The 56,814-nt window shown below is 58.4% G+C and carries 54 protein-coding genes and 2 pseudogenes (2 of these 56 cut by a window edge); 21 read left to right on the top strand and 35 right to left on the bottom strand.

Annotated features, from left to right (window positions below; all coding sequences use genetic code 11):
* On the top strand, nt 1-471 hold the 3' portion of the coding sequence (locus GMET_RS02320; protein WP_004513833.1) for an HDOD domain-containing protein. It extends 384 nt beyond the left edge of the window; only the last 471 of its 855 coding nucleotides appear in the window; the start codon falls outside the window, past its left edge; its stop codon occupies nt 469-471.
* A 190-nt stretch (nt 472-661) separates the two neighbouring features.
* Here the strand turns inward: GMET_RS02320 and GMET_RS02315 are convergent, their stop codons facing one another.
* Entirely contained in the window at nt 662-1,036 is a 375-nt protein-coding gene (locus GMET_RS02315; RefSeq protein ID WP_004513832.1) for a flagellar protein FlaG, read from the bottom strand.
* A 266-nt stretch (nt 1,037-1,302) separates the two neighbouring features.
* On the opposite strand from GMET_RS02315, the gene GMET_RS02310 reads away from it, so the two are divergent.
* The 3 genes from GMET_RS02310 to GMET_RS02300 are packed head-to-tail and all read left to right on the top strand — an operon-like array spanning nt 1,303 to nt 3,192.
* On the top strand, nt 1,303-1,566 hold the full coding sequence (locus tag GMET_RS02310; RefSeq protein WP_004513831.1) for a flagellar FlbD family protein: 264 nt from the start codon (nt 1,303-1,305) through the stop codon (nt 1,564-1,566).
* 51 nt (nt 1,567-1,617) lie between these two features.
* Nucleotides 1,618-2,382 carry a flagellar motor protein gene (locus GMET_RS02305; RefSeq protein ID WP_004513830.1) on the top strand — a complete coding sequence of 255 codons (765 nt, stop codon included), beginning with the start codon at nt 1,618-1,620 and terminating at the stop codon, nt 2,380-2,382.
* A gap of 6 nt (nt 2,383-2,388) precedes the next feature.
* Nucleotides 2,389-3,192, top strand: a complete 804-nt coding sequence (locus GMET_RS02300) for an OmpA/MotB family protein (RefSeq protein ID WP_004513829.1) — start codon at nt 2,389-2,391, stop codon at nt 3,190-3,192.
* A gap of 84 nt (nt 3,193-3,276) precedes the next feature.
* Here GMET_RS02300 and GMET_RS02295 read toward each other — a convergent pair whose 3' ends face one another.
* Entirely contained in the window at nt 3,277-4,056 is a 780-nt protein-coding gene (locus tag GMET_RS02295) for a PilZ-like domain-containing protein (RefSeq protein ID WP_004513828.1), read from the bottom strand.
* Nucleotides 4,057-4,426: 370 nt separating this feature from the next.
* Between GMET_RS02295 and pseB the strand changes: the two genes are divergently transcribed.
* The 12 genes from pseB (at nt 4,427) to GMET_RS02235 (ending at nt 21,446) form a co-directional block, all read left to right on the top strand.
* Nucleotides 4,427-5,455, top strand: coding sequence for a UDP-N-acetylglucosamine 4,6-dehydratase (inverting) (pseB, locus tag GMET_RS02290; RefSeq protein WP_004513827.1), 1,029 nt, complete (start codon nt 4,427-4,429; stop codon nt 5,453-5,455).
* Nucleotides 5,452-6,648, top strand: a complete 1,197-nt coding sequence (pseC, locus tag GMET_RS02285) for a UDP-4-amino-4,6-dideoxy-N-acetyl-beta-L-altrosamine transaminase (protein WP_011365672.1) — start codon at nt 5,452-5,454, stop codon at nt 6,646-6,648. Before pseB ends, pseC begins: the two co-directional genes overlap by 4 nt.
* Nucleotides 6,649-6,688: 40 nt before the next feature.
* A complete protein-coding gene (locus tag GMET_RS02280) occupies nt 6,689-8,707 on the top strand; it encodes a glycosyltransferase family protein (RefSeq protein ID WP_004513824.1) in 2,019 nt (672 codons plus the stop codon).
* 221 nt (nt 8,708-8,928) lie between these two features.
* A complete protein-coding gene (locus GMET_RS02275; RefSeq protein ID WP_004513823.1) occupies nt 8,929-9,789 on the top strand; it encodes an N-acetylneuraminate synthase family protein in 861 nt (286 codons plus the stop codon).
* Nucleotides 9,782-11,563, top strand: a complete 1,782-nt coding sequence (locus GMET_RS02270; protein WP_004513822.1) for a cytidylyltransferase domain-containing protein — start codon at nt 9,782-9,784, stop codon at nt 11,561-11,563. Before GMET_RS02275 ends, GMET_RS02270 begins: the two co-directional genes overlap by 8 nt.
* On the top strand, nt 11,556-12,473 hold the full coding sequence (locus GMET_RS02265) for a class I SAM-dependent methyltransferase (RefSeq protein WP_004513821.1): 918 nt from the start codon (nt 11,556-11,558) through the stop codon (nt 12,471-12,473). Before GMET_RS02270 ends, GMET_RS02265 begins: the two co-directional genes overlap by 8 nt.
* Nucleotides 12,439-13,368: a class I SAM-dependent methyltransferase gene (locus tag GMET_RS02260; RefSeq protein ID WP_238378966.1), complete on the top strand. Its 930-nt coding sequence runs from the start codon at nt 12,439-12,441 to the stop codon at nt 13,366-13,368. Before GMET_RS02265 ends, GMET_RS02260 begins: the two co-directional genes overlap by 35 nt.
* Nucleotides 13,369-13,417: 49 nt before the next feature.
* Nucleotides 13,418-14,839 carry a glucuronate isomerase gene (gene uxaC / locus GMET_RS02255; protein WP_004513819.1) on the top strand — a complete coding sequence of 474 codons (1,422 nt, stop codon included), beginning with the start codon at nt 13,418-13,420 and terminating at the stop codon, nt 14,837-14,839.
* A complete protein-coding gene (locus GMET_RS02250) occupies nt 14,826-15,668 on the top strand; it encodes an SDR family NAD(P)-dependent oxidoreductase (protein ID WP_004513818.1) in 843 nt (280 codons plus the stop codon). Before uxaC ends, GMET_RS02250 begins: the two co-directional genes overlap by 14 nt.
* 46 nt (nt 15,669-15,714) lie before the next feature.
* Entirely contained in the window at nt 15,715-16,929 is a 1,215-nt protein-coding gene (locus GMET_RS02245) for an ATP-grasp domain-containing protein (RefSeq protein WP_004513817.1), read from the top strand.
* Nucleotides 16,929-18,908 (top strand): glycoside hydrolase family 57, encoded by a 1,980-nt coding sequence (locus tag GMET_RS02240; RefSeq protein WP_011365670.1) that lies wholly within the window; start codon nt 16,929-16,931, stop codon nt 18,906-18,908. Before GMET_RS02245 ends, GMET_RS02240 begins: the two co-directional genes overlap by 1 nt.
* A gap of 18 nt (nt 18,909-18,926) precedes the next feature.
* Entirely contained in the window at nt 18,927-21,446 is a 2,520-nt protein-coding gene (locus GMET_RS02235) for a 6-hydroxymethylpterin diphosphokinase MptE-like protein (RefSeq protein ID WP_004513815.1), read from the top strand.
* Nucleotides 21,447-21,533: 87 nt separating this feature from the next.
* Here the strand turns inward: GMET_RS02235 and GMET_RS02230 are convergent, their stop codons facing one another.
* From GMET_RS02230 to flhA, 21 genes are all read right to left on the bottom strand, one after another.
* Nucleotides 21,534-21,944 (bottom strand): flagellar protein FliT, encoded by a 411-nt coding sequence (locus GMET_RS02230; protein WP_004513814.1) that lies wholly within the window; start codon nt 21,942-21,944, stop codon nt 21,534-21,536.
* 14 nt (nt 21,945-21,958) lie between these two features.
* Entirely contained in the window at nt 21,959-22,381 is a 423-nt protein-coding gene (fliS, locus tag GMET_RS02225) for a flagellar export chaperone FliS (protein ID WP_004513813.1), read from the bottom strand.
* 13 nt (nt 22,382-22,394) lie between these two features.
* Nucleotides 22,395-23,813, bottom strand: a complete 1,419-nt coding sequence (gene fliD / locus GMET_RS02220) for a flagellar filament capping protein FliD (protein ID WP_004513812.1) — start codon at nt 23,811-23,813, stop codon at nt 22,395-22,397.
* Nucleotides 23,814-23,949: 136 nt separating this feature from the next.
* Nucleotides 23,950-25,173 (bottom strand): ISL3-like element ISGme5 family transposase, encoded by a 1,224-nt coding sequence (locus GMET_RS02215; RefSeq protein WP_011365668.1) that lies wholly within the window; start codon nt 25,171-25,173, stop codon nt 23,950-23,952.
* Nucleotides 25,174-25,330: 157 nt separating this feature from the next.
* The gene (locus GMET_RS02210) at nt 25,331-26,158 is read right to left on the bottom strand and encodes a flagellin (protein ID WP_011365667.1); all 828 of its coding nucleotides are present in this window, start codon (nt 26,156-26,158) and stop codon (nt 25,331-25,333) included.
* Nucleotides 26,159-26,414: 256 nt separating this feature from the next.
* Nucleotides 26,415-26,876, bottom strand: coding sequence for a flagellar assembly protein FliW (locus GMET_RS02205; RefSeq protein WP_004512413.1), 462 nt, complete (start codon nt 26,874-26,876; stop codon nt 26,415-26,417).
* A gap of 6 nt (nt 26,877-26,882) precedes the next feature.
* A complete protein-coding gene (csrA, locus tag GMET_RS02200) occupies nt 26,883-27,119 on the bottom strand; it encodes a carbon storage regulator CsrA (protein ID WP_004512412.1) in 237 nt (78 codons plus the stop codon).
* Nucleotides 27,120-27,147: 28 nt separating this feature from the next.
* Nucleotides 27,148-28,032, bottom strand: coding sequence for a flagellar hook-associated protein FlgL (gene flgL / locus GMET_RS02195; protein WP_004512411.1), 885 nt, complete (start codon nt 28,030-28,032; stop codon nt 27,148-27,150).
* A gap of 41 nt (nt 28,033-28,073) precedes the next feature.
* Nucleotides 28,074-29,507: a flagellar hook-associated protein FlgK gene (gene flgK / locus GMET_RS02190; protein WP_004512410.1), complete on the bottom strand. Its 1,434-nt coding sequence runs from the start codon at nt 29,505-29,507 to the stop codon at nt 28,074-28,076.
* Nucleotides 29,508-29,510: 3 nt separating this feature from the next.
* Nucleotides 29,511-30,008, bottom strand: coding sequence for a flagellar protein FlgN (locus GMET_RS02185; RefSeq protein ID WP_004512409.1), 498 nt, complete (start codon nt 30,006-30,008; stop codon nt 29,511-29,513).
* 17 nt (nt 30,009-30,025) lie between these two features.
* Nucleotides 30,026-30,319 carry a flagellar biosynthesis anti-sigma factor FlgM gene (gene flgM / locus GMET_RS02180; protein ID WP_004512408.1) on the bottom strand — a complete coding sequence of 98 codons (294 nt, stop codon included), beginning with the start codon at nt 30,317-30,319 and terminating at the stop codon, nt 30,026-30,028.
* On the bottom strand, nt 30,316-30,681 hold the full coding sequence (locus tag GMET_RS02175) for a rod-binding protein (protein WP_004512407.1): 366 nt from the start codon (nt 30,679-30,681) through the stop codon (nt 30,316-30,318). Before GMET_RS02175 ends, flgM begins: the two co-directional genes overlap by 4 nt.
* Nucleotides 30,682-30,841: 160 nt before the next feature.
* Entirely contained in the window at nt 30,842-31,939 is a 1,098-nt protein-coding gene (locus GMET_RS02170; RefSeq protein ID WP_004512406.1) for a flagellar basal body P-ring protein FlgI, read from the bottom strand.
* 74 nt (nt 31,940-32,013) lie between these two features.
* Nucleotides 32,014-32,694, bottom strand: coding sequence for a flagellar basal body L-ring protein FlgH (locus tag GMET_RS02165; RefSeq protein ID WP_004512405.1), 681 nt, complete (start codon nt 32,692-32,694; stop codon nt 32,014-32,016).
* Nucleotides 32,695-32,748: 54 nt separating this feature from the next.
* Nucleotides 32,749-33,459, bottom strand: a complete 711-nt coding sequence (flgA, locus tag GMET_RS02160; protein WP_004512404.1) for a flagellar basal body P-ring formation chaperone FlgA — start codon at nt 33,457-33,459, stop codon at nt 32,749-32,751.
* Between the two features lie 46 nt (nt 33,460-33,505).
* Nucleotides 33,506-34,294: a flagellar basal-body rod protein FlgG gene (gene flgG, locus GMET_RS02155; RefSeq protein WP_004512403.1), complete on the bottom strand. Its 789-nt coding sequence runs from the start codon at nt 34,292-34,294 to the stop codon at nt 33,506-33,508.
* Between the two features lie 82 nt (nt 34,295-34,376).
* Nucleotides 34,377-35,105 (bottom strand): flagellar basal-body rod protein FlgF, encoded by a 729-nt coding sequence (gene flgF, locus GMET_RS02150; protein ID WP_004512402.1) that lies wholly within the window; start codon nt 35,103-35,105, stop codon nt 34,377-34,379.
* Between the two features lie 4 nt (nt 35,106-35,109).
* Nucleotides 35,110-35,862: a FliA/WhiG family RNA polymerase sigma factor gene (locus GMET_RS02145; protein WP_004512401.1), complete on the bottom strand. Its 753-nt coding sequence runs from the start codon at nt 35,860-35,862 to the stop codon at nt 35,110-35,112.
* Nucleotides 35,859-36,794, bottom strand: coding sequence for a MinD/ParA family protein (locus tag GMET_RS02140; RefSeq protein WP_004512400.1), 936 nt, complete (start codon nt 36,792-36,794; stop codon nt 35,859-35,861). The genes GMET_RS02145 and GMET_RS02140 overlap by 4 nt, the downstream gene beginning before the upstream one ends.
* The gene (flhF, locus tag GMET_RS02135) at nt 36,791-38,149 is read right to left on the bottom strand and encodes a flagellar biosynthesis protein FlhF (protein WP_004512399.1); all 1,359 of its coding nucleotides are present in this window, start codon (nt 38,147-38,149) and stop codon (nt 36,791-36,793) included. Before flhF ends, GMET_RS02140 begins: the two co-directional genes overlap by 4 nt.
* On the bottom strand, nt 38,139-40,223 hold the full coding sequence (flhA, locus tag GMET_RS02130; RefSeq protein WP_004512398.1) for a flagellar biosynthesis protein FlhA: 2,085 nt from the start codon (nt 40,221-40,223) through the stop codon (nt 38,139-38,141). Before flhA ends, flhF begins: the two co-directional genes overlap by 11 nt.
* 69 nt (nt 40,224-40,292) lie before the next feature.
* On the opposite strand from flhA, the gene GMET_RS18720 reads away from it, so the two are divergent.
* Nucleotides 40,293-40,478 (top strand): hypothetical protein, encoded by a 186-nt coding sequence (locus GMET_RS18720; RefSeq protein WP_138983408.1) that lies wholly within the window; start codon nt 40,293-40,295, stop codon nt 40,476-40,478.
* Here the strand turns inward: GMET_RS18720 and GMET_RS19225 are convergent.
* The 3 genes and pseudogenes from GMET_RS19225 to GMET_RS02115 all read right to left on the bottom strand — a co-directional run.
* Nucleotides 40,473-40,796 (bottom strand): annotated as a pseudogene (locus GMET_RS19225) (hypothetical protein); the annotation flags it as partial. The gene GMET_RS18720 and the pseudogene GMET_RS19225 overlap by 6 nt on opposite strands.
* A gap of 79 nt (nt 40,797-40,875) precedes the next feature.
* The gene (locus GMET_RS02120) at nt 40,876-41,145 is read right to left on the bottom strand and encodes a nucleotidyltransferase family protein (protein ID WP_004512396.1); all 270 of its coding nucleotides are present in this window, start codon (nt 41,143-41,145) and stop codon (nt 40,876-40,878) included.
* Nucleotides 41,146-41,237: 92 nt separating this feature from the next.
* Nucleotides 41,238-42,119, bottom strand: coding sequence for a radical SAM protein (locus GMET_RS02115; RefSeq protein ID WP_004512395.1), 882 nt, complete (start codon nt 42,117-42,119; stop codon nt 41,238-41,240).
* Between the two features lie 251 nt (nt 42,120-42,370).
* On the opposite strand from GMET_RS02115, the gene GMET_RS02110 reads away from it, so the two are divergent.
* The 4 genes from GMET_RS02110 to shc all read left to right on the top strand — a co-directional run bounded on the left by GMET_RS02110 (nt 42,371) and on the right by shc (nt 46,961).
* Nucleotides 42,371-43,150 (top strand): SDR family NAD(P)-dependent oxidoreductase, encoded by a 780-nt coding sequence (locus tag GMET_RS02110; RefSeq protein WP_004512394.1) that lies wholly within the window; start codon nt 42,371-42,373, stop codon nt 43,148-43,150.
* A gap of 57 nt (nt 43,151-43,207) precedes the next feature.
* Complete coding sequence (locus tag GMET_RS02105) at nt 43,208-43,933, top strand: BON domain-containing protein (RefSeq protein ID WP_004512393.1); 726 nt, start codon at nt 43,208-43,210, stop codon at nt 43,931-43,933.
* Between the two features lie 141 nt (nt 43,934-44,074).
* Nucleotides 44,075-44,722: a TetR/AcrR family transcriptional regulator gene (locus tag GMET_RS02100; RefSeq protein WP_011365665.1), complete on the top strand. Its 648-nt coding sequence runs from the start codon at nt 44,075-44,077 to the stop codon at nt 44,720-44,722.
* 46 nt (nt 44,723-44,768) lie between these two features.
* Nucleotides 44,769-46,961 (top strand): squalene--hopene cyclase, encoded by a 2,193-nt coding sequence (gene shc / locus GMET_RS02095; RefSeq protein WP_011365664.1) that lies wholly within the window; start codon nt 44,769-44,771, stop codon nt 46,959-46,961.
* Nucleotides 46,962-46,966: 5 nt separating this feature from the next.
* Here the strand turns inward: shc and GMET_RS02090 are convergent, their stop codons facing one another.
* From GMET_RS02090 to ftsW, 9 genes and pseudogenes are all read right to left on the bottom strand, one after another.
* On the bottom strand, nt 46,967-48,640 hold the full coding sequence (locus GMET_RS02090; protein ID WP_004512390.1) for a radical SAM protein: 1,674 nt from the start codon (nt 48,638-48,640) through the stop codon (nt 46,967-46,969).
* 170 nt (nt 48,641-48,810) lie between these two features.
* The gene (gene ftsZ, locus GMET_RS02085) at nt 48,811-49,965 is read right to left on the bottom strand and encodes a cell division protein FtsZ (RefSeq protein WP_004512389.1); all 1,155 of its coding nucleotides are present in this window, start codon (nt 49,963-49,965) and stop codon (nt 48,811-48,813) included.
* An 87-nt stretch (nt 49,966-50,052) separates the two neighbouring features.
* Nucleotides 50,053-51,288: a cell division protein FtsA gene (gene ftsA / locus GMET_RS02080; RefSeq protein WP_004512388.1), complete on the bottom strand. Its 1,236-nt coding sequence runs from the start codon at nt 51,286-51,288 to the stop codon at nt 50,053-50,055.
* 21 nt (nt 51,289-51,309) lie between these two features.
* Complete coding sequence (locus tag GMET_RS18940; RefSeq protein ID WP_238379012.1) at nt 51,310-52,143, bottom strand: cell division protein FtsQ/DivIB; 834 nt, start codon at nt 52,141-52,143, stop codon at nt 51,310-51,312.
* A 105-nt stretch (nt 52,144-52,248) separates the two neighbouring features.
* A pseudogene (locus GMET_RS18935) lies at nt 52,249-53,193 on the bottom strand (D-alanine--D-alanine ligase); the annotation flags it as partial.
* A gap of 40 nt (nt 53,194-53,233) precedes the next feature.
* Entirely contained in the window at nt 53,234-54,136 is a 903-nt protein-coding gene (gene murB / locus GMET_RS02070; protein WP_004512386.1) for a UDP-N-acetylmuramate dehydrogenase, read from the bottom strand.
* A gap of 4 nt (nt 54,137-54,140) precedes the next feature.
* Nucleotides 54,141-55,526: a UDP-N-acetylmuramate--L-alanine ligase gene (gene murC, locus GMET_RS02065; RefSeq protein WP_004512385.1), complete on the bottom strand. Its 1,386-nt coding sequence runs from the start codon at nt 55,524-55,526 to the stop codon at nt 54,141-54,143.
* Nucleotides 55,527-55,528: 2 nt separating this feature from the next.
* Nucleotides 55,529-56,623, bottom strand: coding sequence for an undecaprenyldiphospho-muramoylpentapeptide beta-N-acetylglucosaminyltransferase (gene murG, locus GMET_RS02060; protein WP_004512384.1), 1,095 nt, complete (start codon nt 56,621-56,623; stop codon nt 55,529-55,531).
* Nucleotides 56,620-56,814 carry the final stretch of a putative lipid II flippase FtsW gene (gene ftsW, locus GMET_RS02055; protein WP_004512383.1) on the bottom strand. Its footprint extends 933 nt past the window's final position, so the window shows 195 of its 1,128 coding nt (coding positions 934-1,128); the start codon falls outside the window, past its right edge; it ends in the stop codon at nt 56,620-56,622. The genes murG and ftsW overlap by 4 nt, the downstream gene beginning before the upstream one ends.

The following is a 56,814-nucleotide window of genomic DNA, read 5'->3' as shown; positions in this document are numbered from 1 at the left end:
GAGGAAACGGGCTTTCTGGTGGGGCTTTTCCACGACCTTGGCAAAACCATTATGAGTAACCGCGACCCCCAGAAGTTCCAGGGGGTGATGATGCGCTGCTACAACGAAGGAATCCCTTTCGCGGAGGCGGAGCGGAGCGTTTACCCGTACTCCCATGCCGAAGTGGGTGCACTGGTCATCCGGAAGTGGAACTTCCCCGAGTCCCTCTCCACCGCCATCATGCACCACCATCAGTTCGGGAGCGCCCCCATCACCGACCAGTACGACCTCTTCCTCACCGCCACGGCGAGCCTGGCCAACAAGTTCTGCAAGAAACTCGGGATCGGCGACCGGGATGCCGACGACGACCTGAACCTGACCAATGCACCCGAGGCAATGCTCCTCGGCTTCACTTCCGATACAGCGGAAAAGGCATTGGCAACGTTCCAGGAAACCTTCGAGGAGAACAAGAGTTTCTTCCTGAACGATTGATGTTAATCGTCAATGGCAACAAAAAACCGCCATAGGCGGTTTTTTGACGCAAACACATATATGAAGTCAGACAAAAAACCGCCCGCTGCCTCAGCATAATCATTTCGCAAAGTTACACTTCAGACAACCAGAACGCAGCATCGCCTCAGACCGGCAATCATCAAGAAAACAAATCCCTGCGTCTGGAATCTTACACTTGTTCTCTGATGATCAACCCCTTGAGCTCATCAAGGGCCTTCGCTATTTTCAAAGCCTCTTCAGACGGGATCTGCCTGATCACGTCGCCGCTCTTGCGGTCAACGACCTTCAGCACTACCCTCTCGGAATCCTTGTCGATAGTGAACTTAAGATCGCGGGTGAACGACTCGATGAATTCGTTGATCCTGTCGGCCGCCGCCTTAGCCCGCTCTTCCTGCTCAGCAGGCAACAACTCCTTCAGGGCCGTTTTCGGCAGCTCGACGGGAACTTCCTTGTTCCGTTCTTCCGCCTGGGAAGGCTTAAGCGGCTCCGCCACGGTTGCTCCCCCCGGCACTACCCTGGCCACATTGGAAAATTCCACGTTCATGGGGCTCCTCCTTGACAACTGATATCCCTTATGAACCGTATCGGCCGGCCCGGCAAAATCTTGAATATTTTTTTGCCGCTCAAATCCTCTACCTTCCCGAAAAATAGTTATTTTTTATGTAATACCCGGTAAACTGTGCATATTTATCAATCCCTGTATGGCATGACAGTTGCTGCCCCACATATGGCTTTCTCTAAAGTATTTCGCAATGCAACCGAAATGAAGAGAGAGAGCTGCCACTATCCCTTCTCGACAAAAGGTGCCCCATGATCAAGCTGACACGCCTCGATGGAAGCGAATTCCTGGTAAATCCCGACCTGATTGAAGCCGTTGAAGAGACTCCGGACACCCACATCACCCTTGTCAACGGCAAGAAGTATCTCGTGCTGGAGAAGGCTCCCGCAATCGTCGACAAGATCGTCACGTTCAAGGCGCTCGTCCTCCATCGGGCCAATCCGGGCAAAGCAAAAAAATACCTTTTCCGCAAGAAGATGACGATCTACCGTCTCTGCTGCCCCCTTGAGGACTGAATCTTGCACAACCCTACACTTCAATTACTTTTCTTACGGGACCACTAACGCATGGATATCGCGACAATCATCGGTTTGGTAATGGGCTTCGGGGCCGTGATCGGAGGCGCACTGATAGAGGGGCTGCACTTGGGCGCCCTCATCCAGCCGACTGCAGCACTCATCGTACTTGGCGGCACCTTCGGAGCCGCCTTCGTCAGCTATCCGATGAAGACCATTATCGGGGCGGTCAAGGACATCAGGAAAGTCCTCTTTCCTGCCCAGCACGACCCCGAGAAGGTCATCAAGGAGATCATCGGCTACGCGGCCAAGGCCCGGCGTAACGGCCTCATCTCCCTGGAGCAGGAGGCCCAGAACGTCAAGGACGCCTTCACCAAGAAGGGAATCTCCCTGGTGGTAGACGGCATCGACCCCCAGAAACTGCGGGAAACCCTGGAGATCGAGATCGCCTACTACGAGGAGCACTCCAAGCAGAGTGCCGAGTTCTTCGAGGCGGCCGGCGGCTATGCACCCACCATCGGTATCATCGGCGCCGTCCTCGGTCTCATCCACGTCATGGCGAACCTGTCGGACTCCTCCAAGCTGGGTGCCGGCATCGCCGTTGCCTTCGTTGCCACCATCTACGGCCTCATGACCGCCAACATCGTCTGTCTCCCCTTCGGCACCAAGATCAAGCACGGCATCAAGGAAGAACTTATCTGCAAGAACATGATCATCGAAGGGCTCATCGCCATCCAGAACGGCGAAAACCCCCACTTCATCGAGCAGAAGCTGAAGGCCTTCATTCAGGAAGGCGACGAGAAGAAAGGGAAATAATCGCCCATGGCAAAGCCGAAGAAAGAAGAAAAACACGTTAACCACGAACGGTGGCTCGTCTCCTACGGCGACTTTCTCACCCTTCTCTTTGCCGTGTTCGTAGCACTCTATGCCATGGGACAATCGGACAAGAAGAAGGTGGAACAGGTCATGATGTCCCTGCGGGAATCCTTCGGCTTCACCACTATCCAAGGCTCCGCGGCCAAACCGGTGGTGATCGACTCCACCGACATGCGGATCATCCCCACCATCACCCCCGACCTCATCAACAAGGGACGGAGCCAGGGACAGAAGATGGGGGGGAGGGCACGGGCGGAAGAAAAGGATTTTCGGGCCATCAAGGCAGCCATGGAGGCCTACCTGGTCAAGCAGGGGGCCCAGGCCAAGGTCAGCGTGGGGATCACCCAGAGGGGACTCGTGGTGAGCCTCAAGGAGGCGGGATTCTTCGATTCGGGAAGCGCCATCGTGCGCGAGAGCGCCTATCCCCTGCTCGCCAAGGTGGCGGAATCATTGGCCGGCTATTCCAATGCGGTCAGAGTTGAAGGGCACACCGACACCATGCCCATCAGTTCTCCCCTCTTCCCCTCCAACTGGGAGCTCTCCACGGCGCGGGCCACCAACATCGTCCACTTCCTGACCAAATCCTACGATTTCCAGCCGTCCGCCATCTCGGCCGCCGGCTTCGGCGAATATCGCCCCATTGCCGACAACGCCACCGCCGAAGGGCGGTCAAAAAACCGCCGGGTCGACATCGTGCTCCTCTCGGGCGAAGGGGAAAAAGCGGAGCCGGAAACGACGCAAAAACCGTAACGGCTGCGGATACGCACGCAAAAAGGGCCGGGGAGATTTCTTCCCGGCCCTTTTTGCGTGCAAACGACGCCGACTGCCCGTTTATTATCGAACCCGCTCGTTCTTTGCCATGAGCTCGCGCCGCTGCTCATTGAAGAGGTAGGAGATAATCGCCTCCCGGTCCCGGTCAACAATCATGACGAACTTGAGTGACATGGAGTAGTGCTGGCCCGGCTCCCGGCTCAGGGTTATCTCCTGGCAGCGGAGCGCCTCGGCGACCACATAGATGACGCGGGGCTGAGGAAGCGGCAGAAAGAGGGTCAGCTTCACGAGGGTCCCCGATTCCACCAGACGGGAAACCCGCAAACGCATCCCCCCGCCACTCAGGTTAGTCCTCACCGGAACAACGTCCTCGCCGTCCCAGTCAACGACCTTTGGGCCGTCACTGGTGGGCACCATCTCGGGGGGACGGCAGAATACCTTCCGGTCCGAGTTCCAGTCGGCCTCCGCATCCTCGGGGGCAACAGTATCGAGCACCTTGTAGAGTACCGGAAGCGACACGTCAAGCCGGAAGTACTCGCGCCGCTGGGTCTCCTTGACCTCACCAACCAGCCGGATGGAAAACTGACGGTCATCACGGACCGTCTCGACCTTGGCGTCACAGCGGCACAGGGCTCCGCCGGTCCAGACCGACACCCATGTCTCGGCCCCCACCTGCACCGCTCCCCGCGGCGGCTGTTCATTGCCGTACAGTTCGAGCCAGGCGAGGTCCCCCTTGAGGGAAGTGATGGCGGCAGTACCGTCGAATGATCCGCCTCCACCGAGACGGACGGCAACATTGATCTTCTGGAGCTCTTCAAAGTAATTGCTGTATTCCGTCGACATCTACAGGGAATCCTCAAGGAAAATGTAAATGAGCAGCAATCCGGGGCACCGGATTCATAGCATACTGTATTTTATCGGCATCATGCGACATTTCTTTAGTTCCATACTTGCCCCCCCGTGTCAAGAGATACTAATCCTTGACCACTCCGCACCCCCATCGAGAGTCAAAATTCAGTCATCCGTCGTTTTTCATTGAAATCGCGGCAGATTTCCAACACAAAATCCCCTCAATAACAGACGGTTTTCCAGCGACAACACCGCCTCGTTTCTGTTATTTTGACACACCACTACCGGCACCGTACTTGCAAGACCCCACAACAACCCAACACAGCGTATCTCCCACACGATTACAGCAACCAACGGAGCGGACATGCTTACAGGAAAATCCATTCTCGTTACCGGGGGCACCGGATCATTCGGCAAGAAATTCATCGAGACAATCCTCACCTCGTACCCCGAGGTAAAGCGGATCGTGGTCTTCTCCCGGGACGAGCTGAAGCAGTTCGAGATGGCACAGCAGTTTCCGCCCGACAGGTACCGTCAGATACGCTACTTCATCGGCGATGTCCGCGACAAGGATCGTCTCTATCGGGCCTTCGAGGGGATCGACATCGTTGTCCACGCCGCAGCCCTTAAGCAGGTGCCCGCCTGCGAATACAACCCCTTCGAGGCCATCAAGACCAACATTCTCGGCGCCCAGAACATCATCGAAACAGCACTTGAGCAGGGAGTAACGAAGGTTGTAGCGCTGAGCACCGATAAGGCCGCCGCCCCCATCAACCTCTACGGTGCAACTAAGCTCTGCTCCGATAAACTTTTTGTGGCGGCCAACAATTTCCGGGGGAAAAACGAGATCAAATTCTCGGTGGTCCGGTACGGCAACGTAATGGGAAGCAGGGGAAGCGTCATCCCCTTTTTCCTGAAGAGGAAACGCGAAGGGGTGCTGCCCGTCACCGACGAACGGATGACCCGCTTCAACATCACCCTTGAAGACGGGGTCAAACTGGTGCTCAAGGCCCTGGACATCATGTGGGGAGGGGAAATTTTCGTCCCCAAAATCCCGAGCTACCGGATCCTGGACGTGGCCAAGGCCGTCGACTCCGGTTGCCGGATCGAGATCGTCGGCATCAGGCCGGGGGAAAAGCTGCACGAGGAGATGATCACCACCACCGATGCCCTGAACACCATTGAGTTCAAGGACTACTTTGTCATTCTCCCCTCCATGGCGTTGTGGAATACCGAGCAGTTCACGAATCATTTCGGCGGGCGTCACTGCGCCGACGGGTTCGCCTACAACAGCGGCACCAACAGCGACTGGCTCAGCGTCGAGCAGCTGAGGGAGTTGATCTACACCCACCTCAACCCTGACATCAACCGCCGCAAGGACGATTTCGCATGAGAAGCGCTCCGATTCCCTACGGCCGCCAGAGCATCAGTCCCGCCGACATCCAGGCCGTCGTCGACGTTCTCAATTCCGACTGGCTCACCCAAGGCCCCACAGTGGAGCGCTTCGAGCAGACCGTGGCCGGCTACTGCGGCACCGCCCATGGCGTGGCAGTGAACAGTGCCACCTCGGCCCTCCACATGGCTTGCCTCGCGGCGGGGCTCGGTCCCGGCGACATCCTCTGGACCTCCCCCAACACCTTTGTGGCCTCCGCCAACTGCGGGCTCTACTGCGGCGCCACCGTGGACTTCGTGGACATCGATCCCCGCACCTACAACATGAGCGCCGAACGGCTGGAGGAGAAGCTGGAGCGGGCCGCACGGGAGGGGAAGCTGCCGAAGGTGGTGATCCCGGTCCATTTCGCGGGGCAGTCGTGCGACATGGAGGCCATCGGCCGCCTTGCCGGGCGGTACGGTTTCACCGTCATCGAGGATGCCTCCCACGCCATCGGCGGACGGTACAAGAGTGAACCGGTCGGCAATTGCCGCCATTCCGCCATGACGGTCTTCAGCTTCCACCCCGTCAAGATCATCACCACTGGCGAAGGGGGGATGGTCCTGACTAACAGCGCGGAACTGCACGAGCGGCTGGTCCGGCTCCGCAGCCACGGCATCACCCGCGACCCGGCCCTCATGGCGGGAGAATCCCACGGCCCCTGGTACTACGAGCAAATCGAACTTGGGTTCAACTACCGGATGACCGACATCCAGGCGGCCCTGGGGGTGAGCCAAATGACGCGGCTGGATGAGTTCGTGGAGAGACGGCACCACCTGGCGAAGCGGTATGACGAGGCACTTCGCGATGACCCGTTTGTTCTGCCGTTCCAGCATCCCGATAGCTACTCCGCTTTTCACCTGTATGTCATTCGCCTCCAGGCTGGAGAGCCCGGCAGCGGACACAAGGGGCGGAAAGAGGTGTTCGAGGCTCTCCGGCAGCGTGGCATCCTGGTTAATGTTCATTACATCCCTGTGCATATCCAACCCTACTATCGCGCAAACGGTTTCGATGCAGGAGATTTCCCTCAAGCGGAGCAGTATTACCGGGAAGCGATCACTCTGCCGCTCTATGCCGGCCTCGCCGAGATCGACCAGGACCGGGTCATAACAGCACTCCAGGAGCTTCTATGCCCCCCTTCGGCGCCGAAATAACCGGATGGGCAAGAACAAATACGAGGAGGTCGACTAACGCATGAAAATTGCAATTTTCAGGACATCCGGGGTTATTGCCCCTTTCGTCATAGATGGATACATCACCGGATTTCGCGAAGCAGGCCATGAAGTTTGGGGAATCGACCTGACTACGGAAGGACTCGACTTTACCAAACTACGCTCTTTTCAGCCTGATTTCGTTCTTGCCTATGGTTACAATGGGTTCTGCAAATCCCCCAACGGTTATGCCCTCCGCGAATTGGGAATCCCGCTGGTCTCGCTCCATTACGATTGTCCCTATCTAGCGAGAAACGATGGACTCTCCGACGAGATCAACAATTTCCCGGAATATTATTATGAATTCGTCTGGGATGATAGTTTTCTGGAGTTGCTTCGGAATGACGGGACGGAGAACTGCGACCATATTCTTTTGGCAACTGATCCTACCTGGTTTCACCCAATCGCACTCGACTCTCCCTGCATAGAATCTTCAGTCTGTTTTGTCGGTGGAGTATCGGCTCACGTTGAACAGAACTGTGTAGGGATAGAACTCGTAGACAAATTCATTGACGAGGTAATCTATTCCAAGCTCCATAACATGGAAGTTCCCACATTTGAAATCTGCAAACAGTTTTTTTCAACCCCGGAGTATCGCGCTGTCCATCAGGTGTACACGACTGAACCCGCCAGTTTCTGGCAGATGATCTATTACAAGATTCACGGCAAGGGCAGCACTGTCATGAGGAAATATATCCTCGACAGCATTGAAGGCGTGGATCTGCACATTTATGGCGGAGGGAATGGTTGGGACAAACCGAACGCCATTTTCCATGAAAAAGTTCCCTACGGCACTGAACTGTCAAAGGCATTCCAGCAATACGCATTGAATCTTAACATCTCTTCCCTGCAGCTTGAAAAAGCCATCAACAATCGACCGTTTGACGCTTACGCATCCAAGGCATTCATGCTGAACGATTACCGGGACGACATGATTCGGGCTTTTCCTGCGCACTGGGAAGAGATCACCTTCAGAAATCTCGACGAATTTGCGGAGAAAGGTGAGTATTTCCTTACGCATGCGCAGGAGCGGCGAGAACTGGTTGCCGACCTGTACGATCATACCCTCCGCCACCATACCTATCGGCACCGGGCCGACCAGATAGTGGAAAAACTTGCAGCGATCAACTTTTTGAACCGCCCGCAACAACCAAAAACTCAAACGTCGCGCAGCATACTGGCAATAGATGAAGATAACTATGCCGATTACTGCAAAGACTTGAACACATGCCCTGTTTGTGGAGGCACGGAATTCAATTTAAAGTTTTCGTTCCTGGGCCATGAAGATTACAAATCTACCTTTGATCAATGCATGGATTGCCAGGCGGTCTTTCTCAATCCTTGCCCCACAGATGAATACCTGACCAAATTTTACAATGAGATTTACTATTCCCCCCAACACAGACAGAAAATGGGATGGGATCCGAATCTGGACACGCCAAATCCAAACTCGTTTTTTCTCCATCAGCGACGGATGGATTTTGTCGAAAAGTATGTTCCAGAAGAGTTGAAATTCCCCCGAGGCAAATTACTGGACATTGGCTGCTCCACCGGGGCGTTCCTCTGGGAAGCCAGCCTCAGGTATTGGGATGTATGCGGCATCGAGATTTCAGACAAAGCCGCAGAAGTTGCGCGAGAAAAGTATGGTTTGGCGGTAACCACGGGAACACTGCTCGAATCCAGCTTTGACGACGAAACTTTTGATGTTGTCACCGCGTGGGATGTCCTCGAACATATTGCAAATCCTGCACCTTTTCTAACCATTCTCCGCAGAATTCTCAAGCAAGGGGGGCTCATCCTGCTCAATACGCCCAACATAAATTCGGCCGATGCCGCATATGCCGGCGAGCAATGGCGTCATCTCGACGCCCCCCTCCATCCCGTGCTCTATGATTTCATCTCGATAAGAATTCTATTGAAAAAGTATGGATTCCAGTGTCTTGAAGTGAGTTCTGGCGACGAATATCACGGACAGATGAAAATTGCTGCACGGAAAGCATGAACAGGTCAAACATTATTGACCTCCAGAAGACTCTCAAGACTCTCAACCCTGCTGGCAGCCCCTTGATCTTCGCAAAGGGCATTGCCTCGAGACGGGAAGCTTCTGTGGAGAAACCATTTTGCCTTTTCTTCTCGCCCGACTGAAGAGTGTAGATAAGGAGCGGGTATAGTGATATTTCAAAAGGCTCTTGAACCAATTACAGGCCGACTTCAGGAGAACACATGAGCAGCCCCCTTTTCGTAGCAGAGGTATCCAGCAATCACCACCGCGACCTGGAGCGCTGCTTTCGCTTCATCGACACCGCAGCGGCCGTAGGCTGTGGAGCGGTAAAGTTCCAGCTTTTCCGAGTCGAGGAACTCTTCGCGCCGGAAGTTCTCGCCAAGAGCCCCGTGCTCAGGGCACGGAAAGCATGGGAACTCCCCGTTGAATTTCTCTCTCCCCTCGCCGAGAGGTGCCGAAAGCAGGGGATTCAGTTTTCGTGCACCCCCTTTTACCTCCAGGCGGTAGAAGAGCTCTTGCCGTATGTGGATTTTTATAAAATCGCATCATATGAGCTTCTCTGGAATGACCTGTTACGGGCATGTGCCGCGACCGGAAAACCCGTGATCCTTTCAACAGGGATGGCCACACTGGACGAGATTGGCGGTGCGGTGGAAATGCTGCGCACAGCGGGGTGCAGGGATCTTACCCTGCTCCACTGTGTTTCCGGGTATCCTGCCCCCCCAGAAGAGTGCAACCTCGCAGCCATTGAAACCATTCGCTCACGCTTCGGTTGCCCGGTAGGCTGGTCCGACCATAGCGTCTCCCCTGCAGTAATCCAGCGGGCAGTGCATCAGTGGGAAGCCAGTGCAGTGGAGTTCCATCTCGACCTGGAAGGTGAGGGAGAAGAGTTCGCGACCGGCCATTGCTGGCTCCCTGACGGAATCAAAGCCGTCATTGCGGATGTGAGCACTGCTCTGTCTGCAGACGGCACAGGAGAAAAGGTGCCCACCCCCGTTGAGTTCCCTGACCGCGAATGGCGTGCCGACCCTTCCGACGGCTTGAGACCTTTTCTGCATGTAAGGAACGAATGGAATGGCTAAAAAGAAAATTGTAGCTGTCATTCAAGCCCGCATGGGTTCTTCGCGCCTGCCGGGAAAGGTGCTCATGACAGTGGCGGGCAAACCGCTGCTTGAGCATATTATTGACCGCCTTCGCCGCAGCCGCACTCTCGATGACATAGTTATCGCCACATCGGACAAGCCCTGCGACGACCCTCTGGTTGACTTCGCCCAAACGCGAGGGGTTACCCTGGTGAGAGGCTCCGAGGACAATGTCCTCTTGCGCTTCAACAAGGCGGCAGAAGAGGTTGATGCCGATGTCATCATTCGTGTTACTGGCGATGCTCCCTTGGTGGATCCCGAGGTAATGGACCGGTTGGTGCGAACCCTCTTGCAGGAAGGGGCTGAGTACTGCACTATCGAAGCAGGGATTAATTCCATTCACGAAGGGTTCTGCACCTTCACGCGTGGAGCCCTGAAGAGGCTCATGACCGAAGCCCCCGATGATCCGGTGGCCATTGAGCATGTAACGGCCTACTTCATTGCACACCCGGACAAATTTCATATTGCCCGGATTCCAGTCGGCAACGAACACCGCTTCAAAGGCGCCCGGCTGTCTGTCGATACTCCGGCGGATGTGCAATTTTTCGATGAACTTTACCGGCTTCTCGGCGTTCCTGCGGGGGATGCCGATATTGCCGACGTCGTACGACTTCTCAGGAACAATCCTCACCTGCTTCAAATCAATCAACATGTCTATCAGAAAAAAGCAACCGACCGGAGCCACAAGGTTCTCATTCGTTGCGATGGCGATAGTCGTACCGGCCTCGGGCATGTGGTTCGTTGCCTGGCTCTTGCAGGAGAACTGCGAGAGAAGCAGGGCTGCGGTATAATCTTCGCCATGGCCAGCGGCGAACCCGGCATGAAAATGGTGCGCCAAGCGGATTTTCCGCTCGAACGGCAGGAAGATGCAGACGAAGGGGAATGGATGGATGGACTGATTTCGCGCCATCACCCCGACGTCCTGATACTCGATATACGGAACGATTTGCCCGTGGAAAAAGTCGATTCCTGGCGCGAGGATGGCATTCTGGTCGTTGGCATAGATGATCCTACGCCTCGACGCCTTGCAGCCGATCTCCTTTTCTATCCTCCCATCCCTCAGATTTCAGAACTGAATTGGAATAATTTCAACGGTGAGATCTGCAGCGGTTGGGAGTGGGTTTTACTCCGCAAACAATTCTGCGCGCCCTGCCCCCCGCGCAACAACAATCCTCCAGCACTCCTTCTCACCATGGGAGGGAGTGACCCTGCGAATTTCACTGTTAGGGTTCTCCGCGTCCTTGACGAATTGCAGAATGATTTTGAAACGATCGTGGTTATAGGGGCAGGTTTTGTCCATGAAGAGGACCTGCAGCAGTTTCTCTCCCAAGCCCGACGCCACTACCGTATCGAACGGGAAGTAAGCGACATGGCATCACTCATGCGACAAGCCGATCTGGCCATCGCGTCTTTTGGTGTAACAGCTTACGAGTTGGCAGCATCCGGCGTACCGGCAGTGTATTTATGCCTGACTCCGGATCACGCCCGTTCGGCCTCAAAGTTTGTCGATGACCGGCTTGCTTTCAGTTGCGGCGTACTCGAAGAATGCAGCAATGAGAGGATTATCGAATCGACATTATCACTTCTTGACTCTCGGGAACTCAGACACGAAGTGGGACGCCGCGCCTGCGCCACTGTCGATGGGTACGGTGCGACGCGGATAGCCACGAAGATCGTTGAAAAACTGGAAAGGATGCATTCTTCTCATGGCTGAAAAGAAAACCTGGTGTGATCATGAAGGTGAAGTCTGCGACTCAGTCAAGGGATTTGATGTCATCGACTGCAGCAAATGCGGTTTTAAGCATATCGTTCCGATTCCGTCAGCGGAAGAACTGGAAGAGGTTTATCGGCACGAATACTATACATCCGAGAAACCTCTTTACCTGGAACGTTACCGGGAGGATCTGGACTGGTGGAATCTGGTTTATGGTGATCGTTACGACACCTTTGAAGAACTGCTCCCCCAAAAGCGCCGCCGTATCCTCGATATAGGGTCAGGCCCCGGCTTTTTCCTGAAACATGGCAAAGACCGCGGATGGGAAACAGTCGGGATTGAACCCTCGGCCCGAGCAGCGGCTCACAGCCGGGAAATGGGCCTCGACATCATCGAGGAGTTTTTCTCGACCGACACTGCGATTCAACTCGGGCTATTTGATGTCATACACATGAGTGCGGTACTGGAGCACATCCCCGATCCTGAACATTTCCTCGGCATTGTCCGAAAGAACCTAACCCCCGAGGGAATTCTCTGCGTCGTCGTTCCGAACGACTACAACCCATTTCAACTGGCCCTTCGCACGGCCTGTAATTTCCAACCGTGGTGGGTTGCCCCTCCCCATCACATCAATTTCTTCGACTTCGAATCCCTGGAACATTTGTTGACGAGAAGCGGATTTGAAGTTACGTGCAAGGAATCAACTTTTCCTATCGATCTGTTCCTGCTTATGGGTGACAACTATATAGGAAATGACACGCGAGGTCGTGCATGTCACGCGAAACGCATGCAGTTCGAAACCAACCTCGCCGCCGCTGGGCTAACATCAGTCAAGAGATCGTTGTACCAAAGCCTTGCCAATCTCAACATTGGTCGTGAAGTATGTCTTTATTCACGGCGAACTGATTAAAGGATACGAAATGGTTGCCGAGACAATAAAATCATTCTGTGGGGACAGACAAACTACGGTCTGCCGGATATGCGGGGAGACATTGACCGAAACGACAGTAACGTCGGGTCAGCAGCCTTACGAGACGACCTGGATTCTCTGTGGAGCGTGTGGGTCATGGTCCATAGGCCGCGAACCGGACATTGAGCGCCTGAATGCATTTTATTCTGACTATTCAGTCCACCATAAAATGGCAGCGACAAACACCGACGCAAATGATGGAAAGCGATATAGCGATGAGTGGCGGGAAACCAGAGAGCGGGAATACCGTTTAAGCATCAACGATATAGGCCTAGAGTTGGAGCAAGGCAAAGACCTTGTGGATTTCGGTGCATACGATGGCGTTTTCCTTGACGTCTGCCGGGCAACACAACCGAATATGGGAAAGACAACGGCTGTCGATTACCCACGAGAAGACACTCTTCATCTTGCGGTTCGGGGGCACAACTTCGAACCAATCAACGAGTGGCTGGCAGGAGAGAGTCTAACCGACATCGTCACTCTTTGGGATGTCTACGAACATATAGCCGATCTCCCCGGATTACTGACAACGCTATCCCGGAGAGTGAAATCAGGAGGTCAGGTTCTTATCCAAACTCCCCGCGCCCATGTTCATGCCCAAATTCTAGGACCGCAATGGCACCATTTTCTTCCTGTTCAGCATCTTCAGCTTCCAAGCAGGGAAGGCATTCTGCGTCAATTTGATCGTTACGGGTTTACCGCCGTTCAAGTTGCGTCATTTGGGGCAAACGCCCCAGGAAGTATCATCCCGCAGCCCTACAAGCAGTTGTTCGATACGCTGGCCAAACTGGGTGATCTAGGCTCGACACAGTTGATCCGTTTTGTTCGACGCTGATGTCTAAGCGATTTGACACTGATTCTCAAATGCAGGAAAAGGAATCATCATGACGATTAGGCGTAATTTCACGGCATCTGTAAGAGAAAACGCCCTTACCCTGTACGAGCGACATGCCTCCTTGCCAATCATTGACTATCACGGCCATCTGCCGCCGGCAAGGCTTGCCAGTAATGCCCACTTCAGGGATCTTTCGGAACTGTGGATCGAAGGAGACCACTATAAATGGCGAGCCATGCGGATAGCCGGTGAGCGCGAGGATCTGTGCACCGGCTCAGCGTCGCCAAAAGAACGGTTTGATGCGTGGGCTCGCACCATCACGCGGATGGCCTCAAGCCCAATGCAGGCGTGGTGCCAGATTGAGCTCAAGCGGACTTTCGGCATAACGGCTCCGCTGACACCGTCTTCTGCAGAGTGCATATGGGAAGAGGCGAACTCGATGCTCGCGACCGAAAACTTCCGGCCACGGAAGTTACTGGCAAGAGCTGGCGTCGAAGTCCTCTGCACCACTGACGATCCAGCCGACCAGTTGGAAGCGCACCGCCAACTTGTAGAAGATAAGGAGGTCTCTTTTCGGGTTTTCCCGACCTTTCGCCCTGACTCCGCGCTTTGCCTCCACACCCGCCAGAATTTTCACGATTGGCGCTCACGGCTCGAAGCATGTTCCGGCATCGCAATAGAGTCGTTACAAACATTCATGGAGGCGCTTCGGGTCCGATATGAATTCTTCCACAAACTCGGATGCCGGGTCTCCGACCATGGGATGGACCGGTGCTACGCAACTCCTTGCTCGGACGCCGAAGCCACCACCATCTTCAGCCGGTTGCTTTTAAGTTCTTCCGATATCGACGCTGATGATCTCGAAAAATGGCGCAGTTGGTTCATGCGCCAGATCGCAGAATGGAATCACGAATCCGGCTGGACGATGATGTTGCACCTTGGGGCTCGCAGGAACAACAACACCCGAATTTTTTCATCATACGGCCTGGATGCAGGTTGCGACTCTATAGGAGATTTCCCGCAGGGGGAGTCTCTCGTTGCGTTCCTCGATCAACTGGACACCTCCGAGCGGTTGCCGAAAACGATTCTGTTCAATTCGAATCCCCGTGACACGTTAATGTTCGCGACCATTGCCGGAAGTTTTTGGGGAGAGGGAATTCGAGGGAAAGTTCAGCACGGTCCCCCTTGGTGGTTTCTCGACCAGATATACGGCATAGAGGACCACCTGAACGCTCAATGCGCTGTTGGTGTTCTCGGAACTTTCGTCGGCATGGCATCAGACTCCCGAAGTTTTCTCTCAACGGCCCGTCACGAATATTTCCGTAAAGCCATAACGCTACGTTTGGCTGACGATCTGGAATCCGGTCTTTTCAACCCCGATCAGGTTGACATCGATGAGTTTTGCCGTGACCTTTTCTATGCTAATGCACAATCTTTCTTCGGATGGAAGGTAGCCCATGGGAATTCTTAGTGGCATGAACATCGTCGTTCTGGGGGCAAGCGGGGTCTTGGGGCGGGCCTTCGCCCAAGCAGCAACGGCAGTAGGGGCGGCCTGCATCGTCGCGGGGCGAAAAGATCCCGAGATCGGCCTCCCTCACCTGCCAGTGGACGTTACCGACCCGTCTTCGGTCAGCAACTTCTTCACCGCTCTGGGAAAACGCAACCTCCGCATCGATGTGGCCTTCAATTTTACCGGGACACACCATGCCGTGATGAAGCTCGGGCAAGAAGATATTCCAGAGCTTTTAAACGACTGGTCGCGAGTCATAAACACAAACCTCACCGGCGCATTTCTTCTGACAGCCGGATTCGCGCGTCTGTTTGTCAAGCAGCGCCACGGTCATCTCGTCCACTTGTGTTCCGATGCATCCAGGGTTTCCCTGGAAGGTTCTCACGCCTATGTCGCATCAAAACATGGCCTTGAAGGTCTAGTCAAAAGTTCCGCAGCGCAACTGGCCCGTTTTGGGGTCCGTGTCAACGGGTTGGCCCCGGGAACCGTTGAAACACCGCTCAATCGGCACTTGTTGCGGGACGATGTCGGGCAACTGTCACGCAGAGCTGCTTCGATACTGGCGCATACTCCCACCAAGCGGTTCGCTACGGTAGAGGGGGTCGTGGAATCGGCCATTGCCCTATGTATCCCCCAACGGCACCTGACTGGCAACGTGATTTTCTGCGACGACGGATACGTTATAGAAGGGCACTCGTGGCCCGACGGGACATGGGCGGCATACCAGAGCCCAGAAACGTTGACCGATCTTCTGCACTTCTATGACGACCCTGAATCAAACCTGGAATAAAAGATTCCAACAGCCCAAAAGTAACCATCAGGTAAGGAATTTCCCCATGAACTCTGAAAAACGCCCCGCCATTCTCGTAGTCAGTGCCGGCATAATGCAGATACCCGCATTAGAGCGAGCCCGCGCCCTCGGATACTATGTCATCGCCAGTGACCGCAATCCCGAGGCCCCAGGGTTCCAACTGGCGGACGAGCACCTCGTACTGGACGTCAAAGATGTCGAGGGGCATGTGGCATGGGCGAGGGAGCACGGGAAAAGGGTTGGGCTGAAAGGGGCCTTTGCCGGCGCAGATGTGGCAATTACGGTTGCAGCGGTCTGCGAGGAACTCGGCTTGCCAGGGGTTCCGGTGGAGGTGGCCAGACGGTCGAACAACAAGGCCCTTATGAAAGAAAGATGGCTGCGGGACAAAATTCCGACCCCATGGAGCGCCGAAGCGTCGACGCTGGAGGAAGCTCAAAAAATTCTTGTTCATACAGGCTTCCCTGCCATCGTAAAAGCAGTTGATGGCGCTGCATCACGGGGGAGCATGCGCATCGACCGGCCTGATCAGCTTCCCGCCGCCTTCAAAGCCGCCTGCGCCACCTCGCGAACCGGGACGGCAATTATCGAGCAATTCGTAGTGGGGAAAGAACAGAGCGTCGAAACCATCATTTGGAAGGGGAAGCATTATCACGTTAGTCTGGCTGACAGGCACTTCGGTTTCGCTCCCTACGCCATAGAAACAGCCCATGTGGACCCCTCGAACCTCGACAAGGAAACACAAAAGCGCATCTGTGAGGTCGTCGATGCTGCTGCCGACTCGTTAGGTATTGATTTTGGCCCCGCGAAAGCCGACATGATACTGACCGATCAGGGGCCGATGATACTCGAGATGCCGGCACGGCTGAGCGGTGGATTCCATTCCCAGTACACGACACCTCTGAGTTCCGGGAAAGACCCAATCAAAGCCGTCATGAAGTTGGCCATGGGAGAGCAACTGGACGAGAGCCTCCTTGCCGCCAAGCATGATAGGACATCCATCTGTGCAGGAATTTTCCCCGAACCCGGCATAATCAGATCCATCAGTGGAATAGAAGAAGCGCGCGCATTACCCGGGATCGAGCAGATATTGATTACGAAGGCTGTAGGTGATCGGGTTGAGCCCATGATAGACAACGGTAAACGGTGCTGCTGGGTGATCGCTGTTGGCGAGGATGAAAAAGACGCGTGGTCACGCATTGATGCAACTCGTCAGGTGATCCGCTTCGAGACGGTCCCTTAATGTCACTATCTCTCTATACCATCTTCCACCTGAACCTGGCCTTCTCTTCCATCGAGGAAGAGTTGCGCCCCGAGGTGGTCCGCCGCTGTTACTGGCCTCTGCTTCGGCTGGCCCGCGACCTAAACCTCCCCTTCGGCATCGAGATCACCGGCTATACCCTCGAGACCGTGGCGGCCATCGACCCGGCTTGGGTGGAGGAACTTCGGGAACTCTGCTCGGGGCAATGCGAGCTGGTGGGAAGCGGCTACTCCCAGATGATCGGCCCCCTGGTGCCGGCTGAAGTGAACCGGCAGAACCTGCGCATCGGCAACCAGACCTATGAGCGGCTTCTGGGACTGCGCCCACGCATTGTTCTGGTCAACGAACAGGCTTACTCCGCCGGGCTCATCGGACACTACCGCGAGGCGGGCTTCGAGGCCATGGTCATGGAATGGGACAACCCCGCCTACCATCACCCCCAGTGGGATCCGGCATGGCGCTATCTTCCCCAGATCGCCATGGGCCAGCATGGCGAAGAGCTGCCGGTCATCTGGAACAACTCCATCTTCTTTCAGAAGTTCCAGCGCTATGTCCATGGCGAGTTGGAACTGGACGACTACCTTGCCCTTATCGGCCGGCACGACAACGGCACGACCCGCGCCATCCCCCTCTACGGCAATGATATTGAGATTTTTGACTTCCGCCCCGGTCGTTTCACCACCGAAGCGGTCATGGAGCATGACGAGTGGGGACGGATCAGGGAGCTTTTCGAGCGGTTGCTGGAGGAGGGACGCTTCACCTTCATTCCTCCCTCACGACTCCTCTCCCTGCTTCATGAGCCGGGAGCCGGAAACCGTCTGAGCCTCGAATCCCCCGAGGCACCTATCCCGGTGAAAAAGCAGGAAAAGTACAACATCACCCGATGGGCCGTCACCGGTCGGGACGACATCGGCATCAACTCCGCCTGCCAACGGATTCACGACGCGCTGCTGGCAAAGGGAAATGCCACGGACCAGGAGTGGCGCGAACTCTGCTACCTCTGGAGCAGCGATTTCCGCACCCACATTACCCCGCGCCGTTGGAAACGCTACCGAAGCCGCCTCAACTCCTTTGGCCGCCATTGTGGGATAACGCATTTAACGAGGCTTGTCGAGGGGGGCGTGGAGATCCTCCCCCCTGAAGTCTCCGCTCTGCGCGAAGGACACTACCTTACGATCGAAACGCCAGGGGTGCGGCTCAAGCTGAACCTGCGCCGCGGGTTGGCCTTTGACTCCCTCGTTTTCTCCCGAATCCACGAACGCAGCCTCTGCGGCACCCTCTATCACGGCTATTTCGACGACATCACCGCCGGAGCCGATTTTTATACGGGGCATGCGGTCTTCGAGACCCATGGACGGCCCAAGATAACGGACTTGGCGCCTGTCGAACCGTTGGTTCGCTGGCATCCTGAAGGCGGAATGGTAACCGTTGAGGCCACATTCAGCCCCCCCCTTGGTCCCATAACGAAACTGGTCGGCATTGACATCAACACCACTACAATTTCCATAGACTACCGATTCGATTGGCCTTTGATCCCCGTGGGCTCCCTGCGACTCGGCAACGTCACCATAAATCCCGAAGCCTTCGACGCTGCAACACTCTTCTTCCGGGCCCACAACGGTGGAAACAATCCGGAAACCTTTCCTGTAGCAGGCAAGAGATTTTTCCACGGTGAGGCGAGTTCTTTTCTGGTGTCGGCAAAACAGGGGCTTGGCGTGACTGAAGGGATAATCGAGATCGGAGATGCACATTCGATCTTGCAGATTAGCGTAGACCGCTCCCTCTCCGCACTGCTCGGCCTGGTAACCTGCAAGCCGGTAGGTCCGTCATACTTTTTCCGATGCGGCTTCAGCGCATCGGAAATGGATGAAACAAGCAAACCCAGGCGCAACAGAATCCCTTTGAGGGCGCACATTTCCATATCTGCAGCATCAGCGAAATCTGCCAAACAACGGAAATAAATAGTGAAAGGCTCTAACATGTCCGATACGGGAAATTACCTCGGGCCATTTTTGGTAAACGACTTCGGAGATCGCTACCTCTACCAGGTAAACCGGAATGCATTCAACTCCATCGGCTCCGATTCGCTCTATGCATCAACCTACGGAGAATCACTCTTTGCCGAATATCAGCTTAACATCATCATCGGGACAGATTCAGGGCTGTTTCCCACCTATGTTGTAAACAAAGGGATTCCCTCCGGATCCCGTTATCTTTTCATCGAGTTGCCGGAGGTGATTGAACGGCTCTCGGAAGAGGGAATCCTTAAGGAACTCCCGCCTGAAGTGATCATCGCCACGCCGGACACCTGGGAGGAAATAGCAACCGACCTGCAAATCAACGAGTATGTTTTCATTGACGCGGTCAGGGTTAATGAATCAATCGCTTCAAGCGATGCCAATCTCCCCGAGTATCGAGACATCTCCTGGAATATCAATCTGAATGTCAGAACTCTCGTCCATGAAACCCATGCCTCCATCAACTGCACCCAATACATCCTGAGGCAACTGGAAAATCTTGCAGAAAACCGTGTCGCATTCTCCCGGACCCTCGTCGACACCTTTAAGGGAAGAACCGCCGTCATCCTTGCCGGTGGTCCATCGCTCCGCGAAGCCCTGCCGTGGGTTCGGGAAAACCGCGACCGTCTTGTCCTTATTGCCGTTTCCCGAATCAGCAAAATCCTGCAGAGCGAGCAAATAGTTCCTCACCTAGTCGCTACGGTTGACCCCCAGAAGGTCAGTTTCGAGGTGAGCCGTGAGATGTTATATTTTGCTGACATGGAGGAATCTCCGGTCCTCGTCAGCAGCTACCATGCATCCCCCCTGCTGGTGGGGCAGTGGGGCGGGAGAAGCGCCTACACCGACAGCCTCTTCCCCTGGTCCACCCCTTTGAACATCGAAACTCATCTCTATACGGGACCAACAGTAAGCAACTACGCCCTCTCTATTGCCATGAACATGGGATGTGAAACCATCGTTCTTGCCGGGGTAGACCTCTGTTTCTCCCGTGAAGGGCATACCCACGCCGCCGGCAGCGCTGAAAACAAGGTAGGGCCTGACCTAGGCCAACTTTCTCCCCGAATTGAAACCAACGGCGGCTGGTTGGCCGACACCAACCACGGATACGCACACTCGCTGGAGATTCTCAAGCTCCAGGCCGAACTGGCTGTGAGCAAAGGGCACCGGCTCTACAACATCTCTCTGGGTGCCGCAAAGATTCCCCTCATCGAATACCGGCCGCCTTCAGAAATCGACCTGCCTGAAGACACGATCTCCACTTCAGCACTCATTGACAAATACCTGCCTCCTCCGACCTCAAAGGCCCGATTGAGCCACTATCGCAAAATCAAGAAGGAGCTCGAACGTGCCCAGCACAAATTCAAGGAGATTCTCTCACTCTCTCAAGAGGCCTTGGAGTGTACTGATGGGTTGTTCGGACGCAATGGCAAGGAGCGCAGTTTTCGCCATAAAGTGCAGATGGACAAGATTGAACGAAAGCTTGACCGACGTTATGGAGATTTTTCACTACTAGTAAAGCAGTTTGGTCTAAAAAAGTTCCTCTCAATTCTTAGAACACCAAAAGAGGAACAGGAGTGGACAGACGAACAGATCGAGAAAGCAACGCGAGACTATTATCAGGCATACATGGCAGGGACTATCCAACTTCTGGCTGTGACAAACAGCGCACTGTCCAGGATAGAGGCCAGAATAGAAGAGGAAAAGTCTTCGCCGGACTGCGACCTCTTCATCTCCCAGTGGTTACGGGACGGGCAACCGGGTCGCGGTCGCTTTTGGCTGCGCAATCACCCTGTCACTGCCCAATGCCTTTCTGAAGCGATTCTGGGAAAATTCCGCGAGCTTGATGATCAATTTACCCATCTCATGACCGATGAGCAGACCATCAGGATGGAACTTCTGGAAAAGGGCTATGACCTGAAGCACATCCGGAGCAAAGCGCGGCTACTCTTCCGGCGGGGTGAGCGTGAAGAACTGGAAGCAATGGCAGCAGGGATTGCCTCCCATCCTGACCGCGAGAAGGCAGAGCCCTACCTTTATTTCATCAACGGCCTCATTGCCGAACTCCAGCAAGAACCGAACAGAGCGATCGAATGCTACCAGCACCTGCTGGTCGACCCTCCCCACCCAACGACTGAAGACGCTTTACGGCAGATAGCATCTCTTGCCATTGCAGGCAACGACGTTGAAAACGCCCTGCTGGCCCTTGAGTGCCTGTCACGCATGTCTCCAGCCTACCTTTCGCCTTACGGAGAGATTCTGAAGGCCCTTGGGCGCTACGACGAAGCCTTCGATGCCTTCAACCGTTACCTTTCCATTGCACCAAAGGATGTGGGAACGCTGGTGACTCTCGGCATACTTTGCCGGGATGCCGGGCTTGCGGACACGGCCCGGGATCTTTTTGCCAGGGTGCTGGAGAATGACCCGACAAACAGAGTTGCACTTTCACAATTGGAGGGACTTGCCGCTCCATCGAATGATTGAACCATTAATCCATTTCTTTCTGACAAAGAAGGGCGACAGAGTACCTGTCGCCCTTCTTGCTCGCATTCTTCTCCAACTGCCCGTAATCTACAAAACACTGTCGAGCCGATGTCGTCTCGTTCCGCCTACAGTCTCTCCATAGGCAGAAAGAACCTTCGCCTCTTTGGCACATGCTGCAAGGGCATCGCCGATGGAGGCAAGTCGTCCCTTTGCCAAGGCAACGGTCATTGCGTCTATTTCCAAAATTCTTTCCATGGTCTCTTTCTGGCATATCCTGAACTTAGCAACTGCTGCTTGTGCGTCAGGGGAACCGTCCATGCAATCATAGAGACGGACGTCAAAATTCTGAAACCAATCTACAATCTCCTGCCGCCGCGCCAAGAGTTGAGCAAGCTCATCATCGGCAATAATGTCAAGATCACGCAGCAGCTTTTCCGCCTCCTGCAAAAGCAGAGAACTTTGTCGCTCCGCATCCACCAGAAGATCACCAAGGGTCATCGACAATGGCCTCTCTAACCTGCCATGCGAGATACGTGCTGCTCGTTAAGTAAAGCAACGCGTTCACGTTGAACAATCTCAGCAGCTTCCTTCCAGGTATCCCTGAGTATGGTAAGAATTTTGACTGCATTTTCCAGATGCGCCATCTCATATGACATATTGGCTTTGGTATACTCATCCATCAGGTAAAGATACAACTGTTCAAGGTGAGCCGCGATTTCACCTCCAACCTCGTGATTCAGAGTGTTCATCAGTTCAGTAACTATTGCCAAAGCTTTCCCGATATAAATCCCCTTTCCTGGCACATCTTTGACAAGAAGCCGCTCCTGAGCTATACGGGTGAAGTTGATCGCCCCGTCGTAGAGCATGATAAGAATCTTCTCTGGGGAAGCTGTCAACACTTGGTTGTTCTGATATTGATTAAGCGGCGAGTACATGCCCCCTCCTTCGTTACAGCTTGCTCAGGTAGCTTAGAAGTGAATTACCCTGGGTCTGTAATTTGCTGACGGTAGTTTCCATATTGGTAAACTGAAGTTGAAGATTAGACTGCATCTTCTCTATACGGCTTTCAAGCGAATCAATCTGGTCATTGATGTCAGATATTGAAGTATTAAGGCCCTTGATACGCGTCTCAATGAGTCCGTTAGTTGACACGCCAGTACCTATATAGGGACTCACCATCGAGTCTATTGCGAGATTAAACTGTTGCGCAATGCCATACTGATTACTTGGCAACGTCGTGTAGGTTCCCGTGTTATGGGTAAAAAGATCGGCAACAGCTTCAAAATTAGTGGAAAGTGCCGAGGACAGGGCCGTGGAATCGACTGAGAGAGTCCCGTCTTTCTTGTCCGAGGTTATCCCGAGACTGGCAAGACTGGTGTAGGGTCCAGTAACGCCTGAAACGGTTGTAGACAGGAGTGACTGGAGCTTTGACTGTATTGTCCTTACTGTCGAATCTCCTGAGAGCACGCCTGCAGTCTTCGTGTCCGGGTTATAGATAGATTGTTTGTTTACCAAATTGATAACATCGTTATATGAAGATATGAATTCATTAATTTTATTTGTGACTGCACTCGTATCGTTAGCAACGTTAACAGTAGTGGTGCTGCCCTCTTTCAGCAGGTTCAATGTTATCCCTTGGATAGCATCGGTGACAGTATTCGACGTTTTCGTCATGGTGATACCATCGACAACCAAAGTTGCAGCGGTGCCGGCCTGATACGACGGATCCGACGGCCCAAGCATGGTTGGGAGCAACGAACCGGTCCCCCCGGCAGGAGGAGTTGTCAAACCAGAGAAATCCAGTGTGTAGTTATTCGTATCCTTGCCTGTCACAACCAAACGGTAGGGGGTTGGTGACCCATCATTGATGATAGATGCGGTAACATTAGCACCAGAGGTGTTGATTGCCGACACTATATCCCCAAGGGAATTCTGCCCTTCAGCAATACTGACCGTCGTGGTCTTGCCTGCACTGTCAGTAATGGTGAAGCTCCCGGTATTGAAAACCTTGTCCGTCTGGCTGGCGACGCCCATGGATACTTGGCGTTGGTTTTTTGCCAAGGTCGTCACCTGTACTGTATGGGTTCCCGGCGTGGCAGTACTGGAGCCAGACGCAGTGAGGACGGAATTGTCTGCCACTGTTGTCTGCATTGATTTAAAATTGCCAAGAGTATTAAATCCCTTCACAACCTTCTGAAAGCTCTTGAGGGCTGTTTCTATCTTCTGAAACTCTGAAATTTGGTTCTGATATTTCTGTTGCTTCGCCTTCATGATCCTCTCAGGTGTCCGTTCCAGCTGCATAAGCTGAGAGATGATCGACGAGCTGTCAAGGCCCGTTACCAAACCGCTGATTGAGATGTTAGCCATGGCTTTTCCTCCCAAACAATGGAAAGCAATTCCCGCGCCAAACACAGGGACCCTTTCCATCTATTGCCCATGATTCCCTTTATCTATCTTATCGGCAACAGCAGCAAAAACTTTAATGACGGCAAAAAAAAGAGGTTCATCCGGGAATTCCGGGGAAAGCGGCTCTGATCTTGAGAAAGAAGTATTCGTGATCCCGGAAGCCGTAGGCCATTCTTTTGATCACCTTGATCTTGTTATTGATGCCTTCGAGGATTCCGGTGTGAAGGGGCCAGAGGCAGTGGTTGAGGATTCCTTGGAGATAGCCCTTTAGCCGGCGGGCAAACAGGATGAGTGGCGGTATTCCACTCTCCATCGCCCTTTGGTGCCACTGCTCCCAGAATAGTCCCGCCTCTTCAATGCAGGTAAACTTCCACAGTTGCTTCAGATCGTCTTTGAGCAGGTAGACCGTAAGGAGGCTGCGGTTTGCCTCCAACAGTTCCTGGAGGCGAAGCATGTCGTCGCCCTTGACGTTCTCGCTGTTTCGTAGCAGCAACCACCGCGATGTTTTGACTACCTTCCGTGCCTTCTTGTCTTCCTTCAGGCGGTTTGCCTCATCGACTCGCACCCTGTCGATCACTTCCCTGCCATACTTCGCCACCACATGGAACAGGTCGTAGACTATGTCTGCCTGGGGCGAGTGCTGCTTGATTTCCTCCTCATATGATGCGTTCATATCCATCACGACCGCTTTGAGCCGTTTACAGCCATGTGGGCCAAGCTGCGTGAAGAAAGGACGGATACTCTCGCGACTCCTGCCTTTGCCGATCCATAAGACTTCCTTACGGTATGGCTCGATGATAACCGTCGCATAGCGGTGCCCCTTGTGAAGGGCGAACTCATCCATCCCGAGAACTTCGATGTTTGAGAGGTCGACGGTGCCGACCCGCTCTGTGAGTGAGCGCTTGTCGATTTCCTTCACCTGGTCCCAAGAAAGCCCCAGATACTGCGCCACGTGCTTCACAGACACGACACCACACAGTCGCGCTACGCTCTCTGCAAGCCTGCGCGTCACGCGGGCGTATTTCGCCAGCCATGACAGACGCTCCAGCGTTGGCCCACACTGAGGGCACAGCAGCCTGCGGCGGTGAACGATCAGATAAGTCTGAGCATCGAGAATCGGCAAATCTCGAATTACGCGCTTGGTCGTTTCATGGACGCTTGTGCAACGCCCGCCGCACGAGCCACACACCATCTCATCCTGGGACAGGGCAATCAGTTCTACCTCGATCCGTTTGGCATCACCTGTGACGATAGTGCGTGTCCCAGCAACACGATATCCTTCCCACCCTCCCGCAATTGCGATAACATCGGAATACGACAACGGCAGCCTCCTGCGATCTTTTTTGGTTGGGGAACCATCAAGATACCGCAGTGCTGCCGTTGTTGTTTATTAATCTTCCCCGGAATTCCCTGAAGAACCAAAAAAGAGGGGGGGGAACAAAGCCCACCCCTCTTTACTACTGCAGTGTCAACGTGTTTTAGCGAAGCAGGCTCAAAGCTGTCTGCGGAGCCTGGTTGGCTTGTGCCAGAATAGAGGTGCCTGCCTGAGTCAAGATATTGGCACGAGTCATGGCAGCGGTTTCCGACGCGATATCGGCGTCGGCAATCCGGGATTGTGCAGCCGAGGTATTCTCCACGGCAACCTGCAGGTTGTTGATGGTGGACTGGAGGCGGTTCTGGATGGCACCGAGGCCAGCGCGGGTCTTGGAAACCTTGTCGATCGCCGTGTCTAGGGTTGCGAGCATGGCTTGGGCAATACCACCGCTGGCACCACCGATGCTGCCCCTAACGAGCAGTGCGTTACTTGCGTTCATGGAGCTCAGGGCAATGGAAAGCTTGTCAAAGGAGCTGTTGCCGGTACCGATCTGAATCTTGATGGTCTTGGCGGAGCTGAGAAGGTTCGTGCCGTTGAACGTGGTGGCAGCGGCAATACGGGTAATCTCCGACCTGAGTTGCTGGAATTCACCGTTGATGTAGGAACGCTGAGCGGTGGTCAGGGTGCCGGTTGCGGCCTGGGTAGAAAGTTCGCGCATCCGGCCCAGGATGTTGCTCACTTCGTTCAGGGCGCCTTCAGCGGTCTGCACAAGAGACACACCGTCGTTGGCGTTACGGACGGCCTGGTTCATGGAGCGGATCTTCGCCTTCATCCCCTCGGAAATGGCGAGACCGGCGGCGTCGTCGGCGGCGCTATTGATCCGGAGGCCGGAAGAAAGGCGCTGCAGGGACTGGTTGAGGGATACCTGGGTCGAAGCGAGGTTGCGTTGGGCGTTGAGGGATGCGACGTTGGTGTTGACTGTGAGTGCCATGGTGTAAATCCTCCGTGAGATTGTTTTGGGGTTTCCGTACCCCTTTAAGGTGTGCGTTAGGTCGATCTTGCCATTTTCCGCCTGGGCCCCGGCGGTGGCCGGCGAGGTTTCCCTCACGCTTGCTGCTCTTGGTAACGTTATCGGCAGGGGCAAAAAAAACTTTAGAAAAAAAATTACATTTACTGATTTTTTGCAAAAAAGCCTCCCGACGGGCGTCGAGAGGCTCTCATCAACAGGCCGGCAGCCACGCCACGGGTCAACCGGCGCAAGAAGTCTCGACGGTCTCCCTTCCTTTGGCAATGCCGAACAGGGGATGCCGTGACGGAAACCTGCTCCCTTCGAGAACGATCTGCTTTGCGATCATCCGCTCAGGGTTGAGAACAATGGGCCCCTGGAGATTGACCGTGATGTCCGCTGGGTCGGTGGCGAGCGTAACCACGAGAAAAACAACTGTGTTCGACTTTTCGTCGAGGGATAACCGCTCATATTCATCAGAGGTAAGGGAAACTGCGTAGTCGGGTAATGTCTGCCGCGCGTCCACCATAACAAACGCGAGATCAGGATTGTCCACCGATTGAAGCCAACAAAACGGTGCGTGCTTTTCGGGATTCAGGAGCGTGAAGCGGGTCTCGGCAAAGCCCGGCATGGCGTCCGGCAGAGTTATGATCTTATCGTCATCAATGTCAAGCAGCCCAAAACGAGAGGTTTCAATTTTCACAATACGTTACTCCTTCCCGGCACCGGCAAAGTTGACTGCACTCTCAAGGTCTTCCAGGCTCCAGGCGGCCGCCAGTTGGTTTTCCTTCTGGACCTTGAGGTAGATCTCCTCCCGGTAGATGCGCATGTCGCCGGGAGCCTCGATGCCGAGCCGCACCTGGTTCCCCTTCATCTCCACCACCTTGATCCTGATCTGATCGCCGATAGTGATCGTTTCGCCCATTTTTCTCGTTAATACCAGCATAAATTGTGCCCTCCTGGCGCTCCCCCTCTTACCTGAGGTAGTCGAGAAGCGAAACCTGTGAAACCTTTGCCGAAGCAGCCACTGCCGCCTGATATGCCGTCTGCTGCTTGGATAGATCGCTGATGACCTGCATCAGATCTATATCCTGCTTGTCTGAGGTAATCTTGGTGAGACTCAGCTTCATGTCGTTGACGATATTATTAGCCGCATTAAAATGGCTCATCCGAGCGCCGAGATCGGTACGGGTTGCGAGCACCTGCCCCAAGGCGTTATCCAAAGTCGACAGCTCTGCCTGGACGCCACTGGTATTATCAGCACCCAGTGCATTGATGATATTGTCGAGGCTGGAAATAATGTCAGTTCCCCCGCCGGTTCCGCGGATCAACTGCCCCCCGGAATAGTTCATCTGTACGGAAGAACCCCGGTCCACCTCCACCATGATGGCGTCGTCAGTGCCGTTAAAGTTCCCCGACGCATCGAAGGGAGGGGTATCGTTCTTGAAGCCGCCGAAGATGTATCTGCCGTTAAGCTGGGTGTTGCCGAGGGTGATGATCTGGGCCTTGAGTTCCTTGAACTCATTAACGGCAGCAGCCCGAGAGTTGGCGTTATTGGTTTCGCTCGACATCGCCACAGCAAGCTCCTTGGCCCGCGTAATGACGTTACCCAGCTCAGACATGGCTCCCTCGCTCATGGTGAGCCAGGCAATGCCATTTGAAATGTTGCGGGCATACTGATCGCCAGCGGTCATGAGTGATTTCATGTGGAGAATCTGCTGGGCCGTCACCGGATCGTCGCTGGCCGTACTGACCTTGTAGCCAGTGGAGGCCTGCTGTTGCAGATCCTCGGTCCTCTTGCGGATGGTCTGGAGGTTGTTGGTGACGAGGTTAGCCGTAGTGTTCTGGGTTACACGCATAATATGGGTCTCCGTTCCCGAGTCTTGATCTCGCTCCAATACTAACGGATGAGGCCGAGGATGGTGTCCATCATGTCCGAACCGACATTGATCAGCTTGGCGGCCCCTTCATAGGCCTTCTGATACTTGACCAAGTTGGCCAACTCTTCGTCGAGGGAGACGCCGGAATTGGACTCGCGCAGATTGTCGAGCTGCTTAAGGATTCCGCCCGACTGGTCAGCCCTGCGGGTTGCATCCTGCACCGACACTCCCACCTTGCCGACTAGGGAGTTGAAGAATCCCTCCAGCGTCAAATTGCCACCCGAGGTAGCCAGAACCTTGTCATAAATGCTGGCGATACTGGAGGCACTCTTGTTGTTGCCGGTGCCGCCGGTTAGAGGATCGCTGTCGGCGGCAGCGACGTCAGAGGTCTTTGAGATGGCGAGAGAAATCCCCCCCTTGCCGCTGTAGCCAGCCATCGCAGCAGGAGGATTAAAAAAGTTTAGTCCCGTAGTGCCGGTGAGGCCGTAACTGGCCGAGTGAACACTGTTCACCTCGTTCGCGAGGTTGTACGCCAGTTCGTCCAGGTCGGAGAGAAAGCCGTTGATGAGCGTATCCCGAACTTGAAGCGCCCCCCCCATCTCTCCCTGGGCGTTGCCGGGTCCTCCGGCAATGGTGCTGATATCCACCGCGGTATTGCCGCCGGGGGAGGTAGCCATGATCTTGTAGTAACTGGAGTTGCCTGGATCGGGCTCAAGGGAAAGTTTTGCCGCCTTGTCGCCAATGACCAGCGGCTGCCCGAGAGTAAGGCTAACGCTCAGAGTCCCGTCGCCGTTTTCCACATAGGTGATCCCGACCTTCGATGACAGCTGGCGCACAAGGAGATCGCGCTGGTCACGCAACTCGTTCGCATGCCCCCCCTGGATCTCGATCTGCTTGATCTGGTCGTTCAGCGAGGCGATTTGACCGATTTTGTCGTTAACGTCCGAAGTGAGCCCTTCAAGGGATTTGTTGGCCTCGTTCTTCACATCGTTGAGGTAGCCATTGATCCGCTGAAACTGGTCCACCAGCTGCTGTCCCATAGAAAGAACCGCCTGACGCTCGGGCTGCCCCTGGGGGTTGGCGGTGAGGTCCTGCCAGGCGTTGAAGAAGTTCTGCATCGCCTTACCAAGGCCGTCGGTGGTTAAATCATTGAAGAGTTGTTCGGTCCGCTTCATGGAGGAGAGAACCGCCGTACCGAAACCGTTATCGGTATTCTCTTTGGAGAGTTGCGACTGCAGAAAGGCGTCGTAGGCCCGCTGGATATCCGCCACCTTGACGCCGGTTCCCATGGGAAACCCGCGCTCCATGGTCGTGATTCCCGTCGCGAGAACCGTTGTCTGCCGCGAATAGCCGGGAGTATTGACGTTGGTGATATTCTCGCTCGTCACCTCAAGGGCGAGCCGTTGGGCAATCAGGCTGGACTTGCCGATGTCGAGGATGCTCTGTATGGCCATGGGTTAGATCTCCCTGCGGAGTAAACTGGAGTTGGCACCCCGCTCCACCATCTGCCCGGAGCCGCCGTAGGTCTCGGAAACCGTGAAGCGGCTCTGGAAAAAGGCGAGAGAGCGGTTGATGGTGGCGATGGAGTTCCCCAGGAACCGCCGGTTGTCGTCCACCAATTGCCGAATCTCGCCAGCAAGGAACGCAATCTTCTTCTGCAGCGCGGTGAGTTCAGCCTGTTCGGCAGGGGCGCTCCTGGCGATAATGGGAGAGAGGGTTGCATTAGCCGGCAGGCCGAGGCGCTCCGCCTCGTTGGCCATGAGCTGGCGGCAGTTGCCGTCGAGCACTTCCATGGCGGCGGCCACCTCCAGCTTGCGTGCCGTTGCCTCGTGGAGTCGCTCGGTATCGCAACTGATGGTTGCCTCCCGCTCTTCCGCCAGAAGCCGGATCATTTCCTCCATGCTCGCCCTGCGGGCGTGGAGCACATCCGCCAGATTCGTCATTCCTTGTGACATTCGTCTCCTCCGTCGTCCTAGCGGAACAGGGCCAGCATCTTGCCGGCCACAAGCCTGCTGTCGACCGTGTAGGAGCCGCCGGCCACCTGCTGTTTCAAGGCAGCAACCCGGTCGGTGCGAACGGTTTCTTCCGCCGGAGCGATCTCCTTCAGCCGCTCCACCTGCACCTTGCCGAGGGAAAGCTCAACCCGGTCGGAGGACTGGACCGTTCCGGCGGCGGGAGCCTGCACAGGCTTGGCCTGCTTCTCCCCGGTTGCAGGACGCATGGCGGCGGTGCTGGAAAGGGATACAATATCGTTGATTGCAGTCATTTCTTCTCTCTACCTTTCAAAACCGTAACCGGCGTTTTTTCGCCGCGGGGCGCCGCCTCCCGCACAAGCTGCTTCTCGATCATGGAGGCAAGCCCGATTCCCCCCTGGCTCGTGGCAATGGCGGTGGAGTACTCCTGGTCGAGCATCGACTGGAACATCTCTTCCCCCTTGCCGCCGCCGGTGAGCTTGTCTTTCCCCACGGTCTCGCGCATCGACTTGAGCATCATGCCGACGAACATGGCCTCGAACTCCTGGGCCACCTTACGGGCAGCCTTGGCGTTGTCTTTCCGGGCCGCCAGTTGCCGGGCGCGGGAGGCATCGCTCTCCTGAACGAGGGTATCGGGAGAAATGGAGGTCTGCATACTCTTCCTTTCGACAAAAACCGTGAAAACTTGAGCAAAAAATCAAGTCTGTTTGGTATGCAGCATGTTGCATGCCAAACAGACCGGGACCAGGGACCGGGGATCCGGGACCGGTAAATGCCTTTCCTGGTCCCTGGTCCCCGATCCCAGGTTCCGGCCTCTAAATCACTTCCACCTCGGCCTGCATGGCCCCGGCGGCCTTGATGGCCTGGAGGATGCCGATCAGATCCCGGGGCGTCACGCCGAGGGCATTGAGGGCCCGGACCACCTCGCCAATGCTGGCCCCCTCCTTCACCACGGCGAGCCCGCCGCCCCCCTCGTTCACCTTGATCTCGGTGCGCGGGACCACGACGGTTTCGCCGGTCTTGCTGAAGGGCGCGGGTTGGGAGACCTTGGGGGTCTCCTTGATGTAGAGGGTGAGGTTCCCGTGGGAAACGGCCACTGTCGAAATTCTGACATTATCGCCGATGACGATGGTGCCGGTCCGCTCGTTGAGGACCACCTTGGCCATGGCATCGGGACGCACTTCCAGGCGCTCCATGTCGGCCACGAACTCCACGACCCGTCCCTTGTAGGCTTCAGGCAGGTTCATCATGACCGCGCCGGGGTCGGTGGCCGCGGCAACGCCCCCCTTGAACCGCTCGTTCACTGCCTGGGCGATGCGGGTGGCGGTGGTGAAGTCGGGCTGATGGAGGTTGAGGCGGAGCTGCCCCCGATCGGACAGCACGTTGGGAAGCTCCAGTTCCACCAGGCCGCCATTGGGGACGCGTCCCGCCGTGGGGTGGTTCTTCTGGGCCGACGCCGCCTGCCCCCCGTAGGAGAAGGAGTTGGTCAGCACCCCCCCTTGGGCCACGGCGTAGACCCGGCCGTCGGCACCCTTGAGGGGTGTCATGAGGAGGGTGCCGCCGGCGATGCTCTTGGCGTCGCCCATGGATGACACGAGGGTGTCGATGCGGGTCCCCTGCTTGGCAAAGGGGGGAAGATTGGCGGTCACCATGACGGCGGCCACGTTCTTCACGGTGATGTCGTTGCGGTTCACCGTGACCCCCATCCGCTCCAGCACGTTCGCCAGGGACTGGACCGGGAAGTTGGTCTGGTCGCTGTCGCCGGTGCCGTTGAGCCCCACCACAAGGCCGTAGCCGATGAGCTGGTTCTCCCGCACCCCGTCGAAGCTGGCGATGTCCTTGATCCGGACCGCCAGGGCCAGCTGGGGAAGGGTAAGGAGGAGAAACACTATGGAGATAATTCGTTTAATCATAGTAGTGATCCGTGATCCGTGATCCGGGACGCTGGTTTTCCTGGTCCCTGGTCCCCGGTCCCTAGTCCCGGCCGTTAAAACGGCCAGATATAGTCAAGGAAATTCATCAACCACCCCGGCCGCTGCCGGTCGCTGATGACCCCCTCGCCGGTGTAGGTGATGCGGGCATCGGCGATGAGGCTGGAATTGACCGTGTTGTCCGGCGACACGTCCCGGGGACGCACGGTCCCCTGGAGGATGATGATCTGGTCCTCGTTGTTCACCTTCACGTTGCGCCGCCCCTCGATGAGGAAGTTGCCGTTGGGGAGGACGTCGATGATCTTGGCGCTCATGGTGGCCACGAGATTTTCCTTCCGGGTGGTGGCGCCGCTTCCCCCGAAGGTGGAGTCGGTGCTGGCCCCCAGGAGGTTGCCGAGGTCGGCGCCCGTCAGCTTGCCCAGGATCAGCTTCTGCTTCTCAAGCCCCATGAGGTAGGGAATGCTGGCCGAAATGCTGGCCTTGCGGTCCGTATCGGTGGTGGCCTGCTTGCTGGCGCTGGCGTTCTCGACGATCACGACCGTGATGATGTCGCCCTTCCTGCGGGCCTTGTGGTCCTCGGCGATCCCCGCCGACGCCGCCTGCCAGATGGAGCCGCTGGCGTAGGAGGGCTGGGGCGCCGGAAGCTGTTCATCAAAGGAGGGGGTTCTCACTTCAGCCTTCTCGATGGCGCAGCCGGCCAGGGCAAGACAAAGTATTGACACTGCCAATCGTTTCACTGACAACTCCTGAAGGCCGGGGACCCGGGATCCGGGACCGGGGACCAGTAACACCTAGAAATCCACCTGTACGGTGCCGGCATCAATCACCCGGGCCGGCACTTCCTTGAGGGAGCCGAGGTTCTGGACCATGACGATGTCCCCCTCGGCGCCGTTGCCCCGGGCCTTGCCAGTGGCGGTGAGGCGCATGGCCTGGTTTTCCACGAGAATGGTGACCAACTGGCCGCTCTTGACCAAGGGCACCTTTTCGAGCTGGTCTCCCCGCAGCGGCATATTGGCGCGCACCGGCATCCGGGCCCGCTTGCCAATCACCTCGTCCGCGCTCCGGTAGACCCGCCCCGTAAGAGTCGAGAGGTCGCGCCGCTGTACCGTCACATCGGCGGCGCCGATGACGTCGCCCCGCTCCAGAGCCCGGAGCACCACCACCGTGTCGCCAAGGGCCTCCACCTCCACGGGGACGGAGATGTTCCGCTCCACCCGATCGTTTACCCGGACGATGACGGCCAGATTCGCCTTCCCCCACCCTTCCCACCGGTTCGGAGCGGCCACCTCGAAGCTGACCTCGCCGACGGGGACCTTCAGATCCCCCTGAAAGCCGATCCGCTTCAGGGTCGTCTCCATGCCGAGGCCGTCGGTCTTCTGGCGGACGAATTCGGCGATGGCCGCCTTCACCCGGGCATTGGAGATGGTCTGGAAGGCCGGGGCGGCAAACGCCGCTGTCCCCACAACAAGCACCAGCACTGCTATTACCGCTGCTAATCTCATAGGTGTCTTTCCCGGTCCCCGGTCCCTGGTCCCAGAGCCCCGATTATTACCGCTTGAGGCTGTTGGCCGTCTGGAGCATCTCGTCGGCGGTCTGGACCGCCTTGGAGTTCACCTCGTAGGCCCGCTGCCCCGTGATCATGTTCACCATCTCTTCCATGACGCTCACGTTACTCATCTCCAGGAACCCCTGGGCCGTGGTGCCCAGGCCGTTCTGGCCCGGCGTGCCGGTGGTGGCGTTGCCCGAGGAGTCGGACTCCTGGAAGAGGTTCTTGCCGATGGCCAGAAGCCCCGACGGGTTGGAGAACATGGCCAGCTGGATGTTTCCTACGTTGGTGGGGCTCTTCTGCCCCGCCTGGGAGACGGAAACGGTCCCGTCGTTGCCGATGTTGATGGCTGTGGCGTTGTTGGGGATGACAATCTCGGGGATCAGGGGATAGCCGTCGGAAGTGACCACACGCCCCTGGCTGTCCCGCTTGAAGGCGCCGGAACGAGTGTAGGTGGTGGTGCCGTCGGGCATCTGGATTTGGTAGAAGCCGTCCCCCTCGATGGCCATATCCAGCTCGTTGCCGGTCTGGTTAATGTTACCGATGGTAAAGATCTTGGTGACCGCCGCCAGCTTGGCCCCGAGACCGATCTGGATGCCGGACGGCACCTGTGTGGTGTTGGTGGAGGGGGAACCGGTGGTCTTCATGTTCTGGTACATGAGATCCTGGAAGTCGGCCCGGCTCTTCTTGAACCCCGCGGTGTTGACGTTGGCCAGGTTGTTAGCGACGACGTCGATGTTCGTCTGCTGGGCCTGCATCCCTGAGGCCGCCGTCCACAGTGCTCTGATCATGTTTTTCTCCTTGTATTGTTTCCGTGCGCCCTGGGCGGACGCAGTCCGCCCCTACGAATTACCGGTCCCCGGTCCCGGGTCCCTAGATCTTCCCGATTTCGTTAGCCGCCTTGCCGGTCAGGTCGTCGTAGGCCTTGACCACCTTGGAGCACATCTCGAAGTAGCGGTTCGTCTCGATGAGCTGCACCATCTCCTGGACGGTGTTCACGTTGGACTCCTCGATGGCCCCCTGCATCACCTTCTCACCGGTCACCGGATTGGGCGTGGCCTGGGGGTCGGCCGGCACGAAGAGCCCGCCGCCGAGCTTCTGGAGGGCATAGGGCTTGGGAAAATCGACCACCTCCAGCCGCCCCACCTGGCTCCCGTCCACCAAGACCTCCCCCTTGCCGTTGATGTCCACCTTTCCCCCAGCAATAACGACGCCGCCGGCCACCTGGGCGCCGTCAGCGGTCACGAGCCGGCCGGTCGAATCGAGGCGGAAATTCCCCTGCCGGGTGTAGGCCCGCTGCCCGTCGGCTGTAGTGACGGCGAAGAAGCCGTCACCGTCTATGGCCAGATCGAAGGGGTTGCCGGTCTGCTTCACGGAGCCGGGGGAGTAGTCGGTGAAGAAGGTGGTCTCCGCGAATACCGGTGCATCGGTGCCGCCGCCGGGACGGGGCTGGGCTCCCACCGTCTGGAGCATGCTCTCGAAGGTCATCCGGTCCTTCTTGAAACCAGGGGTGTTGACGTTGGCCAGGTTGTTGGACAGCACATCGAGCCGTTTCATGGCCGCGACGTTCCCCGTGAGTGCCGAATAGATACCGCTGTTCATGGATTCACCTCATGTTCTTCATCTTCGCCCGCAGACGGACGATGGCCTGGCTGTGGAGCTGGGAGATGCGCGACTCGGAGAGATCAAGCACCGCGCCGATCTCCTTCAGGTTCAGTTCCTCGTAGTAGTAGAAGGTGATCACGAGCCGCTCTTTCTCGGGGAGTCCCTCGATGGCCTCGGTGAGCGTATCGAGCATCTGCCGGGCCATGAGCTGGCTCTGGGGATTCTCGACCCCCTTATCCTCCAGGATATCCAGAAGCCCGAAGGGGCTGCCGTCCTCGTCCTCCCACGACTCGTCGAGACTAACGAAGGAGAGGAGGTGAATCTCCTCCAGCATGTGGTGGTAGTCGTCCACGCTGATTTCCAGGGACTTGGCCACCTCTTCGCTGGTTGGGTTGCGGCCGAGCCGGTGCTCCAGCATCACGAACTCCCGCTCCAGCTTCTTGAACTTGTCCCGCAGGGACCGGGTGAGCCAGTCCTGGGAACGGAGCTCGTCGATGATGGTCCCCCTGATCCGCTGTTCGGCAAAGGTCTTGAACTGCACCCCCCGGGATGGGTCGAACCGCTCGGCGGCGGTGATGAGACCGATAACGGCGGCGCTCATGAGATCATCCTGGTCCAGGTGGGGGGGTAACTGGGTCGCGATCCGTCCCACCAGAAATTTCACCAGGGGGAGATGGGTAACGATCAGCTCGTCGCGGGACTGGGCCGACGAACGCTGAGCCTCCTGCTCGTATGCCTTTACCAGACAGTTCATACGTTCTCCATTTCGGCGTCGGCGCTGAGGAATCTCCTGAAGAAGAACTGCACGTTGCCCTTGAGCCGGTGCTCGCCGCCGTTTTCCAGGATCCGCCGGGCCAGGGTGGCGAAGCAGCCGGCGGCGGGGGAGTCGGGCAAGAGTTCGATGACCGGTTTCTGGCTCTTGACCGCCTCGAGGATGGCGTCGTCCCGCAGGACGCACCCCAGATAGTCCAGGGAGATGTCAAGAAACCTGCTCGTCACGTTGGAGAGCTTGGCGAAGACCTGGAGAGCGTCGTCGGTGTCCCGGGCCATGTTGACGAGCACCTTGAAGTAGCGCTCGGAATGCCGCGTGGCCAGAAGCTTGATGAGGGCGTAGACGTCGGTGATGGAGGTGGGCTCCGGCGTCACCACCACCACGATCTCCTGGGAGGCAGTGTTGAAGTAGGCCACGTTCTCGGAAATCCCCGCCCCGGTGTCGACGATGAGGATGTCGAAATCTTCTTCCAGGGCGTCGAGTTCGTCCATGATTTTGACGCGCTCCTGGAGCCCCAGGGAGGTGAAGTCGGGGAGCCCCGACCCGGCCGGGATGATCCGGATGCCCCCCGGCCCCTCGATAATAATCTCCTCAAGCCGCTTTCTGCCGGCAAAGACGTCGTTCAGGGTGTAGTCGGGAGTCAGCCCCAGGAGGACATCGATATTGCCGAGCCCCAGATCCGCGTCGATGACCAGGACCTTCTTCCCCTTGCCGGCCAGGGCCAGGGCCAGGTTGACGACGACATTGCTCTTGCCGACTCCCCCCTTGCCGCTGGTCACGGAGATGACCCTGATTCCCTTCAGGCTCTGCCCTTCAAGGGCACGGGCCGCCGAGGCCTTGCGCTTCTTGTTTACGGAGGTGGCCAACTGCCGGAGGCTGTCTGCCTGATCTCCCGTGGTCGCCGTGACGTTCATTCCTTGATCTCCCCCAGGACAAGCCCGGCTACCCTGCCGGGCGTTGCTATTTCAAGATCCTCGGGCACCCGTTGCCCGGTGGTGAAGTAAGAGAGCGGGAACTTTGTCCGGAGGTGGGCGTTGACGATGGTGCCGTAGCTCTCGCTCTCGTCCAGCTTGGTGAAGATGACGCGGGAGATGGGGAGGACGCCGAACCGCTCCACCACCTCCAGGATCTCCCGGTCACGGGTGGTGGCCGCGAGACAGAGGTGAATCTCGATGGCGAACCGCGACTCCAGGAATCCCTTCAGCTCCTCGATCTTCTCGTTATCCTTGTGGCTTCTGCCGGCCGTATCGATGAGGATCAGCTCCTTGTCGGAGTGGAGCTCGATGGCCGCCTCCAGTTCGGCAGGCGTCGATGCCACCTCCACGGGAACCCCCATGATGCGTGAGTAGGTCTTGAGCTGCTCTACCGCGCCGACCCGAAAATTGTCGATAGTGATGAGGGCGGCCCGGTGATTCTCCCGTAGGGCGTAGTGGGCCGCCAGCTTGGCAATGGTGGTGGTCTTGCCGACCCCCGTAGGCCCCACCAGGGCCACGATCCGCGGGCTGTTCTTCTTGAAGGCCACGGGACCGGCACATTTGATGACGGAGGTGAAGGCATTGGGAAGGAATGAGCGGAGCGCCTCCACGGTCCCCCCCTTCTTGGCCTCGGGCTCCACCTGCTCCATGACCGCCCGCACCGAACCCCGCTCCAGCCCTTTGCGGTGCAGCTCGCTCATGATCACCCGGAGTGTCCCCTTGAAGCCCCCCTTGCCGCCGTCGGCCGGAGCCGCCGCAGGCTTCGCAAGGACTTCAGCCTTCTCGGCGGGGGTTACCCCCTCGCCGGCCTCCTTGGCAGCCAGGGTCTTGAAGAGGAGCTTCTTCATCTCCTCCAGGTCCTGCTTCTGGATCGTCTTGGGCACGGAGTCGGCGGGGGGTGACGGAACGACCTTCTCCACCACAGGAGCGGCGGGCAAGACCTGGGACGCTGCCTGGGCCTTTGCGGCCGTTTCCTTGCGGGTGAGGACCTCGACCCGCTCCCGCAGATCCTTCAGCTCCCGGGCCAGGGGTCCCAGCATGGAGTTCTCCATCATCTCCTTGGCGGAGAGGGTCTCCTCCTGGGCCTCCCGGTAGGGATTCTGGCTCGGTGCCGGCTGCCGGGGCTTCATCTCGATGCCGGCGGTCACCTGCACCACCTCTTTGGAGAAAAACCCGAGGATCCCCCCCCGCTTCTCCTTCTTCGAGGAGATGATCATGGCGTCCGGGCCAAGCTCTGCCTTGACCTTCCGGAGGGCCTCCGACATGTCCACTGCTTCGAATGTTTTAACCAGCATTGAGCGTCACCACCCCTAACGATTGGATTTTGACGTTTGACGGGATCTCGTTGTGCGACAGCACCGCCAGGTTCGGGACGAACCGCTCGGTGAGCTTCTTCACGTGCCGCCGGATGGACGGTGACGCCAGAAGCGTCGGGTTGGTCCCCGCCTGGTTGAACTTCTCGATCTCCTGCCGGATGCCGGAGAGGATCACCTGGGCCGTGTTCGGCTCGATGGCCAGGTAGCTCCCCTGCTCCGACGGCTGAATTCCTTCGGCCACGACCTCCTCCACCCGGCGGTCGAGACTGATGATGCAGAGGGTCTCGTCGTCCCGCTTGTACTGGTCGACGATGTAGCGCCCCAGGGCCTGGCGGGTGAACTCGGTGAGCATCTCCGGGTCCTTGGTGAGCCCGCCGTAGTCGGCCAGGGTCTCCAGGATCGTCCGCAGATCCCGGATGGAGACTCCCTCGCGAAGGAGGTTCTTGATGACCCGGAGCACCGTTCCCAGGTTGAGGAGGTTCGGCACCAGTTCGTCCACCACCTTGGGGAAGCTGGAGGAGAGGTTGTCCAGGAGCTGCTGGAGCTCCTGGCGCCCCACCATCTCGTGGGCATGTTTCTTGATGATCTCGCTGATATGGGTGGCGATGATCGTGGTGCTGTCCACCACGGTGTAGCCGTAGAGTTGGGCCTGCTCCTTCACCTCGGGCCTGATCCAGATGGCCGGCAGGCCAAAGACCGGCTCCGTGGTCCGCACCCCTTCCACCTGGGCGGCAACGGCGCCGGAATCCATGGCCAGGTACTGGCCGGCCAGCTCGCCACCACCCACCTTGGCCCCCTTGATGAGGACGTTGTACTCGTGGGGCTTCAGCTGCAGGTTGTCGTGGATATGGATCGGCGGCACCACAAACCCCATCTTCTGGGCGTACTGGCGGCGGATGGAGCGGATCCGTTCCAGGAGTTCACCCTCCTGGGCCGCATCCACCATGGGAACCAGCCCGTATCCCACCTCAAGCTCCAGCATGTCCAGAGGGCGGATAGCCGCCTGCTCTCCCTCTCCAGCCTCGGCTGCGGCAGGAAGGGCCGCCAGTTCCTCCTCCATCACCTGGGGAGCCTCCTTGGCCATGCGCCCCCCCATGTAGGCCAGTCCCGAGAGGAGGAAGAAGGCGAAGTGGGGAAGCCCCGGAATGAGGCCGAAGGCGAAGAGGACCCCAGAGGAGACGTAGAAGGCCTTGGGATAGTTGAGGAACTGACCGGTGATTTCGTGGCCGAAATTCTTCTCGTCGGCCGAGCGGGTCACGATGATGCCGGCGGCGGTGGAGATGATGAGGGCCGGGATCTGGGCCACGAGCCCCTCACCGATGGTCAGGAGCGTATAATTTGACAGGGCCGTTTCGAGGGGCATCCCGTTCTGCCAGACGCCGATGACAAACCCGCCGATGATGTTCACCAGCATGATGAGGATGCCGGCGATGGCGTCCCCCCGCACGAACTTGCTGGCACCGTCCATGGAGCCGTAGAAGTCGGCCTCCCGCGATACCCGCGACCGGCGGCGGCGGGCCTCCTTCTCGTTGATGAGTCCCGAGGAGAGGTCGGCGTCGATGGCCATCTGCTTGCCGGGCATGGCGTCCAGGGTGAAGCGGGCCGCCACCTCGGCCACCCGGCCGGCGCCCTTGGTGATGACCGTGAAGTTGATGATGACGAGGATCAGGAAGATGACCGCCCCCACCACGAAGTTTCCGCCCACCACGAACTGGCCGAAGGCCTTGATCACGTGCCCGGCCGCGTCGGTCCCCTCGTTGCCGTGGAGGAGGATGAGCCGCGTACCGGCAACGTTCAGGGCGAGGCGGTAGAGGGTAGTGACGAGGAGTACCGACGGGAAGACGGAGAAATCCAGGGGCTGCTGGGTGTAGAGGGCCACCAGGAGGATCGCCAGGGCGATGGTGATGTTGGCGGCGAGAAAGATATCGAGCAGGATCGCCGGCAGCGGCACGATCATGAGGGCCAGGACGCCGATGAGCGCCACGGCCATGTAGATGTCCGAGTTGCTTTTTGCTGGCTGAAGATCCACAACTCCGGCCGCCGGGTGTGCCATAGGGTAAAATCTCCTTGAAAATTCAAGCCCTTTTCGGGCGCACCCATAATTCTGCAACCGTTGTGCCAGATGGAAAAAGGAGATGAGGGGAAAAACGTGGAGAACGTATTGTCCGTGGCGGGCGGGAAAGGCCTAAAGAATTGCGCAGCCATGCCGATAAGAGACATAGCAGGTCATAAGTACGGCATTTTGAAATGTATCGGTCAAGGTTTTGACGGAGGACGGAGGAGAATCACGCTGCCGGCAGGATTATGAGAGGGTGTTCAGATAGAGATCCAGGCGAGACTTGAAGGCACCAAGCGCACCACCGAGATTGTCGATGCCTTCGGCCATCCGCTCCCAGTCAGCCTGAAATCCGTAACTGTGATACACAAAATGCCTGAACTTGCGATAGGGAGCCAGTGCCAGCGCCTGTGCGTCGTCGAAAAGAACCGGCAAGGGAATTAGCGAAGGAGAACAAAACCGCCTGAACAATTCAGAGTGCCAGGTGGCGCCTGAGGGCAACTCCATCCCGTGGAATCTGCTGATGCGCTTGAGTATGTTCTCGACCCCTCCATAAAACTGGGCAAGAAAAGCTGCGGCGGCTGTCTTCTCACGAACAGTAGGCTCCCTTCCAGCCCTATACTGATCTCTCCCCGCAGTTCATCGGCAGTCACAGCAGTACACGCCCTCTTTTCTCAACGAGCTCGGTAAACCGCGTCGGGGGGGTCAACGGTACGACATCAAACGGCGTGTGGAGTTCCTCTTCAAGGCGGGCTGCAAGCTCATACAGCTTCCAGCCTCGCACCCCGTCGCAGGCGATATCGATATCCCGGGCAGCTTCTGGGTTGTCGACAGCACTGCGGAAAAGGATAATGCGCGTGGCACCGTACGACTGAGCCAGTTCCTTGATTTTTTCGTACTGTTCCTGCCGTATCGCCATAAAGAAATCCCACTACCTATGGATGTTGGAACGCTGTGATTATACCGAAGCCGATAGGTATCGCAAGAATAAGAATCGCCTGACCCCTTGCCTCAGTAATACTCCTCCCCATACTCCGGCACCTCGTCCAGATATCCCGGAATCCCCTCAAGATGGGCAACCGCTTCCTCAACGGAAGCGATGAGCCGCTCCCGGTCCTTGGGATAGCTCCCGGCCAGCTCCAGGAAATTGGAGACGTGGTTGGAACGGAGAATGGTTCGCTGGGGGGAGAGGTGCGCCAGCAGCTCCTTCGCCTCGGCCAGCAGCTCCCGGCGGGTGCACTGGTCCAGGGTGTCGACGAACTCCTCGTTGTGGCGGCGGAAAAGGGTGAGGAGCGAGAAGAACTCGGGATTCACCCGGTTCACCCAGGCGGCCGTGCCCCGCGCATGATCGAGACTCCGCCCCCGGCCCGCCACCCCCAGGATGGCAGTAACCGACAGCTTCATCCCCGCTTCCCGGGCCTTTAGGGCCTCCTGCGCCATCTTCTCCGCCGTAAATCCCTTGTTCACCGCCGCAAGCGTCGCGTCATCCCCCGACTCCAGCCCGAAGTAGACGATCCGCAACCGCTTCTCCCGTAGCATCCGCAACTCATCCACACTCTTGGTGGTGAGACTGTTGGGCGAGGCGTAGGAGCCGACCCGCGTGAGGTTCGGGAACGTGGCGGCGAGCCGGTCGAGGATGGCGCAGAGCCCCTCGAAGGGGTAAACCAGGGCATCGCCGTCGGCCAAAAAGACCCTATCCACATGGAGACGGTACCGGCCCGGGATGCCGTCGATCTCGGCGAAAACCTCCTCCACCGGCTTCAGAGCAAAGCGCTTCATCTTGTACATGCCGCAGTAGGCGCAGTGGTTCTGGGAGCAGCCGATGGTGATCTGGAAGATCAGGCTGCGGGCCTCGCTGGGTGGGCGGAAGACGGGTTCGATGTAGGTAGGCATGGGGAGGTTCCTTAACCATTAGTTTTAGTGCAGAGTCAATTGTTCTCCACTTTATTCACTCAACAGGGGGTGAAAGTCAACTGTCCAGCACTTACTGAGCAAAATACAGGAAGTGGTGCAGCTACAGGCCTTGCCAACCTTTCAGGAACTTCATTCCTCTGTGCGCCCGGGAATTATTGGCGAAATCGGGTAAAATGGTAAAAAACGACCGGAAGCGATCCGCTGTCGGTCACGGCTGCAGGGAGGTGGCGATGAGTCTCAAGGGAAAGACAGCGATCGTAACCGGCGCCGGCCGAGGTCTCGGCCGCGCTTCCGCCATGGCGCTGGCGCGTGAGGGGGCTGATCTGGTGATCTTGAGCAGAACCCCCAAGGAACTGGAGGAGACCGCGACGCTCGTCATGGAAGCGGGGGGAACGGTGGTGATCCAGGAGGGTGACGTGGCGAACCCCGCGGACGTCCGGCGGGTGGTAGGGACCGCGGTCGAGACGTTCGAATCGGTCGACATCCTCATGAACAATGCGGCAGTCATCGGCCCGGTCCGCGCCCTCCATCAGCTGGCCCCGGAGGAGTGGGCGTACGCCATGGCCGTCAACCTGACCGGCCCCTGGCTCTTTGCCCGGGAGGTCATCCCCCACATGATCCGCCAGAAGCGGGGGAAAATCATCAACGTCATCTCGGGGCTGGGCGAAATCGTCATCTCACCCTTCGGGGCCTATGCCATCGCCAAGGCGGGGCTCATCCACATGACGCGCTACCTGGCCGAGGAGTTGAAGGTCCACAACATCCAGGTGAACGGCCTCGACCCGGCGGTGATGGACACCCGGATGCAGGAGGATATCCGCGGCCTCGGGCCGGCGGTTCTTGGTCCCGATGTCTTCGCCGACTTCACGGCCATGAAGGATCGGAAAGAGCTCCTCCCGCCCGAACGGGTGGCGCGACTGGCGGTCTTTCTCGCCTCGGCGGAGTCTGACCGGGTAACGGGAGAAAACGGAACCGTGAGCCATTTCCGCACGTTCGGCTACCGGTATTAGGTAGGGAAACAAAAACACGAAGGATGCGGGTAATGGCCGCACAGGAGGTAACGCCCCATGAAACCGACCGAAGGGATGCTGAGACGAATAGAAGCCGCCTTTGAACGGGAGCCCCGGATCAATCTCCACGCCTACCCCCTCCAGATGGAGATCGACGACGGGATATTGACCCTTGAGGGGGTGACGGAGAGCGTGGCGGCCAAAAAGCTCGCCCTGGAACTGGCCGCCGCGGAGCCGGGCGTGGCAGGGATCGTGGACCGGCTACGGGTGGAGCCTGCCGAGGCCATGGAGGACGAGGATATCCGCAACCACGTCTGCGACGCCTTCGTCCAGGAGCCGGCCTTCGCCGACTACGCCATCCGCGCCTTTTCCTTCGGCGCCTGGGAGACGGTGCGCAGTGCCCCGCGGGAGCCGACCGGGGTCATGGAGGTGGAGGTGGCCGATGGCATTGTCACCCTGAACGGCACCGTCGGCAGCCTCTCCCACAAGCGCCTGGCCGGGGTCCTGGCGTGGTGGGTGCCGGGAAGCCGCGACGTGGTGAATGGGCTGGAGGTCTCTCCACCCGAAGAGGACAACGGCGACGAGGTAATCGACGCTGTCCGTCTTGTCCTGGAGAAGGATCCCTTCGTCAACGCATCCCAGATCCGGGTAAGCTGCCGCGACTGCGTCGTCACCCTGGAGGGGGTGGTGCCCAAACCGAAAGAGAAAGAGATGGCCGAGGCCGATGCGTGGTACGTCTTCGGGGTCGACCGGGTGGTGAACAGGCTGGAGGTGCGGGAATAAGGCTCCTACCCGCCAAGGGCCAGACGACACGTTTGCCAGGGCCGCGCAGCCTCCGCCGCTCCCCGCCTTCCAATCAAGGCTTGACAGCATGATCCCGATTCACTAATCTGTGAAAAAATTCAGTTAACACTGTTAAGCATTATGACATTGCGCGAACGCAGACAAAAACACAAGGCGCAGTTCCGCCAGGAGATTCTCGACGCATCCAGGGAGCTTTTCTCCCAGATCGGGTACGAGCGGTTCTCCATGCGTAAGCTTGCGGCCAAAATCGAGCACTCTCCCACAACCATCTACCTCTATTTCCGCGACAAGGATGATCTCCTCTATTCTCTCTGCGAAGAGCTTTTCGCCAAGCTGTTCCAGAGCTACCAGGACATCTCGCGGGGAGAGAACGACCCGCGGCAGGTGTTGCGTCTTTGCCTCCTGAGGTATATCGAGTTCGGGCTGGCGAATCCCGGCCACTACAAGGTCGCCTTTTTCACGAGTCCCGTCGTCTATGGGTCGCCCACGGAATTCCTGCAAAAGGACAGCATGGGACGGCGCACCTACTTTCATATCCTCCGGACCGTAGAAGAGACCATGGCGGCCGGCATGCTTCGCCCCATGGACGCGGACCTCCTCGCGCAGACAGTATGGGTCGCGGCCCACGGAGTCGTGACATCGCGAATTTACTCCGCCGATTTCCCCATGGTGGACGCCGTCCTCCAGGCAGAGACGCTGGTGGACGGGCTGCTCGCCGGTTTCAGCGTGAAAAATTTTTTTGGCACAAATATTTACACTGTTAACTAAAAATACCACAGTTAACATTTCGCCACTCAAGGGAAAGGATGCACGAATGGCAAAGGGAATTCTCAACAAGTTTGCCGTGATCGCCGGCAACAAGAACGCCGGACTGACGGCCGAGGAAGAATGCACCGTCGTCGCACCCATAAAAGAGGTCTCGGGAAAGGCCGTCCACTGTCGTCAGGCCGTCAAAATGGCGGAGGAGTATCTGCTGGCGCTTCAGAATCCAGAGGGGTACTGGGTCTTTGAACTGGAGGCGGACGTCACAATACCGTCGGAGTACATCATGCTTCAGCGGTTTCTCGGCAGGGAGATTTCTCCGGAACTGAGGATGCGGCTGGAGAATTACCTCCTGGACAGGCAATTGCCCGACGGCGGCTGGCCCCTCTACGCCGTGGACGGATTCGCCAATATCAGCGCCACGGTCAAGGCCTATCTCGCCCTCAAGGTGCTGGGGCACTCACCCCAGGCACCCCACATGATACGCGCGCGCATCATGGTCCTCAGCCTCGGCGGCGCGGCCAGGTGCAATGTGTTCACGCGTATCCTTCTGGCCCTGTTCGGCCAGCTCCCCTGGCATACCCCACCGGCAATGCCCGTGGAGATCGTCCTTCTGCCACAGCGGTTTTTCTTTCATTTGAGCAAAGTCTCCTACTGGTCGAGAACCGTCATCGTCCCCATGCTGCTGCTCTACGCCAAGCAACCCGTCTGCCGGTTGCGGCCCGAGGAGGGAATTCCCGAACTGTTCAACACACCGCCCGACAAGCTGCGCAACCTTGATGGCTTTCAGTCGGGGCGCTGGCGGAAAAACGCCTTCATCATCATTGACCGCCTGCTCAAGCGTTTCAACCGTTTCATCCCTTCCGCCATTCATCGGAAGGCCATGGCCGAAGCAGAGCACTGGACAAGATCCCGCATGCAGGGAAGCGGCGGGATCGGCGCCATTTTCCCGGCCATGGCCTATGCGGTCATGGCCCTCCGCGTGCTCGGATGCAGGGAAGACGACCCCGACTATGTACGGGGGATGCAGGCCATCGACGACCTCCTCCAGCATCGCACTCCCCAGGAAGCTGATTCTCCCCGCACGGGCGGACCGTGCATCGACAGCGGCACGTCGGCGGCTTTTGCCTTCGATCCCTCTCCCCACGCGGCAGCGGACGGCAGAGGGAACAGCAGCATCTGCCAGCCATGCAATTCCCCGATCTGGGACACCTGCCTAAGCCTTTCGGCGCTCATGGAAGCAGGCATGCCGGCGAGCCACCCCGCAGCGAAACAGGCCGTTGAATGGCTGTTATCCCAGCAGATTTTCTCACCAGGAGACTGGTCGTTGAAGGCTCCTGATCTGGAGGGGGGCGGATGGGCTTTCCAGTTCGAAAACACCCTCTATCCCGACCTGGACGACACCTCGAAAGTCATCATGTCGCTTCTCCGTGCCGGAGCGCTGGAGAATGGGCTCTACCGCGACCGGGTGGCCCGCGGCGTGAATTGGGTACTCGGGATGCAGAGCAGTGACGGAGGGTGGGCAGCCTTCGACATCGACAACAACTACCACTACCTGAATGATATCCCGTTCGCCGACCACGGGGCGCTCCTCGACCCGAGCACCTCGGACCTGACGGGACGCTGCATCGAGCTTCTCTCCATGGTCGGTTTCGACAGGACGTTTCCCCCCATCGCGCAGGGGATCGGTTTCCTGCGCTCGAAGCAGGAAGGGAGCGGCGCCTGGTTCGGCCGATGGGGGGTAAACTACATCTACGGTACGTGGTCGGTGCTGTCCGGCCTCAGACAGGCAGGGGAAGATATGCAGCAGCCCTATATCCGCAGGGCAGTGGGATGGTTGACGTCATGCCAGAACCACGACGGGGGATGGGGAGAAACCTGCTATTCCTACGACGATCCTTCGCTGGCCGGCCAAGGGGAGAGCACCCCGTCTCAGACGGCCTGGAGTCTCCTGGGGCTCATGGCCGCCGGAGATGTTCACAGCCTGGCCGTCCGGCGTGGCGTGCGCTACCTGCTCGACCACCAGAATCAATGGGGAACCTGGGAGGAGAAACATTTTACCGGTACCGGATTCCCGAGGGTCTTTTACCTGCGCTACCACGGGTACCGCCACTACTTTCCCCTGTGGGCGCTCGGCGTCTATTCACGGCTCAGCTCGGGACAAAAGACCCGCCAGGAGGAACGCCGCCATTCATCGCCCGGCGATCTCCATCTCCCTTGGCTGGAGAGAATCGGAAGACGATAGCGGTCTCACCGGGGAGGGGTCGCCTTCAGATACTCCCGCCTGAGCCGCTCGGCGTCGGCGCTGGCTATGACATCCCACGGCAGCATCTCGTCGAGGGGGATGGTCCGGTGGACCAGGAAGTCGGTGTCGACGGGAAATTCCCGGGCCGCCCGCTTCCAGTTCCCCAGTTCCGCGGCGCGGAGGAGGAACCCCGAGAGCCGCCGGTCCCCTCGGGAGAGGAGGGCCTGGAGCCAGGCATCCTTGGGGCTCTCGGCAATGAGCCGGACGTTTGACAGCCTCCCCACCGTCTGCTGGAGGTACTTGAGCTTTTTCTCCAGGGAGGGGGTATCTTCCATGCCGCACCACTGGAACGGTGTGAACGGCTTGGGGACAAAGGGGTTCACGGAGAGGATGATCTCACCGAGCCGCTTGTTTTTCCGCGCCGCGGCAATGACCCGCTTGCGGATCTTCTCCACGAGGAGGGCCATCTCCTCCAGATCGTCCATGGTCTCGGTGGGGAGGCCGATGATGAAGTAGAGCTTCAGGTTCAGGATATCATGGCCGATGAGGAGATCGCAGGCGGCCAGAATCTGCTCCTCGGTCAGGTTCTTGTTGATGAGGTCCCGTATCCGCTGGCTCCCCCCCTCGGGGGCCAGGGCCACGGTCTTGTGGCCGCTCGCCTTGAGCACCTCGATCATCCCCTCGTCGAGGCGGTCGATTCGCAGCGACGACACCGACACCGTTCCCCCCTCCGCCAGGATGTGCCGGCAGAGTTCACCGATCTCCCGAAAATCCGAGACCGCCGCCCCCACGAGCCCGATCTTGCGCCGGTGGCTGAGTCCTTCGGCAACGGCGGCCTTCACCGCGTCGAGGGAGCGCTGCCGGTAGGGATGGTAGATGAAGCCGGCGGCACAGAAGCGGCACCCCCGCCCGCACCCCCGGGAGACCTCAACCAGATACATGTCGGAGAACTCGGTGCCGGGCGTCAAAATCTCGGACACCGTGGCCCGCCCGTCGGGCTCGGCCATCCAGATACGCTTCACCTGCTCCGGCGCCCCGTCCTTCGCCTCCCGCGACACCAGGCGGGCGCCGTCATACTCCGTCGCGTAGAGAGACGGCACGTAGATACCGGGAAGCCCCGCGACTCCTGCAAGAAACATTGCGCGGTCCCCAATCCCGTCGGCGCGAATGTGGTCCAGAAACGTCGGCAGAATCGCCTCCCCCTCCCCCACGACAATGAGATCCAGGAAATCAGCCACCGGCTCCGGATTCAGAAAGAGGGCCGCCCCGCCCCCCATGACGAGGGGATGGGACCCTGTCCGTTCAGCCGCCAGGGCCGGGATCCCGGCCAGGTCGAAGATGACGGGGATGTTCAGGTAGTCGCTCTCGAAAGAAACCGAAAAAGCAATAATATCGAAGGAGGAAAGTGGTTCCTGGGACTCCAGGGAGAGGAGCCGGGCGCCGCTGCGGCGGTATTCCCGCAGATCGTCCGGGTCGGGGAGGAAAGCCCGTTCACAGAGGATGTCGGACTCGGCGTTCAGCAGCGCATGGACCGCCTGGAAGCCGAGGTTGCTCATGGCCACGCCATAGCGGTTGGGATAGACGAGGCAGACGGTCAGTTTCCCGCCACGCCGCTTGGGTGAATTCCCCTCTTCCTGGGCAAGGATACGGCGGTATTTTTCAATGATTTTCCACGACATTGTCAAAAGGTACCACGGGGAAGGAGGTTTCAGAAAGGAGAAAAAAGGCCCGGCCCCCCTGGAGGGGGTAAGTGGGGAGCCGGGAAATTGAAATTGAAAGCAATGACTGAAACGAAGGGGGAAAGGGCGCGCCGCAGGGCTACGGGCTCCACGGCACGCCCCGCATTCAACTAATCGACCGACTTCCTCAGGAACGTCGGAATGTCGTACTGGTCCTCCTCATCGGAGAAGAACCCCTTCTGCCGGTTGTAGGAGGGTTCCCGCTGCTGCTTTTCCCGGATAAAGGTGGGAATCTCCCGGTTCACTTCCTGGCGGCCGCCGAGGGGGGTGACGGTCTTCAGCTCCTGGCGCTGCTTCTCCACATCGAAGCGGTCGCCGAACCCGGTGGCGATGGCGGTCACCTTGAGCTGATCCCCCAGGGTCTCGTCGATGGTGACGCCGATGATGATGTTGGCGTCCTCGTGGACCTTCTCGTGGATGGTCCGGTTCACCGCCTCGAACTCGTCCATGGTCATGGAGGCGGAACCGGAGATGTTCACCAGAACCCCCTTGGCGCCGGAGATGTCCACGTCCTCCAGGAGCGGGCTGGAGATGGCGCGCAGGGCAGCTTCCACCGCCCGGTTCTCGCCGGCGGCGATGCCGATCCCCATCATGGCCATGCCGCGCTCGCTCATGATGGCCTTCACGTCGGCGAAGTCCACGTTGATGAAGCCGCTCGTGGTGATGAGATCGGAAATACCCTGGACCGCCTGGCGGAGCACGTCATCGGAGGGCTTGAAGGCGTCGAGGATCGACATGGACTTGCCGGCCAGCCCGATGAGCCGGTCGTTGGGGATGACGATGAGGGAGTCCACGTGCTTCTTCAGCTCCTTGATGCCGTCATCGGCCTTGGCAAGGCGCTGCTTCCCCTCCCGGGAAAAGGGTTTGGTGACCACGCCGACGGTGAGGGCGCCCGCTTCCTTGGCCACTTCGGCGATGATGGGTGCCGCGCCGGTGCCGGTGCCGCCCCCCATGCCGGCGGCGATAAAGATCATGTCCGCACCCTTGAGGGTTTCGGCCAGCTGCTCCCGGTCCTCCAGGGCCGCCTCGCGCCCCCGGCACGGATCGGCCCCGGCCCCGAGTCCCTTGGTGAGCTGCCGTCCGATCTGGATCTTGATGGGCGCCTTGGAGATGCGCAGGGCCTGCACGTCGGTGTTGGCCACGGCGAAGTCAACCCCGCCGACCTGGCTCTCGATCATGGTGTTGACCGCATTCCCCCCGCTGCCGCCGACGCCGATGACCTTGATCTTGGCACACTGATCGATGCTTTCGTCGAATTCGAACATACCCTACCCCCTTTTTCCTTTCATGATGTGTTTGGTTGTCATTGCAATACAGAACAATACATGAATGCGAACAATACGCTCCGGTTACTAGAAAAACTCTCCGAACCACTCCTTCATCCGCCGGGAGACCCGCCGGAAGAGGTTCTCGTCAGTCTGGGCCGTGGGGAACTCACGGATGCCGACGTTCTTGCTCCCGTAGACCACAAGCCCGACCCCTGTTGCGTAGACCGGCGAGTTGACCACGTCAACGAGGCCGCCGATCTGCTGCGGCATGCCGCGACGCACCGGCAGGTTGAAGACCTGCTCGGCCAGTTCCGGCATTCCCTCCAGGATGGTGGTGCCGCCGGTGATGACCACGCCGGAAGCGATGAGGTCCTCGAAGCCCGATTTCATGATCTCGCGGTTGACCAGGGTGAAGATCTCCTCCACCCGCGGCTCCAGGATCTCGGCCAGAAGCTGCCGGGAGAGAACCCGCGGCTTGCGCCCCCCCACGCTCGGCACCTCGATGGTTTCTTCCTTCCCCACGAGAGATGCCATGCAGCAGCCGTACTTCTGCTTGATCTTCTCCGCCTCGGCCATGGGGGTCCGGAGCCCAACGGCGATGTCGTTGGTCAGGTGGTTCCCCCCCAGGGAGAGGACCGAGGTGTGCTTGATGGCGCCGTCCACGAAGATGGCGATGTCGGTGGTGCCGCCGCCGATGTCGACCAGCGCCACCCCCAGCTCCTTCTCGTCGGCCGACAGGACCGCCTCGGAGGAGGCCAGTTGCTCCAGGACGATGTCGGCCACGTCGAGGCCGGCCCGGTTGCACGCCTTCACAATGTTCTGGGCGCTGGCCACGGCGCCGGTGACGATGTGGACCTTGGCTTCGAGCCGCACCCCGCTCATGCCGAGGGGCTCGCGGATGCCATCCTGGTCATCGATGATGAATTCCTGGGGAAGGATGTGGATCACCTCCCGGTCCATGGGTATGGCGATGGCCTTGGCCGCATCGATGACCCGCTTCACGTCTTCGGAGGTCACCTCGCGGTTCTTGATGGCGATCACCCCCTGGGAATTGAATCCCTTGATGTGGCCCCCGGCGATCCCCGCATAGACGGAGCGGATCTCGCAGCCAGCCATGAGTTCCGCCTCGGAGACCGCCTTCTTGATGGACTCGACCGTGCTCTCAATATTGATCACGACACCCTTACGCATCCCCCGCGACGGGCTGCTGCCGATCCCAACGATGTCGATGCCGTCCTCCGTGACGTTGCCGACGATGGCACAAATCTTGGTTGTGCCGATATCGAGCCCGACGATCAGGTTATCCCTTCGTGCCGACATAGTGTTTCCCCCTCCCCCGCTTTATCCTTTTTTGACGATGATCTTGTCCTGGTAGTCGCAATCGATGTACTCAACTGCCGTCATCTGCGTCTTTAGTTCCCCGTAGACCGTGGCAAAACGGGCCAGTTTGGTCTCGTACCCATCCTTGCCGAGCCGTACCGGCACGCCTCCACCGGCGGTGAAGAGAGTGAGGCCGAATCCCTTGTCGATGTGAACCTCCGAAACATCGGCCAGGGTAAAGGCGCGCCCCTTCTTCAGCATATCCATGAGGGCCACGGCGCCGGTGAGCATCTCCCTGGCCCCCTTGGGATCCCGGGCCAGATCATCCTCGGTGATGCCGGTTATGACCGGAAAATTGAGGCTGTCACCCTGGGTAAGGGGCTTAAAGACCTCCCCCTTGGCATCCAGGTAATAGAGAAACCCCATGTTCACCACAGCCACCGGTTCCCGCTCCACCACCTCGATGCGGATGGTGTGGGGGAAGTAGCGGCGCACCTGCACCTTCTCGATCCAGGGGTTCTTGGCCAGTTGTTCGCCGATGCGGCGTAACCGCAGCCCCAGCATGGAATCGCCCCTTCTCACCCCGGCCTGTCCAAGAACTTCGTCACGAGTCAGGTGCCTCAACTTCGACACCTCGATGGCCTCCACCTGCAGTACCGCAATCTCGTACCGGGAGGCGAACGCGTACCCCTTGTAGCCTGCGCCCCCCACGACCGCCACGGCCAACGCGCCGAGCACAGCCCGGCTCCCCCAGGTGATGAGGGGACGCCAGTTGATCGGCTTCCGCTCTTTCTTTACCCGGTTGCGGCTCTTGTTGGCCGGCTGGATTCGTGTTTTTACGTGTAAATCGCGCATAAAATCGGTGATCGGGGACCAGGGACCAGGGACCGGCAAAAACAAACAACCAGCTCCACGCCCAGCGTTCCCCCTGTGATTCCTAGTGTTCTTTTGAACCCGGTCCCCGGTCCCCGGTCCCTGAATCTTCAGCGAAGCTGAAACCAGTATCCGCTCCACCAGCTCCTCGAAAGCGATCCCCGCCTCCTTCTGGGCGATCTCCGGCAGGAGGCTCAGGGCCGTCATCCCCGGCAGGGTATTCACTTCGAGGAGAAAACAGTCACCCCCCTCGGTCACCAGGAAGTCTACCCGGCTGTACCCGGCGCACCCCAAAGCCCGATGGGCCTTCTCCCCTTCGGCGAGGAGCTTGCGGTACAGGTCGGCGGGAAGAACCGGCGGACAGATGTGCTCCGCCATGCCGTCGGTGTATTTGGCCTCGAAGTCGTAGAACTCCTTCTTCGGCACAATCTCGATGGCTCCCATGGCCCGGTCGTCGAGAATCCCTACTTGAATCTCCCGCCCCTTGACGAACTTCTCCACGAGGATTTCGTTGTCGTAGCGGAACGCGGCCTCCAGAGCGGCGGCAAGCTCCTCCGCCTTCTTCACGATGCTTACCCCCACCGACGACCCCTCCTGGGAGGGCTTCACCACTACGGGAAGATCAATGCCGGCCGCAACGGCGTCGAAGGTTTCGCCCCGCACGAGCACCCGGTGGGGGGTTATCGTGAGGCCTGCGGCGGCAAAGGCCTGCTTGGCGAAAATCTTGTTCATGGCCAGGGCGCTCGCAAGGACCCCCGAGCCGGTGTAGGGGATTCCCATGAGTTCCAGCACCCCCTGGACCGCCCCGTCTTCGCCGTAGCGGCCGTGGAGGCAGATGAAGGCCACGTCGATCCACTCTCTGACAAGGACCTGGGGCAGATCGCGGTCCACGTCAATGGCAACGGCGTCATATCCCCGGGCCAGAAGCGCCTTGTGCACCGCTCCTCCGCTGGAGAGAGAGATCTCCCGTTCCGCCGAGAGCCCCCCCATAAGCACGCCGATCTTCTTGGTTTTCAGTTCATCACGGGTCATCGCGTTTTCGCCTGAGCGCTTCTTGGAAGCGGTTCTTTAATCACTCTTCACCGACAATCCTGACCTCTTCTTCAAGAGTTATGCCGGTACGTTGTTTTACTGCCTCATTAATTCGGGTAGCCAGGGCAAGAAAATCGGCAGCCGTCGCCCCCCCCCGATTTATCAGGAAGTTAGCGTGGGCCTCCGACACCTGGGCGCCCCCCACCCGCTCTCCCCGAAGCCCAGTTTCGTCAATCAGCCGCCAAGCAGCGGTCCCCTCCGGATTCTTGAAGAAGGACCCGGCATTGGGAAAGCCGACTTTTTGACTCGCGGCCCGGTGTTCCAGGTAACCGGCGATCCGTGCCCCGATCTGATCGGGATCGGCCGGATCCAGGCGAAAGGTTGCCCCAACAATAATCTCACCAGGCGCAAGCCTCAGGAACCGGTAGCCGTAATCGAGGCCGTCGCGGCCGGTTTGCAGCATCTCCCCGTCCCGGATGGTGAGGAGTTCCTCCACTCGGTCAACCACCGCTCCGCCGTGAGCTCCGGCGTTCATGGCCAGGGCACCGCCGACCGTGCCGGGAATGCCGCAGAGAAACTCAAGCCCCCCAAGCCCCCTGTCCCTCAGCAACTGCACGAACTGCCGGTTGGTTACTCCAGCCCCGGCCATCACCCTCTCCCCGGCGAGCAGGGTCATCTCGTCCAGGCGCGCGAGGGAAATGACCACGCCACGAATGCCGCCGTCCCGTACCAGGAGGTTGTATCCCCCGCCGACCACCAGGTAGGGGGTACCGGTTTCAGCCAGAAGCGCCAGGAGCGCCGTAAGATCATCCCGGTCAGCCGGGGTGACGAAGAAGTCGGCGGCGCCCCCCACCTTGAGCGAGGTGTGGCGAGCCATCGGCTCATCCCGCAGAATCTCCCCCCTCAACTCTGCACGGAGGCGGGCGTACAGTTCGTCGTTCAAAGAGCTATCCCTCTGCCGTCTCCAGCTTCCGGAGCAGGGCCTCTCCGGTCTGCCAGATGTTGCCGGCGCCGAGGGTCAGGACGATGTCACCGGGCCTCACGATCTGGAGCAGGTGGTCGGGGAGCGCCTCCCGATCGGCGATGTACGTCACATCCCGCTGTCCGTGTTTGCGGATATTTTCCGCCAGACGTTCCGCCGTCACCCCCTCGATGGGGGCCTCGCCGGCCGAGTAGATATCGGTGAGCACCAGCACATCGGCATCGTAGAAGCAGGTGACGAATTCGGCAAAGAGCTCCTTCGTCCTGCTGAAGCGGTGGGGCTGGAAGGCCACCACGAGCCGCCGATCAGGCCAGCCACTCTTGCCCGCGGCCAGGGTCGCCCGGATTTCCGCCGGGTGGTGGCCGTAGTCGTCGACCACCGTAATACCATTCACCTCGCCCTTTACCTGAAAGCGCCGCCCAACGCCGCCAAACTTGGCAAACCCCTCCTGGATCTGGGCGAAGGGGACATCGAGTTCCATGGCCACGGCGATACACGCGAGGGCGTTCAGCACGTTGTGGGCACCGGGCATCGCGAAGGAAACCTCCCCCATCCGGTATCCCTTGTAGTGGGCCACAAAGGAGGTGGTTCCCCCTTCGAGGCGGATGTGGGTTGCCCGGATGTCCGCCTGGGAGGAGAGACCGTAGGTGACGAAGCGCTTCTTCACCCGCGGCAGGATCTCGGCAATGTTCCGATCTTCCAGGCAGAGGACCGCAAGACCGTAGAAGGGTATCTTGTTGATGAAGTCGACGAAGGTGTCCTTGATCTGCTCGATGCCGCCAGTGTAGAAGTCCAGGTGGTCTGCGTCGATGTTGGTCACCACCGCGATGGTGGGGGAGAGTTTCAGGAACGAGCCGTCGGATTCGTCGGCCTCGGCCACGAGGAACTGCCCCTGGCCGAGCTTGGCGTTGGTGCCGAGGGTGTTGAGTTTGCCGCCGATGACGATGGTGGGGTCAATGCCGCCGTGGGTGAGGGCCGTGGCCACCATGGAGGTGGTGGTGGTCTTGCCGTGGGTGCCGGCGATGGCGATCCCGTACTTCATCCGCATCAGTTCCGCCAGCATCTCCGCCCGGGGGATCACCGGGATCATGCGCCGCTTGGCCTCCATCACCTCGGGGTTGTCGTCATGGACCGCCGTGGAGGTCACCACCACGTCCACGTCGGCCAGGTTCTCCCGGGCATGGCCAAAACGGATGTCCCCGCCAAGGGAGGCAAGGCGGTCGGTGGTATCGGACTGTTTCAGGTCGGAGCCGGACACCTTGTACCCCAGGTTCAGGAGCACCTCGGCGATGCCGCTCATACCGATGCCGCCGATGCCGACGAAGTGGATTTTTTCGATCTTTCCGTACATATCTATTTTTCTTTCCTTTTACTTGTCATCATTTCGTCAACGATCACCTGGGCCGCATCGAGCCGCGCAAGCCCTTGGGCTGCCTCTCCGACGCTTTTCAGCCGCGCCGGGTCGGCCATCAGATCACGGATGGTTTTCGCCAACACCTCGCCAGAAAGCTCCTGCTCGATAATCACAAACCCGGCCCCCCGCTTGAGGAGCGCCTCGGCGTTACGACGCTGGTGGTCGTCCACGGCATGGGGATACGGGATGAAAATGCACGGCTTGCCGCAGGCGGTGATTTCGGCGATGGTGGTGGCACCTGCCCGGCAGACCACGAGGTCGGCCCAACGGTAGGCATCGGCCATGGAATCAATGAACGCCACCACGTCGGCGGCAACTCCCTGCTCCTCATAGGCCGAGGTCACATCTTCCAGATCATTCTCGCCGGTCTGGTGGGTGATCCGCAGCCTCTCCTTCACGTCCTCCAGATGGGGCAGAACTTCTCCCATGATCAGGTTGATCCGGTGAGCCCCGGCGCTTCCGCCAAAGACCAGGAGGTGAAAGGCATCATCGGTACGTTCTTCCTGAGGGGCAAGGGCAACCTGTTCCAGTATCTGGCGACGAAGCGGGTTCCCGGTCAGCAGCGTCCGTTCCTCGGGGAAAAACTTCCGTGACTCTTCCAAAGAGATAAAGACACGTTCGGCCACCGTGGCAAGCATCTTGTTGGTGAAGCCGGGGATTGCATTCTGCTCATGGATGAAGCGCGGAATGTGCATCCCCCGGGCTGCAAGCAGCGCCGGCGCCGACGCGTACCCCCCCACGCCCAGGACCAGATCGGGCTTGAACTCCTTGAGAATCTTCCGGGACTGGGCATAGCCGTAGAGGAACTTGGCAAGCCCCTTGGCCCGGGCAACGCTCCCCTTGCCACGGATGCCGGCAGCGGTGATGCATTCGAGCCGGTACCCCAGCTTCGGCAATACCCGTGCCTCGATTCCCCGCCACGTCCCCACGAAGAGAACCTCGTTCCCTTTCTTGCGAGAGAGGAACTCCTCGGCCACCGCAATGCCGGGGAAGAGATGCCCCCCGGTTCCGCCGCCTGCGATCAGAAGTCTCATGGCGTCCCCTTCATCCGGGTTGACACGTTGAGGAGAATCCCCACCGCGAAGAGCGTTACAATGAGGGAACTGCCGCCATAGCTGATAAACGGCAGCGCCAGCCCCTTAGTGGGGAGAAGCCCCGTGACGACCCCCATGTTGACGAAGGCCTGAATGCCGAGCAGCGTCACAATCCCGAAGGCCAGAAAGCG

It is taken from the genome of Geobacter metallireducens GS-15 (assembly GCF_000012925.1).
GTDB lineage: Bacteria > Desulfobacterota > Desulfuromonadia > Geobacterales > Geobacteraceae > Geobacter > Geobacter metallireducens.
The sequence above is the reverse complement of the archived record's forward strand: the minus strand, read 5'-3'. Positions and strand labels throughout refer to the sequence as shown.

Coding starts and splice junctions, on each gene's coding strand:
- GMET_RS02315 (WP_004513832.1), bottom strand. CDS start 1,036: ATGAACGTGGAATTTTCCAATGTGGCCAGGGTAGTGCCGGGGGGAGCA.
- GMET_RS02310 (WP_004513831.1), top strand. CDS start 1,303: ATGATCAAGCTGACACGCCTCGATGGAAGCGAATTCCTGGTAAATCCC.
- GMET_RS02305 (WP_004513830.1), top strand. CDS start 1,618: ATGGATATCGCGACAATCATCGGTTTGGTAATGGGCTTCGGGGCCGTG.
- GMET_RS02300 (WP_004513829.1), top strand. CDS start 2,389: ATGGCAAAGCCGAAGAAAGAAGAAAAACACGTTAACCACGAACGGTGG.
- GMET_RS02295 (WP_004513828.1), bottom strand. CDS start 4,056: ATGTCGACGGAATACAGCAATTACTTTGAAGAGCTCCAGAAGATCAAT.
- pseB (WP_004513827.1), top strand. CDS start 4,427: ATGCTTACAGGAAAATCCATTCTCGTTACCGGGGGCACCGGATCATTC.
- pseC (WP_011365672.1), top strand. CDS start 5,452: ATGAGAAGCGCTCCGATTCCCTACGGCCGCCAGAGCATCAGTCCCGCC.
- GMET_RS02280 (WP_004513824.1), top strand. CDS start 6,689: ATGAAAATTGCAATTTTCAGGACATCCGGGGTTATTGCCCCTTTCGTC.
- GMET_RS02275 (WP_004513823.1), top strand. CDS start 8,929: ATGAGCAGCCCCCTTTTCGTAGCAGAGGTATCCAGCAATCACCACCGC.
- GMET_RS02270 (WP_004513822.1), top strand. CDS start 9,782: ATGGCTAAAAAGAAAATTGTAGCTGTCATTCAAGCCCGCATGGGTTCT.
- GMET_RS02265 (WP_004513821.1), top strand. CDS start 11,556: ATGGCTGAAAAGAAAACCTGGTGTGATCATGAAGGTGAAGTCTGCGAC.
- uxaC (WP_004513819.1), top strand. CDS start 13,418: ATGACGATTAGGCGTAATTTCACGGCATCTGTAAGAGAAAACGCCCTT.
- GMET_RS02250 (WP_004513818.1), top strand. CDS start 14,826: ATGGGAATTCTTAGTGGCATGAACATCGTCGTTCTGGGGGCAAGCGGG.
- GMET_RS02245 (WP_004513817.1), top strand. CDS start 15,715: ATGAACTCTGAAAAACGCCCCGCCATTCTCGTAGTCAGTGCCGGCATA.
- GMET_RS02240 (WP_011365670.1), top strand. CDS start 16,929: ATGTCACTATCTCTCTATACCATCTTCCACCTGAACCTGGCCTTCTCT.
- GMET_RS02235 (WP_004513815.1), top strand. CDS start 18,927: ATGTCCGATACGGGAAATTACCTCGGGCCATTTTTGGTAAACGACTTC.
- GMET_RS02230 (WP_004513814.1), bottom strand. CDS start 21,944: ATGACCCTTGGTGATCTTCTGGTGGATGCGGAGCGACAAAGTTCTCTG.
- fliS (WP_004513813.1), bottom strand. CDS start 22,381: ATGTACTCGCCGCTTAATCAATATCAGAACAACCAAGTGTTGACAGCT.
- fliD (WP_004513812.1), bottom strand. CDS start 23,813: ATGGCTAACATCTCAATCAGCGGTTTGGTAACGGGCCTTGACAGCTCG.
- GMET_RS02210 (WP_011365667.1), bottom strand. CDS start 26,158: ATGGCACTCACAGTCAACACCAACGTCGCATCCCTCAACGCCCAACGC.
- csrA (WP_004512412.1), bottom strand. CDS start 27,119: ATGCTGGTATTAACGAGAAAAATGGGCGAAACGATCACTATCGGCGAT.
- flgL (WP_004512411.1), bottom strand. CDS start 28,032: ATGCGTGTAACCCAGAACACTACGGCTAACCTCGTCACCAACAACCTC.
- flgK (WP_004512410.1), bottom strand. CDS start 29,507: ATGGCCATACAGAGCATCCTCGACATCGGCAAGTCCAGCCTGATTGCC.
- GMET_RS02185 (WP_004512409.1), bottom strand. CDS start 30,008: ATGTCACAAGGAATGACGAATCTGGCGGATGTGCTCCACGCCCGCAGG.
- flgM (WP_004512408.1), bottom strand. CDS start 30,319: ATGACTGCAATCAACGATATTGTATCCCTTTCCAGCACCGCCGCCATG.
- GMET_RS02175 (WP_004512407.1), bottom strand. CDS start 30,681: ATGCAGACCTCCATTTCTCCCGATACCCTCGTTCAGGAGAGCGATGCC.
- GMET_RS02170 (WP_004512406.1), bottom strand. CDS start 31,939: ATGATTAAACGAATTATCTCCATAGTGTTTCTCCTCCTTACCCTTCCC.
- flgA (WP_004512404.1), bottom strand. CDS start 33,459: ATGAGATTAGCAGCGGTAATAGCAGTGCTGGTGCTTGTTGTGGGGACA.
- flgG (WP_004512403.1), bottom strand. CDS start 34,294: ATGATCAGAGCACTGTGGACGGCGGCCTCAGGGATGCAGGCCCAGCAG.
- flgF (WP_004512402.1), bottom strand. CDS start 35,105: ATGAACAGCGGTATCTATTCGGCACTCACGGGGAACGTCGCGGCCATG.
- GMET_RS02145 (WP_004512401.1), bottom strand. CDS start 35,862: ATGAACTGTCTGGTAAAGGCATACGAGCAGGAGGCTCAGCGTTCGTCG.
- GMET_RS02140 (WP_004512400.1), bottom strand. CDS start 36,794: ATGAACGTCACGGCGACCACGGGAGATCAGGCAGACAGCCTCCGGCAG.
- flhF (WP_004512399.1), bottom strand. CDS start 38,149: ATGCTGGTTAAAACATTCGAAGCAGTGGACATGTCGGAGGCCCTCCGG.
- flhA (WP_004512398.1), bottom strand. CDS start 40,223: ATGGCACACCCGGCGGCCGGAGTTGTGGATCTTCAGCCAGCAAAAAGC.
- GMET_RS18720 (WP_138983408.1), top strand. CDS start 40,293: ATGGAAAAAGGAGATGAGGGGAAAAACGTGGAGAACGTATTGTCCGTG.
- GMET_RS02120 (WP_004512396.1), bottom strand. CDS start 41,145: ATGGCGATACGGCAGGAACAGTACGAAAAAATCAAGGAACTGGCTCAG.
- GMET_RS02115 (WP_004512395.1), bottom strand. CDS start 42,119: ATGCCTACCTACATCGAACCCGTCTTCCGCCCACCCAGCGAGGCCCGC.
- GMET_RS02110 (WP_004512394.1), top strand. CDS start 42,371: ATGAGTCTCAAGGGAAAGACAGCGATCGTAACCGGCGCCGGCCGAGGT.
- GMET_RS02105 (WP_004512393.1), top strand. CDS start 43,208: ATGAAACCGACCGAAGGGATGCTGAGACGAATAGAAGCCGCCTTTGAA.
- GMET_RS02100 (WP_011365665.1), top strand. CDS start 44,075: ATGACATTGCGCGAACGCAGACAAAAACACAAGGCGCAGTTCCGCCAG.
- shc (WP_011365664.1), top strand. CDS start 44,769: ATGGCAAAGGGAATTCTCAACAAGTTTGCCGTGATCGCCGGCAACAAG.
- GMET_RS02090 (WP_004512390.1), bottom strand. CDS start 48,640: ATGTCGTGGAAAATCATTGAAAAATACCGCCGTATCCTTGCCCAGGAA.
- ftsZ (WP_004512389.1), bottom strand. CDS start 49,965: ATGTTCGAATTCGACGAAAGCATCGATCAGTGTGCCAAGATCAAGGTC.
- ftsA (WP_004512388.1), bottom strand. CDS start 51,288: ATGTCGGCACGAAGGGATAACCTGATCGTCGGGCTCGATATCGGCACA.
- GMET_RS18940 (WP_238379012.1), bottom strand. CDS start 52,143: ATGCGCGATTTACACGTAAAAACACGAATCCAGCCGGCCAACAAGAGC.
- murC (WP_004512385.1), bottom strand. CDS start 55,526: ATGTACGGAAAGATCGAAAAAATCCACTTCGTCGGCATCGGCGGCATC.
- murG (WP_004512384.1), bottom strand. CDS start 56,623: ATGAGACTTCTGATCGCAGGCGGCGGAACCGGGGGGCATCTCTTCCCC.